Source organism: Plantactinospora sp. ZYX-F-223 (assembly GCF_039649625.1).
Taxonomy (GTDB): Bacteria; Actinomycetota; Actinomycetes; order Mycobacteriales; family Micromonosporaceae; genus Plantactinospora.
Map to the genome: position 1 here is coordinate 226,162 of NZ_JBDJAV010000002.1, position 57,671 is coordinate 283,832.

Annotated in this window: 37 protein-coding genes (2 of these 37 only partly in view); 19 read left to right on the plus strand and 18 right to left on the minus strand. The window is 70.8% G+C overall.

The annotated features are described in order from the left end of the window. From AAH979_RS03380 to AAH979_RS03390, 3 genes are all read left to right on the plus strand, one after another. Nucleotides 1–11,510, plus strand: partial view of an amino acid adenylation domain-containing protein gene (locus AAH979_RS03380; protein WP_346256499.1) — the 3' portion only. The gene continues 5,992 nt to the left of window position 1, outside the view; 11,510 of the gene's 17,502 nt are visible here — the last part of the coding sequence; its start codon lies off the left edge, out of view; it ends in the stop codon at nt 11,508–11,510. Next, nucleotides 11,507–11,749, plus strand: coding sequence for an MbtH family protein (locus AAH979_RS03385; protein ID WP_346256500.1), 243 nt, complete (start codon nt 11,507–11,509; stop codon nt 11,747–11,749). Before AAH979_RS03380 ends, AAH979_RS03385 begins: the two co-directional genes overlap by 4 nt. Nucleotides 11,750–11,840: 91 nt before the next feature. Next, the gene (locus AAH979_RS03390; RefSeq protein ID WP_346256501.1) at nt 11,841–12,098 is read left to right on the plus strand and encodes a hypothetical protein; all 258 of its coding nucleotides are present in this window, start codon (nt 11,841–11,843) and stop codon (nt 12,096–12,098) included. A 6-nt stretch (nt 12,099–12,104) separates the two neighbouring features. Here AAH979_RS03390 and AAH979_RS03395 read toward each other — a convergent pair whose 3' ends face one another. The 5 genes from AAH979_RS03395 to AAH979_RS03415 all read right to left on the minus strand — a co-directional run bounded on the left by AAH979_RS03395 (nt 12,105) and on the right by AAH979_RS03415 (nt 16,079). Beyond that, nucleotides 12,105–12,800, minus strand: a complete 696-nt coding sequence (locus AAH979_RS03395; RefSeq protein WP_346256502.1) for an HAD family phosphatase — start codon at nt 12,798–12,800, stop codon at nt 12,105–12,107. 4 nt (nt 12,801–12,804) lie between these two features. After that, complete coding sequence (locus AAH979_RS03400; protein WP_346256582.1) at nt 12,805–13,377, minus strand: flavin reductase family protein; 573 nt, start codon at nt 13,375–13,377, stop codon at nt 12,805–12,807. A 2-nt stretch (nt 13,378–13,379) separates the two neighbouring features. After that, nucleotides 13,380–14,756: a hypothetical protein gene (locus AAH979_RS03405; RefSeq protein WP_346256503.1), complete on the minus strand. Its 1,377-nt coding sequence runs from the start codon at nt 14,754–14,756 to the stop codon at nt 13,380–13,382. A 254-nt stretch (nt 14,757–15,010) separates the two neighbouring features. Then, nucleotides 15,011–15,211: a DUF397 domain-containing protein gene (locus AAH979_RS03410; protein ID WP_346256504.1), complete on the minus strand. Its 201-nt coding sequence runs from the start codon at nt 15,209–15,211 to the stop codon at nt 15,011–15,013. After that, entirely contained in the window at nt 15,204–16,079 is an 876-nt protein-coding gene (locus AAH979_RS03415) for a helix-turn-helix transcriptional regulator (RefSeq protein ID WP_346256583.1), read from the minus strand. Before AAH979_RS03415 ends, AAH979_RS03410 begins: the two co-directional genes overlap by 8 nt. A gap of 1,520 nt (nt 16,080–17,599) precedes the next feature. On the opposite strand from AAH979_RS03415, the gene fxlM reads away from it, so the two are divergent. The 6 genes from fxlM to AAH979_RS03445 all read left to right on the plus strand — a co-directional run bounded on the left by fxlM (nt 17,600) and on the right by AAH979_RS03445 (nt 25,482). Further along, complete coding sequence (gene fxlM, locus AAH979_RS03420; protein WP_346256505.1) at nt 17,600–18,820, plus strand: methyltransferase, FxLD system; 1,221 nt, start codon at nt 17,600–17,602, stop codon at nt 18,818–18,820. A 46-nt stretch (nt 18,821–18,866) separates the two neighbouring features. Further along, entirely contained in the window at nt 18,867–19,061 is a 195-nt protein-coding gene (locus AAH979_RS03425) for an FxLD family lanthipeptide (protein WP_346256506.1), read from the plus strand. A gap of 99 nt (nt 19,062–19,160) precedes the next feature. Continuing rightward, the gene (locus tag AAH979_RS03430; protein ID WP_346256507.1) at nt 19,161–22,277 is read left to right on the plus strand and encodes a lantibiotic dehydratase; all 3,117 of its coding nucleotides are present in this window, start codon (nt 19,161–19,163) and stop codon (nt 22,275–22,277) included. Beyond that, entirely contained in the window at nt 22,274–23,419 is a 1,146-nt protein-coding gene (locus tag AAH979_RS03435; RefSeq protein WP_346256508.1) for a lanthionine synthetase C family protein, read from the plus strand. Before AAH979_RS03430 ends, AAH979_RS03435 begins: the two co-directional genes overlap by 4 nt. A gap of 17 nt (nt 23,420–23,436) precedes the next feature. Next, nucleotides 23,437–24,360: a thiopeptide-type bacteriocin biosynthesis protein gene (locus tag AAH979_RS03440; RefSeq protein ID WP_346256509.1), complete on the plus strand. Its 924-nt coding sequence runs from the start codon at nt 23,437–23,439 to the stop codon at nt 24,358–24,360. Between the two features lie 3 nt (nt 24,361–24,363). Further along, nucleotides 24,364–25,482, plus strand: coding sequence for a hypothetical protein (locus AAH979_RS03445; protein ID WP_346256510.1), 1,119 nt, complete (start codon nt 24,364–24,366; stop codon nt 25,480–25,482). Nucleotides 25,483–25,935: 453 nt separating this feature from the next. On the opposite strand, the gene AAH979_RS03450 is transcribed toward AAH979_RS03445, so the two are convergent. The 10 genes from AAH979_RS03450 to AAH979_RS03495 all read right to left on the minus strand — a co-directional run bounded on the left by AAH979_RS03450 (nt 25,936) and on the right by AAH979_RS03495 (nt 39,095). Continuing rightward, entirely contained in the window at nt 25,936–27,444 is a 1,509-nt protein-coding gene (locus tag AAH979_RS03450; protein WP_346256511.1) for an alpha-N-arabinofuranosidase, read from the minus strand. 33 nt (nt 27,445–27,477) lie between these two features. Then, the gene (locus AAH979_RS03455) at nt 27,478–28,377 is read right to left on the minus strand and encodes a carbohydrate ABC transporter permease (protein ID WP_346256512.1); all 900 of its coding nucleotides are present in this window, start codon (nt 28,375–28,377) and stop codon (nt 27,478–27,480) included. A gap of 2 nt (nt 28,378–28,379) precedes the next feature. Further along, nucleotides 28,380–29,324 carry a sugar ABC transporter permease gene (locus AAH979_RS03460; protein ID WP_346256513.1) on the minus strand — a complete coding sequence of 315 codons (945 nt, stop codon included), beginning with the start codon at nt 29,322–29,324 and terminating at the stop codon, nt 28,380–28,382. A 22-nt stretch (nt 29,325–29,346) separates the two neighbouring features. Further along, nucleotides 29,347–30,705: an extracellular solute-binding protein gene (locus AAH979_RS03465; RefSeq protein ID WP_346256514.1), complete on the minus strand. Its 1,359-nt coding sequence runs from the start codon at nt 30,703–30,705 to the stop codon at nt 29,347–29,349. A gap of 337 nt (nt 30,706–31,042) precedes the next feature. Continuing rightward, nucleotides 31,043–32,884: an ABC transporter ATP-binding protein gene (locus AAH979_RS03470; RefSeq protein WP_346256515.1), complete on the minus strand. Its 1,842-nt coding sequence runs from the start codon at nt 32,882–32,884 to the stop codon at nt 31,043–31,045. An 88-nt stretch (nt 32,885–32,972) separates the two neighbouring features. After that, on the minus strand, nt 32,973–34,667 hold the full coding sequence (locus tag AAH979_RS03475; RefSeq protein WP_346256516.1) for an ABC transporter ATP-binding protein: 1,695 nt from the start codon (nt 34,665–34,667) through the stop codon (nt 32,973–32,975). Nucleotides 34,668–34,876: 209 nt separating this feature from the next. Then, nucleotides 34,877–35,821 carry a hypothetical protein gene (locus tag AAH979_RS03480; RefSeq protein WP_346256517.1) on the minus strand — a complete coding sequence of 315 codons (945 nt, stop codon included), beginning with the start codon at nt 35,819–35,821 and terminating at the stop codon, nt 34,877–34,879. Nucleotides 35,822–35,961: 140 nt separating this feature from the next. Continuing rightward, on the minus strand, nt 35,962–37,401 hold the full coding sequence (locus AAH979_RS03485) for a M28 family peptidase (RefSeq protein ID WP_346256518.1): 1,440 nt from the start codon (nt 37,399–37,401) through the stop codon (nt 35,962–35,964). 267 nt (nt 37,402–37,668) lie between these two features. Further along, nucleotides 37,669–38,016, minus strand: a complete 348-nt coding sequence (locus AAH979_RS03490; protein ID WP_346256519.1) for a hypothetical protein — start codon at nt 38,014–38,016, stop codon at nt 37,669–37,671. Between the two features lie 95 nt (nt 38,017–38,111). Next, a complete protein-coding gene (locus AAH979_RS03495) occupies nt 38,112–39,095 on the minus strand; it encodes an LLM class flavin-dependent oxidoreductase (protein ID WP_346256520.1) in 984 nt (327 codons plus the stop codon). 381 nt (nt 39,096–39,476) lie between these two features. On the opposite strand from AAH979_RS03495, the gene AAH979_RS03500 reads away from it, so the two are divergent. Both AAH979_RS03500 and AAH979_RS03505 read left to right on the plus strand, forming a co-directional pair. Next, complete coding sequence (locus tag AAH979_RS03500; protein ID WP_346256521.1) at nt 39,477–40,520, plus strand: LacI family DNA-binding transcriptional regulator; 1,044 nt, start codon at nt 39,477–39,479, stop codon at nt 40,518–40,520. Nucleotides 40,521–40,647: 127 nt separating this feature from the next. Beyond that, complete coding sequence (locus AAH979_RS03505) at nt 40,648–41,241, plus strand: hypothetical protein (protein ID WP_346256522.1); 594 nt, start codon at nt 40,648–40,650, stop codon at nt 41,239–41,241. A gap of 81 nt (nt 41,242–41,322) precedes the next feature. Here AAH979_RS03505 and AAH979_RS03510 read toward each other — a convergent pair whose 3' ends face one another. Then, a complete protein-coding gene (locus AAH979_RS03510; protein ID WP_346256523.1) occupies nt 41,323–42,702 on the minus strand; it encodes an endo-1,4-beta-xylanase in 1,380 nt (459 codons plus the stop codon). A 359-nt stretch (nt 42,703–43,061) separates the two neighbouring features. Further along, a complete protein-coding gene (locus tag AAH979_RS03515) occupies nt 43,062–44,237 on the minus strand; it encodes a low temperature requirement protein A (protein ID WP_346256524.1) in 1,176 nt (391 codons plus the stop codon). A 301-nt stretch (nt 44,238–44,538) separates the two neighbouring features. Here AAH979_RS03515 and AAH979_RS03520 point away from each other — a divergent pair, with 301 nt between their 5' ends. Further along, nucleotides 44,539–44,706: a hypothetical protein gene (locus tag AAH979_RS03520; RefSeq protein ID WP_203856468.1), complete on the plus strand. Its 168-nt coding sequence runs from the start codon at nt 44,539–44,541 to the stop codon at nt 44,704–44,706. A gap of 434 nt (nt 44,707–45,140) precedes the next feature. Here AAH979_RS03520 and AAH979_RS03525 read toward each other — a convergent pair whose 3' ends face one another. Continuing rightward, nucleotides 45,141–46,265, minus strand: coding sequence for an acetate/propionate family kinase (locus tag AAH979_RS03525; protein WP_346256525.1), 1,125 nt, complete (start codon nt 46,263–46,265; stop codon nt 45,141–45,143). Nucleotides 46,266–46,617: 352 nt separating this feature from the next. Between AAH979_RS03525 and AAH979_RS03530 the strand changes: the two genes are divergently transcribed. The 7 genes from AAH979_RS03530 to AAH979_RS03560 form a co-directional block, all read left to right on the plus strand. Then, nucleotides 46,618–47,910, plus strand: coding sequence for a cellulose-binding protein (locus AAH979_RS03530; protein WP_346256526.1), 1,293 nt, complete (start codon nt 46,618–46,620; stop codon nt 47,908–47,910). Between the two features lie 78 nt (nt 47,911–47,988). Then, the gene (locus tag AAH979_RS03535) at nt 47,989–50,469 is read left to right on the plus strand and encodes a beta-L-arabinofuranosidase domain-containing protein (protein WP_346256527.1); all 2,481 of its coding nucleotides are present in this window, start codon (nt 47,989–47,991) and stop codon (nt 50,467–50,469) included. 53 nt (nt 50,470–50,522) lie between these two features. Then, nucleotides 50,523–51,974, plus strand: coding sequence for a glycoside hydrolase family 43 protein (locus AAH979_RS03540; RefSeq protein WP_346256528.1), 1,452 nt, complete (start codon nt 50,523–50,525; stop codon nt 51,972–51,974). A gap of 98 nt (nt 51,975–52,072) precedes the next feature. Then, nucleotides 52,073–53,650: a ricin-type beta-trefoil lectin domain protein gene (locus AAH979_RS03545; protein WP_346256529.1), complete on the plus strand. Its 1,578-nt coding sequence runs from the start codon at nt 52,073–52,075 to the stop codon at nt 53,648–53,650. Nucleotides 53,651–53,706: 56 nt separating this feature from the next. Next, on the plus strand, nt 53,707–57,036 hold the full coding sequence (locus AAH979_RS03550) for a discoidin domain-containing protein (protein WP_346256530.1): 3,330 nt from the start codon (nt 53,707–53,709) through the stop codon (nt 57,034–57,036). Nucleotides 57,037–57,161: 125 nt separating this feature from the next. Next, the gene (locus tag AAH979_RS03555) at nt 57,162–57,329 is read left to right on the plus strand and encodes a hypothetical protein (RefSeq protein ID WP_346256531.1); all 168 of its coding nucleotides are present in this window, start codon (nt 57,162–57,164) and stop codon (nt 57,327–57,329) included. Nucleotides 57,330–57,469: 140 nt separating this feature from the next. After that, nucleotides 57,470–57,671, plus strand: the beginning of a protein-coding gene (locus AAH979_RS03560) for a helix-turn-helix domain-containing protein (RefSeq protein WP_346256532.1). Its footprint extends 212 nt past the window's final position; only the first 202 of its 414 coding nucleotides appear in the window; the start codon lies at nt 57,470–57,472; the stop codon falls past the right edge of the window.

Consider the following 57,671-nt stretch of genomic DNA (forward strand, 5'->3'; position numbering starts at 1 on the left):
CGGTGCCGCCGGAGACCCTGCCCGGCCTGGTCGCCGCGCAGGCGGCCCGGACGCCGGACGCGGTCGCGCTGATCGACGGCGAACGGCAGCTCGGGTACGCCGAGCTGGACCGCCGGGCCGCCGCGCTGGCCCGGCGGCTGGCCGCCCGTGGGGTCCGGCCGGGTGACGTCGTCGCGGTGGCGGTGCCCCGGTCGGCCGAACTGGTGGTGGCGCTGCTCGGCGTCCTGAAGGCGGGAGCCGCGTACCTGCCGCTGGACGTGACGCATCCCCGGGAACGGCTCTCCGTGGTACTCACCGATTCCGGCGCCCGCGCTGTCGTATCCACCGTGGATGTGATGGGCCGGCTGCCCCGGCCGGCCGGCGTGGCGCACCTGCTGGTCTCGCCGACAGCCGAACCGGAGGAACCGGCGGGCGCGGCTGGCGAGGGCACCGGAGCCCCGGCCGGCGACCCGGACTCACCGGCGTACCTGATCTACACCTCGGGGTCGACGGGCCGTCCCAAGGGGGTACTCGTCGGCCACCGGGCGATCGTCAGCCAGCTCGCCTGGTCGCAGCGGCGGTTCGGGCTCGGCGCCGACGACCGGATGCTGCAACTCGCCCCGGCCAGCTTCGACACCTCGGTCTGGGAGATATTCTGGCCGCTGTCGGCCGGTGCCGCCGTGGTGCTGCCCGGCGAGGACGAGGCTGGTGACCCGAGCCGGCTCGCCGGGCTGGTCCGCCGGCACCGGGTCACCGCGGTCACCTTCGTACCCTCGCTGGTCGAGGCGTTCCTGCTCGCCGACGAGCTGACCGCCGATCCCGGCTGGGCGGCCAGCCTGCGCTGGGTCTCCTGTGGCGGCGAGGCACTCTCGCCGGAGCTGGCCCGGCGCTGGCACGCGCAGACCGGCACGGCGCTGGACAACTTCTACGGGCCGACCGAGACGGCGGTGCAGGTCACCTGGTGGGCGAATGACGGCGGCGCGGAACGCAGCGTGCCGATCGGTCGCCCGGTGGCCAACACCCGGCTGTACGTGCTGGACGACTGCCTCCGCCCGGTCCCGCCCGGCGTACCCGGTGAGCTGTACGTCGCCGGAACCCAGCTCGGGTACGGCTACCACGCCCGGTTCGGGCTGACCGCGCAGCGTTTCGTCGCCGACCCGTACGGGCCGGCGGGGCAGCGCATGTACCGCACCGGTGACCTGGTGCGGTGGCGTACTGACGGCGTACTCGAATACGTCGGCCGCGGCGACGACCAGGTCAAGATCCGGGGGCACCGGATCGACCTCGGCGAGGTGGAGGCGGTGCTCCGGACCGGGCCGGGTGTGGCCCAGGCGGTCGCCGCCGCTCGGGTCGACGGCCGGGGCCGGACCGGCCTGGTCGGCTACCTGGTGCCGGTGGCGGGGCTCCGGCTCGATGTCGAGGCGGTCCGCGCGGCGGCCCGGGCCCGGCTGCCCGAGTCGATGGTGCCGGGCCGGTTCGTGGTGCTCGACGCGCTGCCCCTGACCGCCAGCGGCAAACTCGACCGGGCCGCCCTGCCCGCCCCACCGGGCACCGGCACGACGCCCGCCGTGGCGGAACCGGCCGCCGGAGCCGAGCCGGGCGCGGGAGCCAGGCCGGGTGTCGGGACCGAGCCGACCGCCGGAGCGGAATCGGCCGGCCGGCACACCGGTCCGCACGGCCCGTCCGCACCGGCCGGCACGTCCACCCCGGCGACCCCGTCCGATGTGGACACCCCGGTGCACTCCGGTGGCGGCGCGGCCGAGCGGCTGCTCCGGGAGGTCTTCGCCGAGGTCCTCGGGCTGCCCGAAGTCGGTGCCGACGCGGACTTCTTCGCCCTGGGCGGCGACAGCATCCTCTCCATCGCGGTCTCCAGCCGGGCCCGCCGGCACGGACTGGCGCTCGCCCCGCGCGACGTCTTCCGGCACCGGACCCCACGAGCGCTGGCCCGGGCCGGCGGCGGCGACGCCGCCCTGTCCCCGAGCGACCCGCCGATCGCGGCCGGCGCCGCCTCGACGGCAGCCGCCTCGACGGCAGCCGCACCGGCGGCCGGTTCTCCGCCGGCCAGCACCGCGAGCCCGGTCGGAGACCGCGCCGACGGGGTAGCGGGCGCGGATCCGGACGAGCTGGGTGAGGTGCCGCTGCTGCCGATCGTGCACTGGCTCCGGGAGACCGGACTGCCGATCGACCGGTTCACCCTGAGCACCCTGCTGGTGGTACCGGCCGAACTGGACCTCGGGTCGCTGGTCGCCGTCCTCCAGGCGGTGCTGGACCGGCACGCCGGCCTGCGGCTCCGGCTGCGCCGGATCGCCTCCGTGCTCTGGTCGCTCCAGACGACCCCGGCCGGCACCGTACGGGCGGCCGACCTGGTACGCCGGGTCGACGTGACCGGGCTCGACGACGCCGGGCTGCGCGACGTGCTGACCGCCGAGTCCGCCGCCGCCACCGACCGGCTGGATCCGGACGAGGGGCGCATGCTCCAGGCGGTCTGGTTCGACTCCGGCGACCGGCCCGGTCGGCTGCTGCTCGCCGCCCACCACCTGGTGGTCGACGGCGTCTCCTGGCGGATCCTCCTGGCGGACCTGGCCGCTGCCTGGGCCTCGGTACGGGTCGGGCAGCCACCGATTCTCGCCCCGGTCGGCACCTCGCTGCGGCGGTACGCCCGGGTGCTCGGCGAGCACGCGCACCGCCCCGAGCGGCTGGCGGAACTGGCGCACTGGGTGGAGACGCTCGCCCCGGGAGCGGAGCTGCTGCCCGCGCAGACCCGGCCGGTGGCGGGACCGGCCCGCCAGCACGTGGTACGCCTCGACCCGGCCGAGACGCTGCCGCTGCTCACCGCCGTACCGGCGGCGGTCGGTGCCGAGGTCACCGGGGTACTGCTCGCGGCGCTCCGGCTCGCGGTGACCCGGTGGCAGCAGCGGCACGGCCACGACGGCGGCGCCGATCTGCTGGTCGACCTTGAACGGCACGGCCGGGAGGAGGTCGAACCCGATCTCGACCTCTCCCGCACGGTTGGCTGGTTCACCAGCGTCCAGCCGGTACGCCTGCCGGCCGGCACCGACCCGATCGAACTGCTCGGTACGGTCGGCGAGCGGATCCGGGCGGTTCCGGACGGCGGCCTCGGCTACGGGCTGCTGCGGCACCTGAACGCACAGGCGGCGCCGATCCTGGCCGGACTCTCCTCGGCCCAGGTGCTGTTCCACTACTACGGCCGGTTCCCCGGCGGCACCGAGCTGGACTGGACGCCAGCGGCCGAGTCCGACGCGATCACCACCGTCAACGGCGGGCTGGGCCTGACCCACCTGGTCCAGGTCGACGCGGTCGCCACCGAGACGCCGGCCGGGCCGGTGCTGACCGCGACCTGGACGTGGCCGGACGGCGTGCTCGACGAGCCGGACGTGACCGGGTTGGCCGCCGAGTGGCTCGACGCGCTACGCCAGCTCAGCACCGCCGCCATCCAGCCGGCGGGCACCGCTGATCCGGACGGTGCCGAGGCCCGGCCCACTCCGGCGATCGCGGCCGGGCTGTCGCTGAGCCGGGACGACATCGACCGGATCGAGCGGACCAGCCCGGTACCCGTAGCGGAGATCTGGCCGCTCTCGCCGTTGCAGGAGGGGCTGTACTTCCACGCCAGCTACGACACCTCGGCGCTGGACGTCTACACCGCGCAGGACGCCTTCGACCTCGGGTACCGGCTGGACCTGGACCGGCTGCGCCGGGCCGGAGCCGCCCTGCTGGCCCGCAACCCCAGCATGCGGGCCGGGTTCGCCAGCGAGGGGCTGCCCCAACCGGTGCAGTTCGTCGGGGTGGCCCCCGAGCTGCCGGTGACCGAGCTGGACCTGACCGGCCTCGACCCGGAGGCCCAGCGGGCCCGGATGGCCGAGCTGATGGCCGAGGACCGGCGTACCCGGTTCGACCTGACCCGGCCGCCGCTGTGCCGGCTGCTGCTGCTCCGGCTCGGCGACGACCGGGACCGGCTGGTCGTCAGCCACCACCTGGTGCTCTGGGACGGCTGGTCCGAGGAACTCTTCGTCGAGCAGCTCTTCACGCTCTACGAGCGGGACGGCGACGACCGGGACCTGCCGCCGGCCGGCTCCTATCGGGATCACCTGGAATGGCTGGCCACCCAGGACACCGAGCTGGCCGGTCGGGCCTGGCGGGACACCCTCGCGGGCCTCGCCGAGCCGACCCTGGTCGCCCCGGAGGCGAGCCTGGCACCGGTCGTCCCGCACCGGGTCCGGGCCGAACTGCCGGCCGCGCTGGGCGACCGGCTGCGCGGGCTGGCCCGCCGGCACGGGCTGACCCTCAACACCGTGCTCACCGCGGCCTGGGGGCTGGTCCTCGGCGGTCACCTCGGTCGCACCGACGTGGTCTTCGGGATGACCGTCGCCGGCCGGCACGCGGACGTGCCGGACGTGGAGAACATCATCGGGCTCTTCCTCAACACCGTGCCGGTACGCGTCACCGCCGAGCCCGGCGAACCGGTGCTCGGCCTGCTGCGCCGGCTGGGCGAGCAGCGGATCGAACTGATGCCGCACGACCACCTCGGGCTCGGCGCGGTGCAGCGGGCCAGCGGGCACGCCCGGCTCTTCGACACCCTCTACGTGTTGCAGAACTTCGTCGACGAGGGGGAGTCGGCCCGGCTGCGGGACCGGCACGGGATCGCCGCCCTGGACGGGGTGGACGCTACCCACTATCCGCTGACCCTGGTGGTCACCCCGGCACAGCGGCTCCGGGTCGCCCTTGACCACCGCCCGGACGTCGTACCCGGTCAGGTGGCCCGGACCCTGCTGGACCGGTTCGTCGCGCTGCTCGCCCGGCTGGTCGCCGAGCCGGAGATCCCGGTCGGCCGGCTCGACCTGCTCACCGGGGCGGAACGGGCCGAGCTGGCCGCCGAGTGGACCGCCACCCGGCACCCGATCGGCACCGAATCCGTCGCCGACCTGCTCGCCGAGCAGGCCGCCCGGACCCCGGACGAGGTCGCACTGGTCTTTGCCGGCCGCACCCTGACGTACGCCGAGTTCGACGCCCGGATCAATCGGCTGGCCCGGCTGCTGGTCGCCCGGGGCGCCGGACCCGAGCGGGTGGTCGCGCTGGCGCTGCCCCGGTCGATCGAGATGGTGGTCGCGCTCTTCGCGGTGCTGCGCACCGGAGCCGCGTACCTGCCGCTGGAGCTGGATCATCCGGCCGAACGGCTGGCCTTCGTCCTCGCCGACACCGCCCCGATGTGCCTGCTGACGGTGACTCCGGTCCGGGCGGGGCTGCCGGGAACCGACACCCCGACCGTGCCGCTCGACGACCCGGCGGTACTGGCCGAGCTGGCCGGGCTCTCCGGTGCGGCGCTCACCGACGCCGAACTGCCGGCCGGGTTCGCCCGGACCGATCCGCACCGGCTGGAGCACCCGGCGTACCTGATCTACACCTCCGGCTCCACCGGACGGCCGAAGGGGGTGGTGACGCCGTACCGGGGGTTGACGAACATGCAGCTCAACCACCGGGAGGCGATCTTCGACCCGACCGTGGCGGCGGCCGGCGGCCGGCGGCTGCGGATCGCGCACACCGTCTCGTTCGCCTTCGACATGTCCTGGGAGGAACTGCTCTGGCTGGTCGAGGGGCACGAGGTGCACGTCTGCGACGAGGAGTTGCGCCGGGACGCACAGGCGCTGGTCGCCTACTGTGACCGGCACCGGATCGACGTCGTCAACGTCACCCCGAGCTACGCGCACCACCTGATCGAGGAGGGCCTGCTCGACCGGTCCGAGTCGACCGAGGTCGGGAGCGGTCGGCACCGGCCGGTGCTGGTGCTGCTCGGCGGCGAGGCGGTCTCCGAGGCGGTCTGGAACCGGCTGCGGGACACCGAGGGTACGGCCGGCTACAACCTGTACGGGCCGACCGAGTACACCATCAACACCCTCGGTGGCGGCACCGGAGACAGCGCCACCCCGACCGTCGGCCGGGCGATCTGGAACACCCGGGCCTACGTGCTCGACGCGTACCTGCGGCTCGTCCCACCCGGCGCCCCCGGTGAGCTGTACATCGGCGGGATCGGGCTGGCCCGGGGCTACCACCGGCGGCTCGGGCTGACCGCCGAGCGCTTCGTCGCCGACCCGTACGGTGCGCCCGGGGAGCGGATGTACCGCACCGGTGACCTGGTCCGGCGCCGGCCGGACGGGAACCTGGACTTCCTCGGTCGCACCGACGACCAGGTGAAGATCCGGGGGTACCGGATCGAGCTGGGCGAGGTCGAGAGCGCGCTGGCCGAACACCCGCTGGTGGCGCACGCCGCCGTGGTCGTCGACACCACCACGGACCCGGCGGTACGCCGGCTGGCCGGCTATCTCGTCCGCGCCGCGCAGTGGACGGAGCCGGACGACGACGCCGTGCTGGCCGCCCTCCGGGCGGACCTGAAGCGGCGGCTGCCGGACTACATGGTGCCGGCCGCGCTGGTGCCGCTGGACCGGCTGCCGCTGACCGTGAACGGCAAGCTCGACGTGGCGGCGCTGCCGGCCCCGACGGTCCGGGCCGGTACGGCCTCCCGCCCGCCGGCCACGGCTGCCGAGGAGGCGCTCTGTGCCCTCTTCGCCGAGCTGCTCGGCGTGCCGGAGATCGGCGTCGAGGACAACTTCTTCGACCTCGGCGGCCACTCCCTGCTGGCGATCCGGCTGGTCAGCCGGGCCCGGGTGGTGCTCGGCGCCGAGCTGGCGATCCGCGACCTGTTCGAGGCGCCGACCGTCGCCGAGCTGGCTGCCCGGATCGGGGCCACCGGGCCCGAGGGCGCGGCCGGTGACGGCGCTGCCCCGATCGCACTGGTCCGGGCCGAGCGCCCCGCCGTTCTGCCGCTCTCCTTCGCGCAGCAGCGGCTCTGGATGATCCAACAGCTCACGCCGGAGTCGGCGGCGTACCACTTCCCGATCGCGGTACGGCTGCGTGGGCGGCTGGACGTGGTGGCGCTGGGTACCGCACTGGCCGACCTGGCCGGCCGGCACGAGACGCTGCGGACCCTGTTCGGCGAGCGGGACGGTCGGCCGTACCAGCGGGTGCTGCCGGCGGCCGACGCCCGGCCGGTGCTGGAGAGCGCCGCCGCCGCTCCGGACGAGGTCGCCGGGATCGTCCGGGACGCGGTGCGCCGCCCGTTCGACCTGACCACCGAACTGCCGCTGCGGGCCACTCTCGTCGCGGTCGACCCGACACCGGAGGGCACCGAGGAGCACGTGCTGGTGCTGGTGCTGCACCACGTCGCCACCGACGAGTGGTCGGACCGGCCGTTCCTGCGCGACCTCGGCACGGCGTACGCGGCCCGTCGGGCGGGACGGGCGCCGGACTGGGCACCGCTGCCGGTCCAGTACGCCGACTACACCCTGTGGCAGCGCCGGCTGCTCGGCGACCCGGCGGATCCGGCCAGCCTGGCCGCCCGGCAGCTCGACTACTGGCGTACCACGTTGAGCGGGGCGCCGGAGGAACTGGTGCTGCCCACCGACCGGGCCCGCTCGCCCCGGCCGGACCCGGCCGGGGCGGAACTTTCCGTGGTGCTGCCCGCCGAGGTCGGCGCGGGGCTGCGCCGGCTCGCCTCCCGGACCGGTACCAGCCTGTTCATGGTGGCGCACGCGCTGGTCGCAGCCCTGCTGCACCGGCTCGGCGCCGGCACCGACATCCCGCTCGGCGCGCCGATCGCGGGGCGGGGTGACGCGGCCCTCGACGACCTGGTCGGGTTCTTCGTCAACACCCTGGTACTCCGGACCGACCTGTCCGGCGACCCGACCTTCACCGAGCTGCTGTCCCGGATCCGCCAGACCGACCTGGCCGCCTTCTCCGCCCAGGAGGTGCCGTTCGAGGCCGTGGTCGAGGCGCTCAACCCGGCCCGTTCGGTCTCCCGGAACCCGCTCTTCCAGGTGATGGTGGTGCACCGCAACCGGACCGCCGCGTGGAGCGGCCTCGCCGGGCTGACCGTCACCGACGAGCCGGTCGACACCCCGACCGCAAAGTTCGACCTGGTCTTCGACTTCGCCGAGTCCGTCGAGCAGCCGGCGGGCGCCGGATCCGTGGACCAGTCGGGCGGAAGCGGCGACGACGCGTTGAGCTGCCTGCTGACGTACCGGACCGACCTGTTCGACCGGGAGACCGTCGCGCTGCTCGGCGAGCGGCTGCTCCGGCTGGCCCGGGCGGTCGTCGCCGACCCCGCGACGCCGCTGGGCCGGATCGACGTCTTCGTCGGCGACGAGCGGGACCGGGTGCTGCGCGAGTTCAACGCCACCGGCCGGGCGGTGCCGGAGGAGACCCTGCCGGCCATGTTCGCCCGGCGGGTGGCACAGACCCCGGAGGCGGTCGCCGTGGTCGACCGGGAGCGGACGGTGTCGTACGCCCAACTGGACGCCGAGGCGGCCCGGATGGCGCGGCTGCTCGCCGGGTACGGCGTCGGCCCGGAGACGGTGGTCGGGGTGGCGGTGCCCCGCTCGCTGGAGACCGTGGCGGTGGTGCTCGGGGCGCTGCGGCTCGGTGCCGCGTTCCTGCCGCTGGACCTCGGCCATCCGGCCGACCGGCTGGCGTACATGGTCGAGGACTCCGGCGCCCGGACCGTGGTGACGACACCGGAGGCCGCCGAGCGGCTGCCGGAGCTGCCCGGAGTGGACCGGCTGCTCGTCGCGCCGGTCCACCCGGAGCCGGTGCCGGCGACGCCGGCCGACCCGGCCGGGACCGGGCCGGCGGTCCCGGCCGGGCTGGACCACGCGGCGTACGTCATCTACACCTCGGGCAGCACCGGTCGGCCGAAGGGCGTGGTGGTGCCGCACGAGGGGATCGGCAGCCTGGTCGCGACCGCCGCCGACCGGATGGGAGTGGACGGCTCCTCCCGGGTACTCCAGTTCGCCTCGACCGGCTTCGACGTCTTCGTCTTCGAGCTGGCCATGGCGCTGTGTGCCGGTGGCCGGCTGGTGATCGCCCCGGACGAGGCCCGCGCGCCCGGCCGGCCCCTGGTGGACCTGCTGGAGCGGGAACGGGTCAGCCATGCCATCCTGCCGCCGTCCCTGGTGTCGGCGTTGCCGCCGGACTGCCAACTGCCGGCCGGGCTGGTGGTGCTGGTCGGTACCGAGACGGTGCCGCCGGACCTGATCGGCCGGTGGGCACGGCGGCTGCGGCTGTTCGCCGCGTACGGGCTGACCGAGGCGACGGTGAACTCCACGCTCTGGCGGGCCGAACCGGACTGGTCGGGCGCGGTGCCGATCGGACTGCCCGACCCGAACACCCGGGCGTACGTGCTGGACGAGCGGCTCCGCCCGGTACCGCCCGGGGTGGCCGGCGAACTGTACGTCGGCGGGCGCGGTCTGGCCCGGGGCTATCTCGGCCGTCCCGGGCTGACCGCGGAGCGCTTCGTCGCCGACCCGTACGGCCCGGCCGGCGCCCGGATGTACCGGACCGGTGACCGGGCGCGGTGGCGGGCCGACGGCATCCTGGACTTCCTCGGCCGGGTCGACGACCAGGTGAAGATCAGGGGCTTCCGGATCGAGCTGGGCGAGGTCGAGGCGGTGCTGGCCCGGCACCCGGGGGTACGCCAGGCGGCGGTGGTGGTGCACCGTAACGCCGACCTGACCCGACTGGCCGGGTACGTCGTACCGGCCGGCGGACCGCTGGACCCCGCCGAGGTACGCGCGCACGCGGCCGACCTGCTCCCCGACTACATGGTCCCGTCCGCCGTGCTGGTACTCGACGGACCGCTGCCGCTGACCGCCAACGGCAAACTGGACCGGCGTGCCCTGCCGGTGCCGGACTGGGCGGCGCTGACCGGCGACGAGGCACCGGTCACCCCGGCACAGCAGGCCCTCGCCGGACTGGTCGCGGAGGTGCTCCGGCTGCCGAAGGTGGGGATCTCGGACAACTTCTTCGCCCTCGGCGGGCATTCGATGGCGGCGATGCGACTGCTCGGCCGGATCCGGGCGGCGCTCGGCGTCGACCTGGCGGTGCGGGACATCTTCGAGGCGCCGACGGTGGCCGGGCTGGCGGACCGGCTCGCCGGGGCGGTGGCGGGGCGTCCGGCACTGCGCCCGGCACAGGAGGCCGCCGAGCCGGTCGCGGCTCCGGTGCAACAGATCTGGTGGGACCTGCACCGTGCCACGGCCGAGCGGAACCCGTCCGGCCGGACCGGTTGGGATCTCGCCCTGGTGGTCCGCGCGGGCGGACCGGGCGACGCCCCGGACGGTGGACCGGGCGACGGGACCGGGCTGGATGACGGGACCGGCGGCGGACCCGGTGACGGGCCGGGCGGGGCGCCCACGCTGGACGTGCCGGTGCTGGCGGCGGCGCTGGCCGACCTGGTGGAGCGGCACGAGCCGCTGCGTACCGCGCTGGCGGCCGATGCGGCCGGCGAGCCCGTACCGGTGCCGGTGGGGGACCGGGTACTGCTGGAGGTGCTGCCGGAGAGCGGGGTGCCGCTGGACGAGCGGATCACCGAGCTGGTCGAGGCTGGCGTGGACCCGACCCGGGAGCCGCCGCTGCGGGCCCGGCTGCTGACCGGGCCGGGCGGTGCTCGGGTACTGCTGCTGACCATGCACTACCTCGGCGTGGACGAGTGGTCGGTAGTGCCACTGGCCCGGGATCTCGGCACCGCGTACGCGGCCCGGGTCGCCGGGCGGGCACCGGAGTGGTCGCCGCTGCCGGTCGGTTATCCGGACTATGCCCGCTGGGCTCGTACCCTGCTCGGTGATCCGGCCGACCCCGGCAGCCGGCACACGCGGCAGCTCACCTGGTGGCGGGAGGCGCTGTCCGGCGTACCCGATCGGCTGGCCCTGCCGACCGACCGGCCGCGACCGGCGGCGCTGTCCGGGCGCGGTGGCCGGGTCGAGTTCGTGCTGGACCCGGCGTCGCACCGGGCCGTCGACGAGCTGGCCCGGCAGACCGGGACCAGCATGTTCATGGTGTTCCAGGCCGCCCTCGCGGCGCTGCTGCACCGGATTGGCGCGGGGCCGGACGTGCCGATCGGCACCCTGGTGGCCGGCCGGACCGAGGCGGCCCTCGCCGACCTGGTCGGCTGCTTCGTCAACCCGCTGGTGCTGCGCACCGACACCGGTGGCGACCCCACCTTCACCGAGCTGCTCGGCCGGATCCGCGAGGCGGATCTGAGCGCCTTCGACCGCCAGGACGTCCCGTTCGACGCGGTACGCCGCCTCCTGCCGGCCGGCGCGACGCTACCGCCGGTGATGCTGGTGCACCACGAGGAGGCCGGGCTGGACGGCCCGGACGGCGCGGCGGCGCTGCGGTTCGTGTCGGTGCCGACCGGGACGACCCGGACGGAGCTGACGGTCAGCTTCTACGAGCCGGTCGGCGACGGCCCGGTGCACGGCGAACTAGAGTACGCGGTCGAGCTGTTCGACCCGCCGACCGCGCGCCGGCTCACCGACGAGCTGCTCGGGCTGCTCGCCTCGGCGCTCGCCCGGCCGGGTCTGCGGCTCTCGGCGCTTGCGCCCGACACCGCCGGCCAGGCGCCACCCCTGCCCACCCAGTCGGACGGCGCTTCCGCCGACCACCCGGAAAGGACCGACGCATGACCACCAATCCGTTCGAGGACCCGGACGGGCAGTACCTCGTGCTCGTCAACGACGAGGGGCAGCACTCGCTCTGGCCGTCCTTCGTGGACGTACCGGCCGGCTGGGCGGTGGCGTTCGGCGCGGACGGTCCGCAGTCCCGGGACGCCTGCCTGGCGTACGTGGAGGAGAACTGGACCGACCTGCGTCCCCGCAGCCTGCGGGAGCGGATGGCCGGCGCCACCGCCGACCCGATTCGCTGACCGGCAGCCGGCAAGAATGGCTTCGACGGTACCTGCCGCCACCGGGTGATCGTGCGTCGGGCGGCGGCGGTAGCGCTGACCGGGAACGTCGTTGCGGCATCCTGTTGCTCGTGGCCCTCCCCATGCGAGCCAACTCGGCCTCGGCGACGTTGTACTCGCAGGCGCGATCACGTTCAACCTTGGCTGGCTGAGCTGGCAGGCAGCGGTTACCGGCCTCCTGGCCGGGTTGGTCCTCCAGGGCTCCGTGGGCATCGCCGGCAGCCGCAGACAGACCGACCGCGCCAAGGCGTCGCCGATGGGGCCGGCACTCATCGACGGGTGGCTGCTGACCGTCATGTTCGCCGCGTAGTTTCTATCAACCCTCAAGGTCCATTCGGGGAACATGGGCCACGTGGTCGTAGAGGTCTTCCATTGTTCTCACAATCAGATCGGCGCCAGCCTCCACTAAGGAGGATGGCGCTGCTAGCGATGCGAATCCGACCACCTGCATTCCGGCCGCCTTACCGCCTTGCACTCCAAACGGGCTGTCCTCGATCAGTAGGCAAGACTCCGGCCGTACGCCGATACGCTCAGAAGCGAGCATGAATAGGTCGGGTGCCGGCTTGCCGCGCGAAACCATCGACGCGCTATACAAATGCTCGCCAAAGAAAGCATGCAGACCGGTCGTAGTCAGCCGATGGCGAATCTCAGCCGGCGTGCCACTGGAGGCGACACACACGGGGAGGCCGCGACCGGTAAGCCATTCCAACAGGTCTTTCACGCCCTCGATGGGTTCCAAGTCCTTTTGGCGGGCCAACACCCGCTCCTCGTAAAGCCCGGCGAAGTCGAAGGCTAGGGGGCCACCGACCTGTTGTTCGATCTCCGCCGCACACTCGTCAGTCGCCCGCCCCATGTAAAGCCGGACACTGTCCTCGAATGAGGTCTCCAAGCCGGCGAGCGTGGCTAGTTGCGCAATAACCTCATTATTGATCGTCTCGGAATCAACTAGCACGCCATCGCAGTCAAACACGACGGCCTTGACTCGATCAACGGAAATCCCCTGTCGGGTCACGCGCTCATTCCCCATACTCAATGGAAGTAGTCTCGCCAGACGTAGTGAAGCTATTGCCAGTAACTTGCATTAACGGATGAAGTGGCGTGGTCGGCATTCCTTCACTGTCGAATGATCTACCGTCGAAGGCAACGCGGATCACCTCGCCGATAAACACGCCATGGTCGCCATCGACATCCACTTGTTGAAGCATCCGACAGGCGAGCCAGCCAAGGCCATCCTCCAGGACCGGCGCGGGAAGGTCGTCAGAATCGAGGATGGATAAGCCGCTGGCCATCAGCTTCTCTGCGGCGCTCTCGAAACGGAACCGCGAATAGCGGGCACCGAGCTGCCATACACCAGGAAGCTGCTCCACCTTGGGCACGGATAGAGTGAACGCACTCGTGTTAACAAGGTTCTCGAACGTCGCCCATTTCCTAAAGACCGCGAGAGCAATAAGCTGTGGATCAGTCGAGATCGAGGTCACGTTAGAAACAGGGATCAAATTCGACTCGCCCCGAATGCTTCGCGTTCCTATCAGGTAAGCGACTCGCGGAGCGAGAAGGCGATGAGCCTTCCTTAAGTTGCCCGGCCGCATCGTCAAGTCAATGCTCCCTCTCGTCGAACCGCTCCACCAAGGAAGTCGCGCACTTGCTCCCGTAGCATGGTCGCCGTGACATTCGTCTGAAACTGCGGCATGTCGAGCTGGTCCGCAAGGGCTTGAAAGACCTGGGCGAGCTGATTTATTCGCTGGCCTTCCGAAAGCGCGAGTACAGGTGCGAGCGCCTCCGCTGCGGCCTCCGGGCCACCTTCTGCGCCTGCGGAGCTTAGACGGGCAAGTGCTAGGTGGCCTCTGCTCAATGCCCAACTGATCGGCCAGGTCTTCATTCCTATCGGCGGGGCACCGCCGTAGCCGAGAGCAAGGACGTACTCCTCGGCAAGCTCACAATTCCCGAGAAGTGCATATGTGACCGCCGAATAGTATTGTTGTCGCCCCTCCGGAAAGGTGAACATCGCTCCCAGGTCGCCCAATTCGCCGGCCTCGTTGAAGTTGTTTTTTTCGCCTTCTAGCAGGGCGAGATGCTCCATAGCGTCGGAACGTCTGCCGAGTTGGGTGAGGGCGCGCACCTGGAGCCCTCGGAGCCGATAAGAGTCACTTCGTCTTCCGGTAAACTTAGCCGCATGCTTCAAGGCTGAGCCTGGCCGACCACGCCAGAGGTCGATCATCGCCTTGGTGCAATTTACCCATCCCGCTAGCTCTGGGTGGCCCGCGCGCTCCGCGAAATAGCCGGCAGCCTCGGCGTGCATCATGCCGGCGGCGGACTCACCGAAGTCGTGGGAGGCCGAGGCTAACAAGAGGCACGATGCCCCCTGGAGCACGTATAGCTCTTGTGTGTCACTAACGGAAAGGCCCCCTCTTCGCAGCAGGGGCGATAGGAGCGCCCCGGTGCTTAGGGCTCCCGCGACCGCTGCGGGAAGATCGGAGGTCAGTACGTAGTCCGTGGTAGCCCCTTGAAGGTGCCCACGGGCTGCGGAAAGCGTGTCGCGTGCATAACCCATAGGGCTGTCGTTGACCAACTCGATGGACTCGGATGCCAGACTCCAAAGAAAGGTACTGGATAACCCGGCGGCGCCAGCAACCGGCAATGCAGTCAAGAGGCTGCGGCGGTCGATGCGCGCATCCTGTGGTAGCGGCGAGGCGGAGGTTTCCGGGTCCGCCAGGGAAACCGGGCCATCTGTCGATGCGCGCTCATCCGCCGTGGTGCGATCGATATAGAGACCGAGGCTCTTTTCGTCAGCCTTCAAAACAGCGCATAAGGCCATCCGATAGTCCTCGTTTGGCCATCGGTTATCGCCTCGCTCGATCGCTCCGATCGAGCGCTCGGTGAGGCCGGCCCACCGCGGCCCTCGGTCCTGGCTCTTGTACCACTTGGCGAGGAAGGCGTTACACGCGTCAGCTAGCTCCTGGCGCGACATGGGCCGACCTGATCCTGACGGCGAGAGGAGTGCTTTCCGGGCCGTCTTGAACTGGGTGTTCTCCTTCTTCGGCCTCAGCCTCGGCATCTTGCACCCCTGATGATCATGCCTGCCAGACCCCTGACGCGTGTGTGTCCTGCCCTACAGGATCGCAGCGGACGTTCCGAACGTTCAAGCCGCCACCCGGACCCAAGCTGTCCTGTAGCGGCTGGCCGCCACGAGTCCGACTGTGGCGACCAGCGCTGCGGCGGGGCTTACCGGTCGAACTCTCCGCGCCTAATGCCCTCGACAAACTCCGCCCAGACGTCCTGACTGAAGACGAGGTTAGGGCCGTTCGGGTCCTTGGAATCGCGCAATCCGACGTATCGATTGTCGGAGATAGCGGCCTCTACGCAGTTGTCGGCGCCACCGCTGCGTGTCGACTTGCGCCACTCGCCGAAAGCCAACTTATCCATTGTTCCCATTCCTCCTAGTCTCCTCGGCCACTGTGGCGAGAAAGTCAAGGCTGTCATCTGGCCGCAAGGCCGCCTCTACCAGCAGGTCGTAGAGCTGAACGTAGCGGTCGACGCTTGGGGGTTGCGTTAGCACCAAGTCGTCCGTGACGGTGTCGACCGCCACCACGATTGGATCTTCGGGGTCCGGGTAGCGGTACATAAAGAAGGCTGAACGCGGCACTGAATGGTTGCGAATCTGTGCACCGAGGGGCAAGACTCGCACTACCAACGTCTCTCTCTCGTGGCCCGCGTGCACTATGTGATCGAGCTGGTCTGCAACGACTGGTGGAGGTGCCGCAAAACGCCGAACGGCCAACTCATCGATAATGACCTCGTATATCGGACCACCAGGCCGCTCGACCATTCGTTGACGACCGGCGCGGGCTTCACTGGCGCGCGAAAGGTTGTAGGTAGCGTCCTCGGTTCGGTCCATATTGATTCGACACTCCGTGTAGGACGGAGTTTGCAAGAGGCCAGGAAGATAGACCATCTGGTACTCGCGGATCTGACTGGCGCCGGCCTCCAAGTTGGCGTAAAGCGCCTGCCTCGCGCCCATTTCATCCGCAAACTTCGCCCACCAGCCGCGTTCCTGGGCTTCCCGGGCAATAGTCATTATCTGCTGCCAGCGCTGCTCGTTTACCTGGAACAGTTCGAGGATGCGCATAATTTCATCTAGGTCCGGCGCGACATGACCATTCTCAAGACGGGAGATGCGCTGACGCGCAACGCCGATGTCCGTGGCGAGCCTTGCGGCCGAAACGCCGTGAGCCTCGCGAAGCGCAATCAGCTCGGTCGCGAGTCTCCGACGTCGCACGAATGGACTGATCATGGCGACCTCCGGTACAGCCGCCGGACGAACCACCGGCGAGGCAGCCGAAGCGTAACCCTTCTCCATGCTTCGAGTTGCCTGGGAAGACCCCGTGACTGGACTGCGTGCCTGGTCAGAGCCATCTGTGTATCAGGTTGGGTATCAGATTCGGCGGTAAGCCGGGATTCCCGGTCAGGTGGACTGTCCGTGATGGTGGACACACAACAAGCGACGTGTCGATCCGGTTCGCACCGGTAGACCGACGCAGGGCCGTCTGACAAGGGCGACCGCGTGAGGTGGGGCTAGTACCGCCCGACGTCGCGCGCTAGCGCCGCCCAAGCGTGCGGGCGGCCGGTCAGGTATTGCCTCGGCCGGACGCAGACTACAAGTCCGTCCGGCCGAGCGTACCAACAGGAAGGGAGCACCAGTGATCAAGCAACCGGGCGTGGACACCAGCCTCCCGCGTCGCTTCCTTGCGTCTGCGGCGAGGCAGATAACCGAGATTGCTCCGTGGACGAGGCCATGCTCGTGATCGTCAGGGACAAACCCGCTGCGGACGTAGTTCGAGACGCCCGGATCACACTCGCTATCCATCATCAGGGTGAGCTGAACCTTTGCGATGGTTGTTACGAGCTTACCTGTGGTTTCTCTTGGTTCCCATGCGAGAAGGCTCGTTGGGTGCTGAACGTTTTGGCGGAAGTGGAGGTTGACCCGCTATGAAGCCACTCCACACCCCGATTCTGCAAGTCGACAGCCCTCCTAGGCGCGCAATATACTCACAACTCGTAAATGCCTTGGGTCGCACGTGGACGGTATCGCAGCTCGCCAGCTCACTCCCGTCTGTGTCTGTCGAGGCGATCCGCACAACCATCCATTTATTGATGGGTGAGCAGTTCGTGGCTCTGGTTCCACGCATGCGAAGCTTGACGGTGCAGGTCACCGATGATGGAGCTGACGCACTGCGTCAGATCCTTTCCTCCTGGGGCGCACCGCCGAACGCTGCAAGCACCGAGAAGTCGTCATGACGGCCACAACGGTCCGAGCGGCGGTATCCATGACTGCTCTTATAGCCGACGACGCGGAAAGAGTGATCACTGAGCATTTGCGCTCCGATGCGGGCGGACACTGCCTTGCGTGTGGCGAGGTTGAGCCCTGCCCCACGCGCGACCTCGCGCACTCGGTCCTATTTGGTAACGGTCGTCAGCTTCCACGCCGCCGCCCCCTCGCCCTCATCGGAAGCAACGGCAATCTGGTTCCTGACGGTACGCCTTTCTCAGCCTTTGGAAGTCCAGGATGAGCGCCGGAGGGTCGTCGCGGCCCGCACCGTGTGGTTGGCCGATGAAGGACGTCCGAGGCTTGCGCCTCGCCGTGGGGGCTTCGCGGCTCAGGGGCGGTTTCGCGAGCAGACTGGCCTCTTCGAGTAGGCCGGCACCCGGTGCCGTCCGTCTCAGACGTCTCGCTGGCTCCGTGCGGCGCTGCCCGCGGTGGCCCGGTGAGGTGCGTTGACCGATCCGACTAGGAGGAAGTACCGAGTGGTCCAAATGACAGACACACGTTTCGACGCTGATCGTGCCGCTGAGTTGCGCGCTGAGCTGGCGGGCGAACTGCGGGCGCAGGGAAAGATCATCACCCGGGCCGTGGAGGATGCGATCCGGCGGGTGCCGCGCGAGCGGTTCATGCCCGACGACACCGATCTAGCGGTTGCCTACGGGTTCGACAACTCGGTGATCACCAAGCGCGACCAGCACGGCGTTGCGATCTCGTCTGTGTCTGCGGCCTACATCCAGGCTCGGATGTTGGAGCAGGCCGAGCTTCGGCCGGGCATGACCGTGCTGGAGGTCGGCTCGGGTGGGCTGAACGCCGCATACATCGCCGAGATCGTCGGCCCGGAAGGTCAAGTGGTCAGCGTTGACATCGACCCGGACGTCACCGACCGGGCGGCGGCACTGCTGGAAGGAAACGGCTACGGCAACAGGGTTCGGGTCCTCGTCGCTGATGCCGAGCACGGGGTGCCGGACGAGGGGCCGTTCGACGCGATCATCGTCACTGTCGGCGCCTGGGATATCGCCCCGGCCCTACTGGACCAACTTCGGGACAACGGCATCCTTGTTCTGCCGTTGATCATGAATGCCGTCACGAGGACTATCGGGTTCCGCCGCGAGGTCGACCACCTGGCCAGCACCTCGCTGGAAGTCGCGGGGTTCGTGCCGATGCAGGGCGATGGCAGGCACCCCGACCGGGTGTTCCTCTTGCCTGACTCCGAGGGCCGTAACGTCCGCCTGTCGTTCGACTCGGGCGTCCCAGAAGAGATGAGCCAGCTCGACGCCATCCTCGCGACGGACCGCACCGAGCGGTGGTCCGGTGTGACGATCAAGCACGGCGTCTCGTTCGCCGACCTGCATCTATGGTTCGCCTGGTTCCTCCGTGGCTTCTGTCGTGTCGCCGCCGAGGAGGGAACCGACTTGTCCGCCGAGCGCGGGTGGTTCCCCTTCGGGGTCGTACGCGGGGCTGGCTTCGCCTACCTGGCAGTTCAGCCCGCGTTGGAGGGCGAAGGAGTGGAGTTTGGTGCTCGCGCCTACGGCCCGGACGGCGAGCAGGCCGCTGCGGCGATGATCGAGCAAATCCAGGCGTGGGATCGCGGTGGGCGCGACACCGAGCCGAGATTCGCTTACTGGCCCGCCGACAGCGACCGCTCCCGTATCCCGGCCGGCACCACCGTTATGCCCAAGACGCACGGCGTCATCTCGATCTCCTGGTCGTAGACCAGGTGGCACCACACAGCCCCTTCCAGTAAGGAGAGTGATGTCGATGGCTCCGCCGACTGCGGTCCTCGACGCCCCCACCGTCGACACCGAGGCCGTCACCGACGACGACTTCGTGCTCGACATGCGGGTGATCGAGTCCGCCACGCCGCTGGTCGTCATGGCGTGCAGCACGAACGACGGCTGCGGGCAGACGTGCAGCACCAGCGCGTGCAGTACCTCGTCCTACGACCCGGCCTGATCGCGCCCTTCCCGTAGCTAACCCTCCTGCCGCTGGAGCCCGCGCCGCTTCGCGGGCTCCGGCGGCCCGGTCCTACCTCACCCCCGTAGGAGGCGTCATATGCTGCCCGAACGCGCCGGATACCAGGCAGTCGGTCCGGTGTTGGTCCGGGCCAGCACTGATCCTGGCGACCTCGGCCCCGAGCCTGGGGCGAACCTCATTGGCCCTCGGGCGGTCAAGCGGGAAGCTCTCGCCTGGCTGGCCGAGCAGTGGACGCGGCCTGACGTTCGGGAAGCAATCTCGATCGCCAGTCCCGCCCTTGCCTCCCGCGTCGACCAACTGCTTGCCTCTGGTGCACCTGACGCCACGGCCACCGCTGTTCGCCGGGCGGTCCTTGCTACAGCCTCCTACCTCCTGCGGTGGCAGCGACGGACGACGCCATTCGGCTTGTTCGCCGCCATCACGACGGCAACCGTCGGCCCAGCGGCCGCGAAGATCGGAGATCGACACCGGGCTGTCGCCCGGGTCGACGGTGAATGGCTCACGCTGCTCGTAGACAACCTCGAAGCGTGCCGCGAGCTGCGGCCCCGACTGTCAGTGGTGGCCGACAACGCTAGGCTCGTGCGCGACGGTCGAGTCATCGTCGCCCCGCGGCCTCAGCCTGGCCAGCGTTCGCCTGGGCTGCCCCGTGAGACTTCCACCAGAGATACCCGACCCGTGCGACTGGCCCTCGCTCACGCGGCCCGGCCGATCCGATTTGACCAACTCGTTGCGCGGATCGCGGACGAGCTGTCCAGCGTTGCTATCGGCACGATCGAGGCGATGGTGCACGGCCTGGTTGATGGTGGCTTCCTCATCACGGGCCTTCGGCCGCCGATGACGGCCGTAGACGGCCTGGCCCATATCATCAACGCGCTGGAGGCCGAAGGGGCGGCCGAGCTGAGCGTGGTAGCCCCTGCCCTGAACCAGCTCAAATCGGTCCATGAGCAGTTGATGCGGCACAACACGCTGGCAGATCCCTCGGAGGCGACGCGAATCCGTGCTGCGGTGACCGAATCTATGGCCGCACTGGCGCCCGCCGCTGAGCATCAGCTTGCCGTGGACCTGCGGCTCGACGCCCAGATCAGCGTTCCGCCCCAGGTACTAGACGAGGCGGTGCTCGCCGCCGAGGTGTTGCTGCGGGTGACCACACAGCCGTTCGGTTCGGTCGCCTGGTTGGATTACCACGCCCGGTTCCGTGACCGCTACGGTCCCGGTGCGCTGGTGCCGGTCCGTGACCTGCTCGCGGACTCCGGCCTCGGGTACCCGACCGGATTCCTCGGCGCACCGCGCGCACGTCCGGCCTGGCGGACGCTGACCGAACGCGATGTGCGCCTCGGGGCGATGATCCAGAAGGCGGTGCTCAACGGTGCCGACGAGATCCGCCTGACCGACAGCGACATTGCCGCACTGACCGTCGGCGACCACACCTTGGCCCTTCCGCCTTCCCGAGCCGAGCTGGGATTCGCCGTGCACGCCGCCACGACCGAGGCGCTTGACGATGGGGACTTCGAGTTGCGGGTGGCGGCAGCGCCCCGGACGCCGACCAGCATGGCCGGGCGCTTCGCCTACCTGCTCGACCCGCCTGAGCGAGCGCAGCTCGTCAAGTCGTTCACCGTTGATGGGCGCGGCCCTGGCGAGGTGATGTCGATCCAGATCTCGTTTCCGCCCCGCCGGACGCACAACCAGAACGTCATCCGCGTCGGTACGTTCCTGCCCGACGTGCTGTCCCTGTCCGAGCACTCGGACGGCCCTGGGATCGCCGTGGAGGACCTCGCGGTCACCGTCGACAGCGAGCAGATGTACCTCGTCCACCAGCCCACCGGGCGCCGGGTCGTCCCGCAAATACCGCATGCCCTCGACACCGTCGTGCAGACCCCGCCCCTGGCACGGTTTCTCGCCGAGGTCGCCGACGCCCGCAGCGCCGTCTTCGGCCCGTTCGACCACGGCGCAGCCGCACGCAACCTGCCCTACATCCCCCGCATCCGGTACGGCCGCATCATCCTGGCCCCGGCACGCTGGCTACTGAACCCCGCCGACCTCGCCACTGACAGCGCTGACCAGGCCGACTCGACCGAGGTCCGGTGGGAGGCGTCCCTCGCCGCGTGGCGGCGGCAGTGGCGCGTACCCGCCCGGGTGGTGGTCTGCCACGGTGAGCTACGCCTTCCCCTTGACCTCGATCGGCCATTCGACCGTGCCCTTCTGCGTACCCGTCTGGCCCGCGCTGATCGGCTCGAACTCCGCGAAGACGCCCCTGCCCGCGGCTACGGATGGACCGGAGGCCGCCCGGCCGAGTTCCTCGTTCCACTTGCCTTGACCACTCCGCCGATCCGACGCACGCCGGTCACCTGGCCGCCCGGCGAGACGCTTTGGCCTGGAGCGTCCACCGTCGTCCACGCCCAGTGGATCGGCAACCCGGCCCGCGCCGACCAGTTGCTCACCGCCCACCTGCCGAGACTGGCCGACAACCTCGCCGGCCTCGGCTTAGAACGCTGGTGGATCAGGCGGCACCGCGACACGATCAGGCTTGAAGCCGACCAGCACATATCCCTATTCCTGCGACTCAAAGAACCCGCCGCCTACGTACCCACCTGCGCGATCCTGGCCGGTTTCGCCGCCGGCCTGGAGGCTCGCGGACTACCCGCCGAACTCATCCTCGCCCCGTACCGCCAGCACCTTGCCCGCTACGGTCACGGCCTCGCGCTCCAGGCCGCCGAGGAAGTCTTCGCCACCGACACCACCGCCGCCATCGCGCAGCTTCGGACCGCCGAGCAGGTGGGCATACCCGCGCAAGCTCTCGCGGCTGCGTCCATGGCGCGGCTCGCCGCAGCTTTCGCCTCCGACCACGAAACCGGGTATCGGGCGTTGTTGGCCTGCCTTAATGGCGCCACCACACCAGCGGAGCGCGCGCTCACCGACCTGGCCCGTCAACTGGCCGAGCCCAACAACGACTACCGAAACCTACGGGCTTTGCCCAGCGGAGGTGCTGTCGCGGACGCCTGGCAGGCCCGCGACATCTCTTTGCGTGCCTACCACGATTGCCTGCTGGCACAGCGCGACCCCACGAGCGTGCTGCGGACCCTCCTGCACGAGCACCACATGCGTGCGGTCGGGGTCGACCCGGACTTCGAGCGCAAAACCAATCACGCCGCGAGAGCGGCGGCAATGCGCTGCCTGGCCCACGCAGGTACCCGATGACGGCCACCATCGAAGCGGACTGGCAGTCGCTCGCCACAAGCATCGTCGGCGTCGCCGTCCTCGCAATCGAGCGAGCGTCCAACGGCACCGGCGACTGGACCGCCGTGCAGCAGTTCATCAAGCGAGCCACAAGCAGCCCCGTCGACGCGGGCAGGCACGCGGGCTTGTACTACGGAGCACCTGCCGTGCTGTTCATGCTCAATGGGGCGACCTCCGATGGCCGGGACCGGTACGCCGCCGCCCGGCAGAATCTCACCCATCACGTACGGCGGCTCGTACGCGAGCGTCTGACCGCCGCAGTCGAACGGTTCCAGCACGGCCTGCCCGCGACGTTCGCCGAATACGATCTCTTCTACGGACTCGTCGGCTTCGGCGCCCTGCTACTGCGGGACCTGCCCGAAAGCGACGAGCTTGGCGACCTGCTGACGTACGTCGTACGGCTCACCGAGCCCCGCAGCGACGACGGACAACAACTCCCCGGCTGGTGGGTCGACCACGACCCCGACCCACTCCTGCCCACCCCCGGCGGTCACGCCAACCTCGGCATGGCCCACGGCGCCGCCGGCCTGCTCGCCCTGCTCGCTCTCGCTACCCGAGCAGGTCGTCACGTAGACGGCCAGACGGAAGCGATCGAGCGTCTGTGCGCATGGTTCGACCAGTGGCGACAAGAGACACCACACGGACCGTGGTGGCCCCAATGGCTCACCCGCGACGAGCTACGCACCGGCCGCCCGATCCAGGAACATCCTGGGAGGCCGTCATGGTGCTACGGAATACCCGGCATCGCCCGCGCCCTCCAACTCGCCGCCATCGCCACCAATCACACCGTCCGTCAGGTGGCGGCCGAAGCTGCCCTAGCAAGCTGCCTGAGCAGCCCCCAGCTCGACCGCCTCACCGAGCCCGGAATCTGTCACGGGCTCGCGGGACTCCACGCCACCGCGCACCGGGCAGCCACGGATGCTCGAACCCCGGGCATCACCATGCGACTTCCTGCCCTTGCCGAACGCCTCACCCAAAGCGACCCCGGCCGCAGCCACGCCGGATTCCTAACCGGTCGCACCGGTTGGTCCCTCGCAATGCAGACCGTGCGCCTGAGCACGCCACCCCGAACCAGGTGGGACGCATGCCTACTGATCACCTGACTATCAGCCCATACCGCATGGCCGCCCTCGTCGAGGCCGTCATCTGGGGAACTTCAGCGGAGGCAGCCGCTGCCGAGGCAGGCATCGACATGCACGACCTCGCCGACGCGGTGCAGACCTATAAGGCCGCCGGGCTCGCCGCCCTGCAACGCGAGTACGCCGGCATCTGGTACCACGCACTCGTCAGGCCGGTCGATTGGACCACTGCCGATGCATCGTTCCGGGCGAAGGTCGCACCACGGCTCGACCGGCTCGACGGCGACGGGACCGTCTGGTGGTTCCTACGCAAACACCCGTTCTGGCGGATCAGGGTCCGCACCACCGACCACGACGCCGCCAGCGCACTCCTTGACGAACTCGCCGCCGCCGGCGTGATCGCCGAATGGCGAGCGGGCATCTACGAGCCCGAGACAGCCGCGTTCGGTGGAGATACGCCCATGGCCATCGTGCACGAACTCTTCTGCGCCGACAGCCGAGGCGTCCTCCACTACACCGGGACCGGCCCCCGTTCGACCGGCCGCCGAGAAGTGTCATTACTGCTCATCCGAGCACTCCAGCACGGCGCGGGACTCGACTGGTTCGAGGCGGCGGACGTGTTCGATCAAGTAGCCCAGATGCGACCCGCCCCTCCGGCCGCCGATGCGACCCGGGTGCAACGCCTCGCCGACCAGATGCGGCCCCTGCTCGCACTTCCGGCCGACGCCCGTACGGCGTTGTTCGCTCCCGACGGTCCTCTTACTTCGGCCAACGACTGGCACCTGGCCTTCATGCGAGCCGGCGAGCAGTGCGCCGAAGCAGCCCGCGCGGGCCACCTCCGCCGTGGCGTCCGGGCCGTCCTGGCCCAGATAGTGATCTTCCACTGGAACCGGCTCGACCTGCCCGCCCACACCCAAGCAATCCTCGCCCGCGCCGCGACCACCGCCATCCTGCCCGGGAGCTGAGCCATGTACCACGCCACCATCGCCGCCGCCGTACGCCGCTTCCCGCTCCTCGGCCGCCCACGTCCCGACTGCCCGGCCCTACCCCTACGCATCCAAGAGATCACCGATGCGGCCAACGCCGCCGCGCAAAAGGGCGAACACGGAGTGGCCGATGCGGCGCACGTCCTCAACAAGGCCGCCCTCATCGCCAGCGACGCGGGAATGCCAGAGTTCGCCCGTCAACTCTGCTGGCAACACATCAACGCCTACCGCCGCCTGACCAGACCGCTCACCACTCTCGAAGCCCACTACATGCTCGAACCCGTTCTCAACCTGGCCCGTCTGCAGATCCGCGCTGACCAGGGGACATCAGCACTACGACTCATCGAAGCCATGTATGAGGCGGTCACCCGCCACACCGACCTCACCATCGGCGAGCACACCTTGCCCACCGCCAACCTCACCGGCGACCGCGACGACCGCCGCAAGCTGCGCGAGTGGGTCTGGCTTCAACTCGTCGGTGAGGGCATCCGCATCCTGGCGCTCGGCAACCGGTGGGGCGACGCTGCCGATCATGCCCGTATCCACAATGGCATTGGCGATCACCTATTGGAAGGACGGCAGGCAGTCATCGTTGCCTCGTGCGTTCAGGGCGACCCCGATCAAGGCCGCCGGGTACTGGCAGCCAGCGCACTCACCGAACCGTGGGAGCAACAGGTCGCTGCCTGTCTCGACTTGATATGCGCAGGGCCAGGCAGCCCCCGCGCCGTACGTCACCTAGCCACCGCCGTGGAGCGACTCGCCCTCCCCATGACCGCAACCAATTACGCGTCCTACCGAACACGTCTCGGGCTCACCGTTGCCATCCTCGCCGGCGCGGTCGAGCCGGAAGTGGCGACGCAAGTCCTGCACGAGACCGCGCAACAGGCCATCGAGACCGCCGACGGCTACGCCGCCCGCGACGTCCTCGGTTTCCGCGAGCCTTCGGCCGGCATCACCCGAGATCAGTATGTTGACCTACGCCGTATCGCAGCGGAGGCGGGACTCGGGGTCGGGGAGCTACCCGCAGCGGTCGTGTGCGAGATGACCACAACGGCAGCTGTCGCCGTGGAAGCCCTCGACACGGCGCTCGCGCCGGTCTAGGCCGCTCGCCGCTACGAGATCGATCAAGTGCGGCGTCGTGGACTTCGCCCTGGCCGTCCCAATCCCCGGCACCTGAGCACCCACAGCGCGCAGTGCTGCCGCGTCTGATCCACCTGCCGCCGTCGGTTTACCCGAGGCCGGCGGCGGCAGGTGAACCACCCTCATCCCCGCCGGGAAGGCCATACGCACCGTGGTGAGCGCCCTACCCCTCTTGCCCGCGCCGGTGACACCATTCGCATCGCCGCTCAGGACTACCTCGACGGCACCGACGACGCCACACTTCGCATCAGCGAGATCGCCGCAGACCTCGACCGCATGCGAAATCTGGAGTGGTCCGCATCCTGGTCACCAATCCCGACCAGCCGGACATGCCCCCACCCGATGACGTGCGCGCCCCCCGCCGTGTTACGCCAACACCACGGCGCGTCCGAACCGCCACCGCCACCACCTCGTTCAGCTGCCGGCAGTCAGCCGGATCATGTTCCAGGAGAGCGGCGGCAGGACCGCGCCGACCCGCCCGTCCTCGACCTTGAGGTCGGCGAGCCGCTTCGGCGTCACCCGCTCGGGCGCCGCCGCGCTGTTCGTCGCCTCCGGGTCCGCGTCGGTCAGCACGACATGCTCCCCGGCGACGAGCCCGGAACAGGCCCGCAGGTCGACGTCGAGGGCGAGCGGTTCCCGCTGGTCCCGGTTGACCGCGAAGAGGGTGACCGCGCCGGACTCCTCGTCCCGGACGGCGGTCGCGGTGACCGTCGGCACCTCGCCGTGCCGGCCGGTGTCGTGTGACGGCCCGGTCGGTTCGACCCGCAGCACGGTGCCGCGACCGTGCCGGGAGGTCAGCGCGAACGGGTGGTACGTCGGCTGCACCCACACCGGCCCGCCCGGCTCGCTGCGGATCGGCGCGATGACGTTGACGAGCTGCGCCAGACAGGCGATCTTGACCCGGTCGGCGTGCCGGAGCAGTGAGATCAGCAGGTCGCCGACGACCACCGCGTCGACCACCGAATAGGTGTCCTCGATCAGCCGGGGCGCCTCCGCCCAGTCGAGCTTCTCCTCACCGACGAACCGGCTCTGGTACCAGACGTTCCACTCGTCGACCGAGAGGTTGATCCGCTTCCGGTGCTTGCCGACCGCCCGGACGTGGTCGCAGGTGGCCACCACCGCCTCCATGAACCGGTCCAGGTCGACCGCGCTGGCCAGGAAGCTGTCCCGGTCGCCGTCGTGCTCCTGGTAGTAGCTGTGCACCGAGACGTAGTCGACCAGGTCGTAGGTCTCCTCCAGTACGGTCGCCTCCCAGCTGCCGAAGGTCGGCATTCCGCTGCCGGAACTGCCGCAGGCGACGAGTTCGATGGAGGGATCGACCCGGCGCATCGCCTGCGCGGTCTGCGCCGCCAGTCGCCCGTACTCCCGAGCCGTCGTGAACCCGGTCTGCCAGGGGCCGTCCATCTCGTTGCCGAGGCACCACAGCTTGATGTCGTACGGGTCGGCGCTGCCGTGCTGCCGCCGCAGGTCGGACCAGTACGTCCCGGACGGGTGGTTGGTGTACTCCAGCAGGCTCCGGGCGGCGTCCACACCCCGGGTACCGAGGTTGACCGCCATCATCGGCTCGCTGCCGACCCGGCGGGTCCAGCCGACGAACTCGTCGACGCCGACCTCGTTGGTCTCGATGGAACGCCAGGCCAGGTCGAGCCGGCGGGGCCGGGACTCGCGCGGGCCGATGCCGTCCTCCCAGTTGTAGCCCGAGACGAAGTTGCCGCCCGGGTAGCGCAGCACGGGTACGCCGAGCGCCCGGACCAGCTCCGCCACGTCCCGGCGGAACCCGTGTTCGTCGGCGGTCGGATGTCCCGGCTCGTAGATCCCGGTGTAGACGCAGCGCCCGAGGTGCTCCACGAACGAGCCGTAGATCCTCGGGTCGACCTCGGCGATCCGGAACGCGGGATCGATGGTCAACGCGGCCTGGTGCACAAAACCTCCAACGGTCGATCTTCGGTGCGGTGGTCAGCCTTTCAGCCCGGTGCCGGCGATGCCCTCGACGATCCGGCGCTGGAAGAGCAGGAAGACCAGGACCAGCGGCAGCGCGCCGAGGACCGCCGACGCCATGGTGTCGGCGTAGCGGATGCCGTAGGTGCCCTGGATGGCGGCGAGGCCGACCGGGATGGTCATCAGCTCCGGGTCGGTGACGGCGAGCAGCGGCCAGAGCAGGTTGTTCCAGCTCCAGACGAAGGTGAAGATCGTCACGGCGGAGACCGCGGGCCGGGACAGCGGCATGACGACCCGACGGTACGTCCGGAAGAAGCCGGCGCCGTCCATCCGGGCGGCCTCGTCGAGGTCCCGGGGGATCCCGTCGAAGAACTGCTTGAAGATGAAGACCGCGATGGCGGTGGGGACCTGCGGCAGGAACACCGCCCACCAACTGTTCAGCAGGTGCACGCTGCCGAGTTCCCGGAACTGCGGCACGACCAGCACCTGGTTGGGGATCATGAGGCCGCAGAGCACGAACCAGTAGACCAGCCGGCGGTACCGGAACCGCAGCCGGGACAGCGCGTACGCGGCCATGCTGGCGGTGAGCACCGTACCGGCCGCGCAGAGGGTCGAGGTGACGAAGCTGGAGAGGTACCAGTTGAGGATGTCGCTCTCCGTCAGCACGGTGCGGTAGGAGAGCAGCGTCGGGTTCTCGATCAGCCAGGTCGGGTCGGTGGTCTCCGCGTTCGGCTTCAACGAGGTGTCCAGCGCCCAGGCCAGCGGCACCAGCCAGAGCAGCGCGAACGCGACCAGGACCCCGATACAGCAGCGGTTGAACAGGCGCAGCCGCCGGTCCACCGAGTTCGCCAGCGCCGCGCCACCGGCCTCGGTACGGCGGTCCCGGTCGGTGTCGCGGGTCGATTCGAGCAGTGCCATCCTCACACCTCCGATTCCTGGCGGCGGGTCATGACCAGCCAGACCGTGGAGACCGCCAGCACCAGCAGGAAGAACAGCGTGGACGCGGCGGCGGCGTAGCCGGTGCGGTAGTCGGTGAAGCCGACCTCGTAGACGTACTGGAGTGCCGAGCGGGTGCTGAAGTTCGGGCCGCCGCTGGTCATCAGGTACATCTGGTCGAAGACCTTCAGCGAGGCGATCACCTGGAGCACCACCACCAGCGTGGTGGTGCGGCCCAGCAGCGGCAGGGTGATCCGGCGGATCTGCTGCCATGGCCCGGCGCCGTCGATCGCGGACGCCTCGTAGAGGTCCCGGGGGACGTCCTGGAGGCCGGCGAGGTAGAGCACGAAGTTGAAACCGAGCGTCCACCAGACGGTGGTGATCGCCAGCGAGACCATCGCCCAGCCCGGGTCGCCGAGCCAGTTCGGCGCGGTGAGCCCGATCGCGTCGACGGTCCGGCTGAGCAGGCCGAGTTCCGGCGTGTAGATCCACAGCCAGATCAGCGCCACCACGGCGGAGGGCAGCACGTACGGCAGGAAGAAGGCCAGCCGGAAGAACCAGCGCCCCCGGCGGGCGCGCTCGGCCAGCAGCGCGAAGACCAGCGCCAGCACCACCAGCGGCGGGGTGGTCAGGATGGTGAACCAGACGGTGTGCCAGAGCGCCCACCAGAAGTCGGAACTGCCCAGCGCCTCGGCGTAGTTGTCCAGCCCGGCGAACTCGCCGAGTCCGGGCCGGACCAGGCTGGTGTGGAAGAAGCTCATCACCAGCCCGTACAGCGCGGGTCCGATGATGAAGAGCAGGTAGAACGCGAGGAACGGAGCCAGGAGGAGCAGCGCGGGCCGGCCGTTGCGGGGCCGCCGCTCGGCGGCGGGCGGCGATGAGGCGGATCCGGTACCGGTCCGGCCCGGGGAGTGTGTGGTGGTGGCCACGGCAAACCTCCGCAAGGTCAGGTCACACCGGCGACGGGGTCTGGGCGAGGATGGAGAGCTGCGACCGGATCTGCGCGATCGCGGCCTGGGAGGTGAGCTGCCCGCCCTCCACCCCGCCGACCGCCGAGCCGATCACGTTCTCGAAGTTCGAGCCGGAGCCGGAGTACCAGCCGGGCGGGTCGTAGACGGCGGTGTCCGCCGCGGCGGCGTAGCTCGACTGTGGACTGAGCCGGCGGTACGCCTCGCTCTCGGCGAACGGCAGCCAGGTCGGGACGTGCCCGCCCTCCGCCCAGGTGAGGCTCTGGTCGAGAACGAACCGCACGAAGTGCAGCGCCCGGTCCAGCCGGGCCTGGTCCAGGTCGGGGCGGACCGGCAGGACGAGGGTGTGCGAGTCGGCCTGCACGGCGTGCGGCCCGCCGAAGATGTTGGGCACCAGCGTCATCCCGAACGGCATCTCGGCGGTCTGGAAGGTGCTGATCTCCCATTCGCCGTTCAGGTGGAACCCGGCCTGGCCGGTGGCGAACATCGCGATCGCGCCCGGGTAGTCGGCGCCGCTCGGGATCAGCCCCTGCTCGACGGTGAGGGCGCGCAGGTAGTCGAGCACCCGGGCGGCCTTGGCGTCGTCCAGCACCACCCGGGTGCCGTTGTCGGCCAGGATCTCGCCTTCGAGCTGGGAGTAGAGGGTCTGGAAGAACCGCCACGGCGAGGCCGGGTCGGAGTTGATGCCGTGCGTGGCGCCGTACTGCCCGGTCACCTGCTTGACCCGGGTGAGCGCGTCGACGAACGCCGCCTCACCGACGATCGGCTTGAGCTGACCGGCGGAGTCGAGCAGTCCGGCCTGCTGGCAGATGTCGGTGTTGTAGAAGAGGACGAACGGGTGGGTGTCCAGCGGGATCGCGTACGCCCGGCCGTCGACCAGCCCGGCCTGCCAGGCCCGCTGGTTGAAGTTCTCCGCGGCCATGCCGTGCCGGGCCAGGTCCTCGGGGCGCAGTTCCTGGAGCAGTCCCGCGTCGACCAGGGTCTTCATCCGGGTGAGGTGCGAGATCGCCACGTCCGGCGGTTCCTCGCCGACGCTGGCCAGGGAGAGCTTGGTGTAGTACGGGTCGCCCCAGGCCAGCGTGATGGCCTTGAGCGGGGTGTCGGGGTTCGCCCGGCGGAAGGAGTCCTGGATCTGCTGCATCCGGACGCCGTCCCCGCCACCGAAGAGGTTCCAGTACTCGACGGCGCCCGGCGCCGCCTCCGTCTTCAGCAGTCCGGCGCCGACCGGGGTGGCGCAGCCGGTGAGGGTCGCGGCGCCGGCGCCGGCGAGCGCGCCGAGCAGTACGCCGCGGCGGCTCAGTGCGGGCCCGGGAGGCCGGGGGGCGGGTGGCGGACCGTGCATGGTTCCCCTCCTGACCGGAGTAGTCGATGAACCGTTTCAGGCACCAATCCCGGGGGCTCCGGCGGCGGGGCGACGCGGTACTGCCCCGATGGTCGCTACCGGAGCAGTCCGATGTGAGCGATCACACTTGTCCAGATTGTTGCCGCTTGAGGGAAGGTCGTCAATCGGTAGCCACCGTTTACCCAGAATGCGGCGTGGGGGTTCGGGACGCGGTCGGCCGCGCGACAGCCCAGGACCGAGCGGGCAGCTCCGACCGGATTCTTATCGTTTCAACGGTGCTCGGTGCTCGGTGCTCGGTGCTCGGTGCTCGGTGCTGGGTGCTCGGGGGCCAGGGGCCTCAGCGTTCGGTGCCGGTCGTCGGCTCCGGCCGCCGCTGCCCCGGCGCCGGGTCCTGCGCAGGCGTGTCCCGGGTGCCGGCCCAGGCCGCCCAGAGCGCCGCGTACCGGCCGCCGGCGGCGACGAGTTCGTCGTGCGTGCCGGTCTCCGCCACCCGGCCGGCGTCCAGCAGGATGACCCGGTCCGCGGCGGCCGCCTGGGTCAGCCGGTGCGCCACCACCAGTCCGGTACGCCCGTCCAGCGCCCGCGCCGCCGCCGTCTCCAACTGCCGGGCGCCGGCACTGCCGGCCTCGGCGGTCGCCTCGTCCAGGATCGCCACCGGCGGCGCCGTCAGTACCAGCCGGGCCAGGGCCAACTGCTGGGCCTGTGCCGCCGTCAGCCGGTGCCCGCCGTCGCCGACCACCGTGGCCAGTCCGTCCGGCAGCGCGCGTACCCAGCCCAGCGCACCGACCCGGTCCAGCGCGGCGAGCAGTTCGTCGTCGGTGGCGTCCGGCCCGGCCAGCCGCAGGTCCTCGGCGAGCGGTCCGGCGAAGACGTGCACCTCCTGGCTGACCAGGGCCACGGTTCGGCCGGCCACGGCGGCGCCGAGGTCCTCGATCGGTACGCCGCCGAGCCGGATGCTGCCGCCGCTGGGCCGGTGGATCCCGGCGATCAGCTTGGCCAGGGTGGTCTTACCCGCGCCGCTCGCCCCGACCAGGGCGACCCGCTCGTTCGGCGCCACGCTGAACGTGACGTCGTGCAGCACGTCGTGCCCCGGCACGTACGCGTGCCGCAGTTCCTTCGCCTCGACGCCGCCGTCCACCGGCACGGGCCGGTGGTCCGGCCGCCGGTGCGCCGGCAGCCGGGTGACGCCGACCAGCCGGACCAGGCTGGCGATGGCCGACTGCGCGTCGTCGACCAGGCTCAACGCGGCGTTGAGCGGGCCGAAGAGGTTGTGGAAGTAGAGGGCGGCGGCGGATGCCGTACCGACCGTGACCGCGTCCGCGCGCACCAGCAGGAAGCCGGTCACCAGTACGGCGGTCAACCCGACGAACTCGGCGAGGTTGAGCCGGCCGAAGAACCGGGTCATCAGCCGGATTCCGCGCAGCGTCAGCTCGACCGCCGCGGCGGAACTACCGGACACCCGGTGCAGGTGCGGTTCGGTGAGCCGGAACGCGCGGACGGTCCGGGCACCGCCGACGGTGTCGAGCAGTTGCTGCTGCTGGGCGCCGTGCGCCACCCGCTGGCTGGCGTAGAGCGGCTGGGCCCGGCGGGCGTACCACCGGGCGGTGTGCAGTTGGATCGGCACCGCGAGCAGCGCGGCGAGCAGGAACCGCCAGTCGAGTACGGCGAGCCCGACCAGTGTCAGGCCGATGGTCAGGCCGGAGCGGGCGAGCTGCGGCAGCGCCATCCGCACCGCCTCGGCGATCACCGTCACGTCGCCGGTGACCCGCGCGGTCAGGTCGCCGGACCCGGCCCGCTCGACCTGCTCCAGCGGCAGGTCCAGTACCCGGTCGATGAACCGTTCCCGCAGGTCCGCGAGCATGCCCTCGCCCAGCCGGGCGACCTGGGACAGCCCCAGCGCCAGCGAGATCCCCTGGACGACCGCGACCAGCCCGAGCAGCACCGTCGGGGCGGTGATCGCACCCGGTGGCCGTCCGTCGACGACCAGGTCCACGATGTGCCCGAGCAGCGGGGCGGTGAGCAGCCCGACCGCGGTGGAGCCGACGAGCAGGCCGAGGGCGCGGACGGCCAGGAACCGGCGCGACCGCAGCAACTCGGCCAGCGTGTCCCGGACCTGCCGCCCGGTCGCGGTCGGCAGCAGCTCACGGCCCGGCTGGTCGGCTCCGGCGGGCTCGCTCATCGGGGCACTCCTCCCGTCCTGGTTCCTCGGCCGGCGTTCACCTCAGCATCGACGCCCGGGAAAGCGTCCCGGGCGCCTCGGCCGGCGTTCACCGCAGCACCGACGACTGATAGCTGGCGTCCCGCCGGATCAGGTCTGGATGACTGCCCTCGGCCCGCACGACACCGTCGTCGAGCAGCACCACCCGGTCGGTGACCGCGAGCAGCGCCGGGCTGGTGGTCACCAGCAGGGTGGTCCGGCCCTGCCGGAGTTCCCGGAGCCCGGCCGCGATTCGGGCCTCGGTGGCCGCGTCGACCGCGGTGGTCGGATCGTGCAGGACCAGTACCGGCGGCTCGGCGGCCAGCGCCCGGGCCAGGGCCACCCGCTGGCGCTGCCCGCCGGAGAGCGACCGGCCGCGTTCGGTGAGCAGCGTCTCGATCCCCTGCGGCAGGGTGCGGGCCACCTCGTCCACGTCGGCGGCGGCCAGCGCCCGGCGTACGTCGGCCTCGCTGGTCGCCGGTGCGCTCACGTTGTCCCGCAGGGTGCCCTCGAACAGGTCGGCGTCGTGCGGTGCGACCAGGACGGTGGCCCGCAGCCGCTCGGGGTCCAGGGTGTGCAGCCCGACGCCGTCGAGTTCGACGGTGCCGCCGTCCGGGTCGACGTCGCGACCGAGGCAGCGCAGCAGGTCGTCGGCGACGGCCGGGTCGGTCGCCACGATGCCGACCAGTTCGCCGGCGGCGGCGTGCAGGCTGACGCCGCGCAGCGTGCCGTGCCGGACGTCCCGCAGGTCCAGCCGGCCGAGTACCGGAGTACCGGGGGAGCCGCTTCCGGAGGGCGTCGCCGGAGGCGCGCCGAGTACCGAGGCGATCCGGTCGGCGGAGGCGCGGCCCTGGGCGAACTCGGCGTTCACCCAGCCGAAGATGGAGAGCGGTCCGAGCAGGAAGAGCGCCAGGCCGACCGCCGCGACGAGTTGGCCGACGGTGAGGTCGCCCTGCGCCGCCAGCCGGCCGCCGAGCAGGCCGACGGCGGCGACGAAGAGTCCGGTGATGATGAGCAGGGTGCCGTCGTACCAGCCCTGGGCCTGGGCCGCCCGGACCGTGGCGGCCAGCGACTCCCGGCTGGTCCGCCGGTAGCGCTGGGCCGCGGCCGGCGCCGCGCCGAGACCCTTGAGTACGCGCAGTCCGGCGACCAGGTCGGCGGCCACCCCGGAGGCGTACGCCGCCCGCTCCTGCTCGGCGTGGCTGCGCCGCTCCAGCGGGCGGCCGAGCCGGTGGGCCAGCCAGAGCAGCAGTGGTGCGCCGACCAGCACCAGCAGGCCGAGCGGGACCGAGACCACCAGCAGGGCGACACCGCCGACCAGCAGGCCGGTGGACGCCCCGATCGCGGTGGCGAACGCCCGGTTCACCGCGCCGACCCGATCGGCGTCCCCGGTGGCGGTGGCGACCAGCGCACCGGGCAGCCGACCGGTCTCCGCCCCGCCCCGGTGATCCAGGATCCGCCGGGTGAGCGAGATCCGGAGCTGGTGCGCGGCCTGCTCGACCGCGCGTTCGCCGGTACGGGCGCTGAACCGGAAGCTCGTCGACAGCACCGCGAACACCACGGCCAGTACGCCGATCCAGCCGATCAGGTCCACGACCCCGCCCCGGCCGACGGCCCGGTCGATGACCACTCCGATCAGCACCGGTACCAGTGCCTCGCCGGCCTGGTGACTCGCGCTGAGTCCCGCGCTGGCCAGCACGTGCCGGAGCTGGCCGGTGATGGCGCCGGTCAGCACGGTACGTGCGGTGGGACTGCCGGTCCGCACGCTCGGAACTCCTCCGCTTGACGAGTTGAAGGTTAGGCTAACCTAAACCATCGCCGGGCCGCGACCCCCGGCAGGTTCGCCGTACCGGCCCGTTGCTGGTGCCCTCTCCGCGACGCCCCGCCGCGCGATGTGCCGTCCCCGGGACGACCGACCTCGCGATGAGCGCGTCCCCGGGACGGCCCGCTCCGCCACGCACGGGCGGATGACCGCTACGCCAGGAAGAGGATCGTAATCCCGATCACCGCATCGACGACGGCGCACCATTCGGAGAAGCCGCGCGGGACCACCCGGTTGGCCCGGTGATGGGCGAAGTCCCAGACCGAGTGGGCGAGCCAGCCGAAGCCGACCAGATAGCGTCCCAGGTCGTCCGGCACCACCAGCGCGGCACCCACCAGGAGCAGGTAGCCGGCCAGCCCGCCGAGTTGCACCGCGAGGATCCGCCGGTCGCCGAACTGCCGGCGTACGGTGCCGATCACCAGGTAGCCGACCGGGAGGATCAGCATCACCCAGGCGTCCAGCACCAGCGGGTCGGCCCAGTTGTCGATGGTGACCATCAGGGCCAGCCAGGTCGGCCAGCGACGCTTCAGCAACCCGACCACCCGCCGGGGCGTACCGCCGCCCGGGACGGCGGCGTGGGCGGCGGCCGGGGCAGCGCCCCGGTGCCCACCGCTGTACTCGTCCAGCCGGCGGAACATCGCGAGCAGCATGGCGGGCAGCATCAGCACGTGACCGGCCGTCATCAGGAACTCCCCGCTCACCGCCCCCAGCCAGTACGGCGGAAGGAAGAGCAGGAACGGCAGGTACATCGCCGCGCCCATCTCGGCGACCGGTGCCCACCGGTGTGCGCGGTGGCGCATCCAGACGGCCATGCCAAGCGTCATGTTGCCGGCCATCACCAGCGCACCCACGTCGGGGCGGTCGAGCACCTCGGGCAGGGCCAGCCCGGTCGCGGCCCCGAGGGTGGTGGCCAGCACCTCCCACACCGGGCCGAGCAGCAGCATCCCGACGACCATCGCGATCGTCATCTCGGCGAAGTGCCGGAGGAAGTGCCGGGCGGCGTGCCGCCGGGGCGTCCCGGCGGCGGGGGGCAGGGTGTGCGGCGTACCGGCGGATTCGGTGTTCCGGACCGTGGCGTCCGGTGTCGTCGATGTCATGGCTCCAGGCTGTCGGGGCCGCCGGTCAACCGGCAGGCGCGCGCCGCACGATTCGACCATGCGGATCGCATGGCTGGACCGTGCGGCGCGGCCGACAGCCCGGTACGCCGGCCCGGTCGTCACCCGGGCCGGCGTCGCGGTCAGGGGCGCCGGGCCGTGGCGTAGGCGGCGGTGCCGATCAGCTCCAGCGACACCTGGAGCCGGGGCAGGCTGATGTTCTTCTCGATGGTGTCCTCCGGGCTGTGGTACGGCGGCTCCAGCAGCGCCGGAGACTCCTCGCCCCGCCAGGAGAAGTTGGCGCTGGCGATGCCGACCTCCTGGAACGACTGGTGGTCGCTGGAACCGCGCTGCGTCACCGGCGAGATCTGGGGCTGGTAGCCGAGCCGGGTCGCGGCGGCGGCCACCTCGTCGGTGGCCCGGTTCGCGAGCCCGGTGAAGGAGAGCAGCCAGTAGCGGGTTGCCGGATCCCAGCTCGTCGCCACCATGTCGTTCTGGTAGACGGCGACGATCCGGTCCCGCTCGGCCTGCGGCAGTTGAGCGACGTAGTAGCGGGAGCCGATCAGCCCCTGCTCCTCCGAGCCCCACAGTCCGAATCGGACCGTCGCGTCGACCGGCAGGCTGCGTAGTACCCGGGCCAGTTCGAGGCAGAGCACCGTACCCGAGCCGTCGTCGTTGGCGCCCGGTGCGCCGATCACGGTGTCGTAGTGCGCGCTCACCATGACCACCGGGCTGTTCCGCCCGCCCCACCGTGGTGCCCGCTCGGCCAGTACGTTGTGCGAGGTGAGGCCCCGGTGCGCCGAGGTGGTGACGGTCAGGGTCAGCGGGCGGGCGGCGAGCCGCTCCCGCAGCCGGTGCTTCTGCGCCTGGGCGACGCCGACGACCGGGATCGGCACCGGGGAGGTGGCCGAGCCGGGCAGGGTGGGGGCGAAGGCTTGTGCCCGGCGCGGCGCCACCAGGTCGGCCGGCAGGAAGACCACCGCCGCCACCTGCTTGGCCACGGCGGTGGCGACCAGCGTCTCGCGCTGCGCCGCGACGTAGTCGACGAGTACGACCTTGCCGGCGACGTCCGCCGGGTAGTCCTCCGGTGCTCCGGCGCCGACGTCCACCACCCGGCCGGTGACCCTGGTATCGAGGGCGGCGTGTGGCGACGCACCGACCTGCCAGTTCAGGTCGTCGGGCAGGCCGGGACGGGAGCTGAGCTGGCCGAGGAACTTGTCGGCGACGGTGAACGGCTGAAGGGTCGTCCGGTAGCCGAGGTCGTCGAGTTCGTCGGCGAGGTATTTCGCGGCCGCCCGCTCCGAGGAGGTGCCGCCGATGCGCGGGCCGATCTTCTCGGAGAGATGCCGCAGGTGGTGCAGCGCCCGCCGGGCGGAGACCCGGCCGGCGACCAGCCGGTCGTGCGCGCCCAGGCTCGGCGGACGGACGGCACCGGGCCGCTGGTCGGTCACCGCCCAGGCGGGGCCGGCGGTGGCGAGGGCGGCCGCACCGCCCAGGCCGAGCGCGATCGCCCGGCGTCGGCTCACCGCGGACTTCTCGGGGCCCTTGGTGTCGGCAGTGGGGAAGTCGGGGCGACTCTCCAATGTGGTCCCTCCTGGTTGCGCCGGTCCGGCCGACATCACCGGCGCGGACCGCGGGGTGGTCACCGTCGAAAGAACGTGGTCACGGTGCAGGAATTCGGGGTTACGGTGCAGTGAATGTAGCCCCGGCCGGTGACCGAATTCAAGATCGATTTACCGGCTGCGGGCTCTCCGCGGCGGTGGGCCGGCGCCGCCCGCCGGCCCACCGCCACCCTCCCCGTCACTGTCGGTCGATGCCGTCCCTGTCATCGTCGGTCGATCCCTTCCCCGTCACAGCCAGTCGATCCCGTCCCTCTCCGGGTCGGGGGAGACGGCACCGTCCAGATGGGAGTCGACTAGCTCCGTCGGGGCGCCGGCCTCGAGCAGCAGGTCGACGGCGTTGATCGCATACCAGTTGTCGGCGACGGCGTGCATGGCGGCGGCCTGGGCGAGCAGGCCGGGGTCGGCGGCGAAATCGGCGAGCTCGGCAAGGGCGGTGGCCCGGGTCAGACCCTCGCGATAGCCACCGGCGTAGTCCGTGGCGATCCGGTGCACCCGGGCGAGGACGAGTCGGCGGTCGGTGGGCTGGTGGGCGGCGAGGCGGGCGTGGCCGCCGGCCTGGTCTCGGCTGTCGTACACCTCGATATTCTATCGTACATGTGTTCTAATCGGGTGCCCGGGAGGGGGCGACACGGGTCATCGTCCATGGTGTTCCGGCAGCACCGATCCGCAGGTCAACCCCGCTGGCGCAGCCGGTCGACCAGTCCGGCGAAGCGTTCGAGCGCGGCGACGCCGTCCGTCGCGGCCACCTGGAGGGCCAGGACGTCCGGGCGGAGCCGGTCGAGCAGCCGTTCGCAGAAGCCGAGGAGGTGCCGGGGCTCGCCGACCCGCCGATACCGGGCGAGGATCGCATCCCGGCCGAGCCGGTCGGCCCGCTGGCGCAGCCGGGTCGGACTCGACGCCACCAGCCGGCCCGGCGTACGCAGCCCGCGCCAGGGCCGCAGCGCGCGGATCGCGTCGTCGTCGCTGTCGGCGAGCACGACGAAGCTGCTCAGCACCACCCGCGGTGGCGTACGCCCGGCCGCCGCAGCGGCCGCCCGAGCCACGTCCACCACCTCCCGGCCGGTCCGTTCGGGATCCTTGACCGAGCTGATCACCCCGTCGGCGAGCCGGCCGGCGGTGGCCGCCGAGCGGGGACCGGCCGCCGCCAGGTGCACCGGCACGCCGGTCAGCGGTGGACTGTGCAGCCGGATCGACGAGACCGGATAGTACGCCCCGTCCGGCTGCTGGACGGTCTCGCCGGCCAGCAGCGGCCGGAGCAGCCCGAGCGCCTCGGTCATCCGGGCCAGCCGCTCCGGGTACGGCGGAAACCGGCCCAGCGGTGCCTCGTTGATGCCTTCCCCGGTGCCGACCCCGAGGTGGAACCGACCGCCGGAGAGCCGGTCGAGCGTGCCGGCCGCCTGAGCGACCAGCACCGGATGCTGGCGGAACAGCGGGCAGGCCACCGCGGAGACCAGCGTGGCGCTCCGGGTCGCCGTGGCGATCGCGCCCAGCGTGGCCCAGCCGTGGCCGGCCGAGCCGGCGTCGTCCACCCAGGGTTGCAGGTGGTCGGAGACGAGTACCGCGTCGAAACCGGCCTGCTCGGCCCGGCGGGCCTGGGCCACCAGTTGCTCGGGCTGCCACTCCTCGTGACCGAGGAACCAACCGAACCGGGTCACCGGGCTCCTTCGGTCTCCGTGGTGCCGTCCGGCGGTCGGACGGTGCCGGACCCGATCAGTCCGAAGGTGCCGGATCTGAGGAGTCCGACGCAACGAGCGGGATCCGACGCAACGGGCGGGATCCGACGGGTCGGGCGGCGTCGGACCGGGGCGCCCGTCGAGGCCGGAGCGGCGACGGCCGGCCCTGCCCGCCGATCGTCGAACCGGTGGTGGGACCGACCGGATGGCCGGGGCCGAAAGCCGGGCGGTAACCATATCATCATCGATGTAACAACCTCGGTGAGCGGCGCGTCGGCACGGTGCACCGGCCGGGCACGGGGTCGTTCGGCAGCCGCCTACCCTGGAGCCACCATTGATCAACGCAAGTCCCGGGAGCAGATCATGAGATCCCAGCGCCGCGACCCCGGAAGGCCCACGCTGAGCGAGGTCGCGGCCCGAGCGGGCGTCGGACGCGGCACCGCCTCGCGGGTGGTCAACAACTCCTCCCAGGTCAGCCCGACGGTCCGGGCCGCGGTGTGGGCGGCGGTCCGGGAACTCGGGTACGTGCCGAACCGTGCCGCCCGGGCCCTGGTCACCCAGCGGACCGACTCGGTCGCGCTGGTCATCTCCGAGTCCGGCGAGCGGGCGTTCGGCGAGCCGTTCTTCGCCGGCATCGCCCGAGGGGTCAGCGCCGGCCTGGCCGACACCCCGCTGCAACTCTGGCTCTCCTGGATCCAGTCGCCCGGCGGGCGGGAGAAGATGGAGCACCAGCTCACCGACCAGCACGTCGACGGGGTGATGCTGATCTCGCTGCACGACGCGGATCCCCTGCCCGGCCTGCTGATGGAGCGCGGGCTGCCGACCGTCCTCGGTGGACGGCCAGCCCGGATGCTCGGCCCCGACGCGCAACCGGCGTACTTCGTGGACGTGGACAACGCGGGCGGCGCCCGGCAGGCGGTCGAGTACCTCATCGGGATCGGCCGGCGGGCGGTCGCCACGGTCGCCGGGCCGCAGGACATGGGCGCCGGGGTGACCCGGCTGACCGGCTACCGGGAGGCGCTCGCCGCACACGGTCGACCGGTCTCCGAGGACCTGATCGAGTACGGCGACTTCAGCGCCAACAGCGGCCTTGAGGCGATGCGCCGGCTGCTGGACCGGCGCGGCGACCTGGACGGGGTCTTCGCCGCCTCGGACCTGATGGCGTTGGGGGCCATGCATGCGCTGCACGAGGCCGGCCGGCGCATCCCGGCGGACGTGGCGGTGGTCGGCTACGAGGACTCGTCGCTGGCGCTGCACGCCAACCCGCCGCTGACCTCGGTGCACCAACCGGTGATCACGATGGGCACGGAGATGGCCCGGCTGCTGGTCGCGCAGATCCGAGGTGAGGAGATCCCCTCGCCGGCCATCTTCCTGGACACCCACCTGGTCCGCCGGCAGTCGGCCTGACCCGGGCGCGCCCGCTGCGGGACGCCCACCCACGCCTCGCCGAGGATGCGCCCAACACCCTCCGCCGAGTCGGCCCCAGCGCCCGGGGCGGAGCCGGGCACCGGACCGGGTTGGTTATCGTCGCCTGGTGACACCGGAGCTCGACGCCTGGGACCCCTGGCCGCCGTCGGTGGTCGCCGACCGGCTGGCCGGCCTCGACCTGCCCTGGTGCGTGGCGGCCGGCTGGGCGATCGACCTGTGCCGGGGCGTACCCTCCCGGCCGCACGACGACCTGGAGATAGCGGTACCGGCGGACCGGTTCGCCGAGGTACGGCAGCGCTTCGGCGACTGTGGCTTCGCCGTACCGCACGACGGCCGGCTGTTGCCGGTGACTCCGGAGTCGATGCGGACCAGCCACCAGACCTGGGCGTACGAGCGGGCCACCGGACGGTGGCGGTTGGACGTGTTCCGGGAGCCGCACGATGGGGACGTCTGGATCTGCCGGCGCGACGACCGGATCCGCCGCCCGTACGCCGACATCGTCCGCTACGACCCGGACGGGGTTCCGTACCTGGTGCCGGAGGTGGTGTTGCTGTTCAAGGCGAAGGCCGTCCGGGCGAAGGACGAGGCGGACTTCGCCACCGCCCTGCCGCTGCTGGACGACCCGGCACGACGCTGGCTCGACGACGCGCTGGCCCTGGTGCACCCGACCCACCCGTGGCGGGCGCGGCTGACCGGCTGACCGGCCGGCCCCGCCCGGCGACCCGGTATGGACCGATGCCGCCGGCCGTACGGTGGGCGTACGGCCGGCGGGGACGGTCGGTTACCCGGCGGTGCAGGATCTGATCTGCGGTCGGGCACCGGAGTTGCCGTTCATCATCGTGGTGAAGCCGAACGTGTTGCCGCTGCCGTTGGAGCGCATCGTCAGCACGGTGTTGTTACTGCTCAGGCTGGCGCTGCCGCTCCAGGTGGTGCTGATCGACTGCGGTGCGGTGACGGCCACCACCACGGTCCAACTGCTGGCGCCGTTGACCGTCACCGATGTGTTGTACCGGTCGCCCCAGACCGTTCCGGCCGTCGTCGTCGTGGTGCAGCCGCCGCTGCCCGGGGGCGGGGTGGTCGGGGTGCCGCCGGGCGGCGTCGTCGGGTTGCCGCCGGGGTTGCCGTTGTTCAGCGCGGCGAGCACAGCGTCGTACGCCGGCTTCTTCTGGCCGCTGCCGTTGAACAGCAGCGGGCTCTCGCCGGACCGCCACGAGTCCGAGTCGCGGATGCCCCACACCGTGATGCCCTTGCAGCGGGCCACCGCGAGGCAGTCGTTGGTCACGTTGCGGTACGCGTCGGCCGGCGCGTTGCGGATGTCCAGCTCGGTGATGTGCACGTCGACGCCGAGGGCGGCGAAGCTGGACAGCGTGGTGCGGTAGTTGCTCGGGTAGTTGGAGCCGCCGGTGAAGTGTGACTGGAGGCCGACGCAGTCGATCGGTACGCCGCGGGACTTGAAGTCCTGGACCATCCGGTAGACGGCCTGGGTCTTGGCGTCGTTCCAGTTGTCGATGTTGTAGTCGTTGTAGCAGAGCTGCGCGTTCGGGTCGGCGGCGTCCGCGGCGCGGAACGCGGCCTCGATCCAGTCGTTGCCGGTGCGCTGGAGGTTGGAGTCGCGGCGGGCGCCGCTGCTGCCGTCCGCATATGCCTCGTTCACCACGTCCCACCAGGTGACCTGGCCCCGGAAGTGGGTGGCGACCTGGGTGACGTGGTTGAGCATCGCCTGCCGCAGTGCACTGCCGGACATGTTCTGCATCCAGCCGGGCTGCTGCTGGTGCCAGGCCAGGGTGTGGCCGCGTACCTGCATGCCCCGGCTGCGGGCGTGCTGCACGATCCGGTCCGCGTTGCCGTACGAGAACTGGCCCTGCTGCGGCTCGGTCGCGTCGATCTTCATTTCGTTCTCGGGCGTGACCTGGTTGAACTCGCGGTTCAGGATGGTCGTGTACGCGCTGTCGCTGAGCTTGTTCGCCGCCACGGCGGTGCCGAAGTAGCGGCCGCCCTGCTCGGCGGCGGAGGCACCCAGCGTGCTCGCGGCACTGGCGGTGTTGGGCAGCGCGATGGCACCGGCGGTGGCGAGCATGCCCACCGCGCCGATGACGAGCGCGAGTCGGGTCCGGTAGCGCGGTCTCGGGCCGCGGGCGCCGTCGGTGGAACTCCTGATCATCTCTGCCCCTTCTGGCGGATGGCCGGACGGGCGCATGGTGGTGGGCCGTCCGGGCGTCACGGTGCGGGAGGGTCGAGGGCACCTGATCCGCCGCTTTCGATCCCTGGTGGACGGTGTGGTGTCAATCGACCCTAATGGATGCATAGTGTGGCATCGGCGATCCCGGGGGTCAACAGTTTCCGGAACACTTCCGATGTGCCGTCGTCGCCCTACTGTCGACAGGAGTCTGAGGCTGACCAGCCAATTTGCCGAGGATCCACGTTGTGGACAACGGCAGGTCGAGATGACCGCAGGTCAGTGCGACGCGTGGAGCCCCGAAAGTTGCGGAGCTGGCTCGTTGGCTGGCGTGGGGGAGTGGCTCAACCGGGGTGCCTCGCGGTACGGGTCACGAGCAGTGTGCTGCGGGCCGCGGCCGTCGCCACCACCACCGTCGACAGGGCGGAGAGTGCCAGTGGGTTCAGCACCAGCCCGAGCGGGCCGAGCGCGACCAGCACGGTCACGGCGGTGAGATGGGTCCGGGAGCGTACGCCGAGGACCGCGCTCTTGAACAGCAGGAATCCGGCCAGGAAGAGCGCCGGTCCACCGAATATGCTGCCGATCACCGCCGGGTCGCTCTCCCCGGTCGGGTGGTGCAGCGCGAGGTCGTCCCCGACCGCGGTGACGATGACGCCGGCCACCATCGGGATGTGCAGATAGGTGTACCCCGACCGGCCGAGCCGACCTGGCTCCTCGGCCTCGACGATCGCCTGCCGGGCCGCCTCGGCGCTGTGGTCGAAGTAGATCCACCACAGTGCCACGCTGCCGAGGAAGGCGCTGGCCAGTGCGGCGAGGGTGGCCCAGTCATGTGGCAGGGCACCGAAGACGGTGCCGGTGACCAGGATGGACTCGCCGAGCGCGATGATCACGAAGAGTCGGGCCCGCTCGGCCAGGTGTGCCCCGTTGATCGACCACTCCGCCGGCCTCGACGGGCCCCATCCCGGCACGTAGAAGCCGCAGACCGCCGCGGCGCTGTCGATGGCCACCGCCGCCACCCAGAGGCCGAGCCGGAGCGGGCCGGAGGCGAACCCACCGGCCAGCCAGAGCGGCGCGGAGACCGTCCGCCAGACCAGTAGGCGCTGGAAGTTGCGGTGCAGGTGGGAGCGGCGGGCCAGGGCCGAGGCGACGAAGAGCGAACGACCCACCGACAGCGCCACGTACGCCACGGCGAACCAGAGCCCCCGGTCCCCGTACGCCTCGGGCAGCGCCGAGGACATCACCAGACTGATCCCCATCAGCCCGATCAGCAGCACCCGTACCCTGGGCTGGTCCGGGTCGAACCAGTTGGTGATCCAGGCGGTGTCCACCCAGGCCCACCAGACGGCGAGCAGCAGCACCGCGGCACCGGCGACGCCTGCCGGGTGCAACCGGTGCAGCAGCAACTCGGTTAGCTGGGTCACGGCCAGCACGTAGACCACGTCGAAGAAGAGCTCGATGGTGGTGACCCGGGCGTCCTCCGGCCCGCGCAGGACGTCCGGTCGGCCGCCAGGGCTGGTCAACCTGCCTCCACCCGGGGATCCTCCGGCCGATCGTTAGAGGGCATCAAGCGGATAACGAGGGACAATCCGCATCTTATCCGCCTTCCTGCTGCAATACTGCGGTATCCGGCGAGCGGCGTGATCGGGATGGGTGGCGCGGGCTCAGGTCGAGCCGACCGGCGGCACCGGGTCGGACCGGCGGGGTCGTTTGCGGGCCGGTCCGGACGGGGATGCGAAGCACTCGATCGCCGGAGTGCGCCAGCTCGTGACACCGAGACTTTCCGAGGTCGTACGAGACGGGGGATGCCCCAGCGGAGGAGACATGCCCGTACTTGCCAAGAAGGTTCTCACCTGGCTATTCGTGGGTTTCCTGATTTTCTTCGTCGCGTTCCGGCCGGACGGTGCCGCCGACCTGGTCGAGACGATCGGGGCGGTGCTGATGGCCATCGCCCAGGGGATCGGTGACTTCCTGACCCGACTGATGGCCTGACCGGCCCGTCGTGTGGCCTGACCAGCCCGTCCTGTGCCGCCCGTCGTGCGCCGGAGGCGACGGGGCGCCGGAGGATGATAAGTACATCAGTTTGATTTAAGATATGTCCTCCGGCGCATGCCGATGCCCACCGAGGCATCGGCGCGTGCGGCAGCAAGCGGACCCTGGAGGACTTCCCGTGGCGGAGCCGAGCACGGCGGCCGGGCTGTCCGCGCCCCGCGCCGGGTCCCCTACCGCGCTCCGCCCGGTCCGGCAGGTCGGGTGAACCGCGCCTCCGCCCGCCCGGGCGTGTCGCCGGGAACGGTTGCCGTCCGGTCACCCTCAAGGCACCCCAGATCCGAGCCGGGAGAACGGGCGTGACCATCGACCAACCGACTGTTCGGCGGGGGACCAACCTTCCCCGGCGCGACGGTACCGGGAACGGCTGAAGAGGTTCAGCGCAGTGCCGCGAGGGTCTCGTCGGCGACCTGGAGGTCCTCCCGGGGTTCGACGACCAGCACCGGGACCCGGGCGTCGGGGGCCGAGACGACCGTGTCGGTCTCCCGGTTGCCGCCCTGCGGCGGCGTGACGCCGAGCAGGCCGAGCCCGGCGCAGACGTCGTGCCGTACCTCGGGTTGGTCCCAGCCGATCTCGCCGGTGAAGACCAGCGCGTCCAGCCGGTCCAGGCTGGTGGCGGCGGCGGCCAGTTCCCGGCGTACCCGGTGGGCGTAGACCTCCAGCGCGAGCGCCGCGACCGGGTCGCCTCCGGCGGCGGCGACCAGGTCACGGGTGTCGGAGGAGCGTCCGCCGGAGAGGCCGAGCAGCCCGGACCGTGAGTTGAGCCCCTCGGACAGCTCGGCCAGGCTGAGCCGGTCGTCGTCGAGCAGCCAGAGCAGCATGCCCGGGTCGACCGCACCGGAGCGTTTCGACATCGGGATGCCGTCCAGCGGGGTGAAACCCATCGAGGTGTCGACGCTGCGGCCGTCCCGGACCGCGCAGACCGAGGCGCCGCCGCCGAGGTGGGCCAGCAGGAGCTGGAGGCCGTCGGCCGGCCGGCCGAGCAGTTCGGCGGTGCGGCGCAGGGCGTAGGCGTACGACAGGCCGTGGAAGCCGTACCGGCGCAGGCCCCACCGCCGGCGCCACCGCGCGGGCAGCGGGTAGGTGGCGGCCGCCGCCGGCAGGTGGGCGTGGAAGGCGGTGTCCGGGCAGAGCACCTGCGGCACGTCGGGCAACTGCTCCCGGATCCGGTCCAGCAGGCGCAGCGCGGGTGGCAGGTGCAGCGGGGCCAGCGTGCCCAGCCGGTCGAGTCCGGACCGGAGGGCGTCGTCCACCCGGGTCGGGGTGCGGACCAGGTCGCCGCCGTGCACCAGCCGGTGACCGACCGCGTCGGGCGGGTCGTGGCCGGCGAGGAAGTCGCGTACCGCCCGGTCCGCCTCGGCCGACCCGGGCGGCTCGGTCCGGGCCAGGCCGTCGGTGACCTCGCCGGCCCGGACGTAGTCGAGCCGGAGGCTGGCCGAGCCCGCGTTGACGGTCAGTACGACCGGCGGGCCGGGTGGCGGCCCGCTCGTCCCGGTCGGCATCGGTGCCTCCTCCGCCCCGCCCCGTCGCCGCTGGCGATCCTGTTCCCGTCGCCGCTGGCAATCGCGTTACCCAGCCCGCCGCGGTCCACGCCCGACAACCTGGCGGTACGGCCTTTCCGAAAGCATTTCGAGAACCTTTTCGGAACATCTCAGAAGATCAACCGCTGTTCGCCCCGATGCTTCCGCTGTGCTGTTACGTCCTCGTAATATGCGCAACACCTTGCCGAAAACCTTTTCGTACGCCATCGTGTGCTGAACGCCGAAACCCCCACCACCCCGCCGACCCTCCGGCGGACCCGGCGCCGAGAAATTGATCATCATCAATTAATCACGTGAGCGAAGGAGGAGTCCGATGAGGCGATGGTGGCCGGCCCTGGCGCCGTTGCTGGCGCTGGGCCTGGTGTTCACCGGGATGGGAGTGGCCAAGGCCGCGCCCGGGGACAACCTGGCCTGGACCGCGACCGCGAGCGCGTCCTACACCTCACCCTGGGAGAGCGTCGAGGCGATCCGCGACGGCATCGACCCGACGACCTCGAACGACACCCAGAACCCGCGCTGGGGCACCTGGCCGAACACGGGCGAGCAGTGGGTGCTGCTCACCTGGCCCCAGCCGCAGACCATCCGGGCCGCCGAGGTCTACTTCTTCGACGACAACGGCGGAGTACGCCTGCCGGCCTCCTGGCGGGTGCAGAGCTGGAACGGCAGCGGCTACGTCGACGTCGCCGGAGCCAGCGGCTACCCGATCGCGGCCAACCGCTACAACCTGGTCACCTTCAACGCGGTCAGCACCACCCAGTTGCGGGTGCTGATGGCCAGCGGCGCCGGCTCGGTCGGCCTGCTGGAGGTCAAGGCGCACGCCCAGCCGCCCGGCACCGGCCCGACCACCCCGCCGCCGTCATCCGGCTGGAACCCGCCGTCCAACCTGGTCACCCCGCTGGACGAGGTCTGGCGGCACCAGGAGCAGACCTACAACAACGGCAACCTGTACGGCTTCCGCAACTACGGCTGGGACCAGCTCTTCGCCAACCGGGGCTACATCAACTACTGCGTCCGCTGGGACTCCTCGGCCACCGTCACCGCAGCCCAGCGCGACCAGATCCACGCCACCCTGGCCCGGCAGTACAAGAAGTGGATGGACGTGATGGTCGGGCACAACGCGTTCCCGTACACCGACGTCCCGGTCCGGGTGGTCGGCTGGGCGGTCCGTGACCGGTCACAGCTCCAGTGGTCGGACACCTCGGTCGACATCTACGTGAACGACATCCGGGAGAACGCCCCGCAGTGCGCGGCACCGTGCGGCCGGTTCTTCAACCAGAACGGCCAGTACCCGAACTGTCCCGGCGGCGCGGCCCGGCACTACGACCACTCGCTCTGGCTCACCGACGGCTTCGGCGGTGGTGCCGGTGGCGACTGGGGCCAGCGGATGGGCCGCGAGTACTACATGAACAACCTGAACACCGAGAACATGACGATCCTGCTGCACGAGATCGGCCATACCTACGGGTTGGACGACTTCTACGACTGGACCCCCACCGGTCAGTGCTGCTTCATCATGAAGGCCGGCAGCGCGAGCTCGATCACCGAGTTCGACCGCTGGATGCTCCGGGACTGGTGGCGGCACCTGAAGAACCGCTACGGCTACTGATCTGGTCGCTCGAACCCCCATCCGGGGTCGCCCGGCCGGTCTGGCCGGGCGACCCCCCGCCCCCGGAGGTGACCAACCATGCCCAAACCCACCCTGTCCCGCCGGTCCCTGTTGCAGACCGGAGCCGCCGTCGCGGTCGGCACCGCGGTCGCCGGCACCCTGCCGGCCGCACCGGCCGCCGCGGCCCGGACCGACATCGGCGTCTCGGCGTACGCCTTCCCGCTCTCCGCCGTCACCCTGCTGGCCGGCCCGTTCCAGGCGAACGCCGGCCGTACCCAGGCGTACCTGAACTTCCTCGACCCGGACCGGCTGCTGCACACGTTCCGGCTCAACTACGGGCTCTCCTCCTCGGCGACCGCCTGCGGCGGCTGGGAGTCGCCCAGCACCGAACTGCGCGGTCACTCCACCGGGCACGTGCTGACCGCACTGGCCCAGGCGTACGCGAACACCGGACATGCGGCCTTCAAGACCAAGGGCGACTACCTGGTGGCCCAGCTCGCGATCTGCCAGAACCGGGCCACCACCGCCGGCTACAACACCGGATACCTGTCGGCGTACCCGGAGAGCTTCATCGACCGGGTGGAGGCCCGGCAGCAGGTCTGGGCGCCGTACTACACGCTGCACAAGATTATGGCCGGGCTGCTCGACATGCACCTGCTGGCCGGCAACGCCCAGGCGCTCGACGTACTCACCCGGATGGCGGCCTGGGTCAAGTTCCGCAACGACCGGCTGACCCAGACCCAGCGGCAGAACATGCTGGACACCGAGTTCGGCGGGATGAACGAGGTGCTGACCAACCTCTACCAGCTCACCGAGAACCCGGACCACCTGACCACGGCCCGCTACTTCGACCACGCGGAGATCTTCGACCCGCTGGCCGCGAACACCGACGCGCTGAACAACTACCACGCCAACACCCAGATCCCGAAGATCCTCGGGGCGATCCGCGAATACCACGCCACCGGCACCACCCGGTACCGGGACATCGCAGTCAACTTCTGGGACATCGTGGTCGGCCGGCACAGTTACGTGATCGGCGGCAACTCCAACGGGGAGTACTTCAAGGCGCCGAACCGGATCGCCAGCGAGCTGTCCGACAGCACCTGCGAGTGCTGCAACACGTACAACATGTTGAAGCTGACCCGGCAGCTCTTCTTCACCAACCCGAGCCGGCTGGACTACCTCGACTACTACGAGAAGGCGCTCTGGAACCACCTGATCGGCGCGCAGAACCCCGGCTCCTCGCACGGCTTCCACTGCTACTACGTGCCGCTGCGGGCCGGCGGGATCAAGACATACAGCAACGACTACAGCAACTTCACCTGCTGCCACGGCACCGGGATGGAGACACACACCAAGCTCGCCGACAGCATCTACTTCCACAACGGCGAGATCCTCTACGTCAACCTCTTCGCCGCGTCCCGGCTGGTCTGGCCGGGCCGGGGGATCACGGTGCAGCAGGACACCACCTTCCCGGAGTCGTCGACGAGCCGGCTCACCGTCACCGGCTCCGGCGCGATCGACCTGCGGATCCGGATCCCCGGCTGGGCCACCGGCGCCGAGGTACGACTCAACGGCGCGGTGCAGTCCGGGGTCACCGCCGGCAGCTTCGCCCGGATCAACCGGACCTGGTCCTCCGGTGACGTGGTCGAGATCAGCCTGCCGATGGCGCTGACCCGGGAGTCCACCCCGGACAACTCCACGGTGCAGGCGGTCAAGCACGGACCGATCGTGCTCGCCGGCGCGTACGGCAACACCAACCTCTCCGCGCTGCCGACGCTGAACCCGGCCACCATCACGCCGACCTCGACCCCGCTGCAGTACACCGCGACCGCCAGCACCGGCACGGTCACGCTGTTGCCGTTCTACAAGATGCACGGCCAGCGCTACACGGTCTACTGGACGGTGACCGGCGCCCCGCCGGCACCGTTCGTCGCGCACTACCGGTTCGACGAGACCGCCGGCACCTCCGCGGCCGACGCCACCGGCAACGGCAAGACCGGCACCCTGACCGGTGGCGCCGGCTGGACCACCGGGCGGACCGGCAACGCGGTCACCCTGAACGGTACGAGCGCGCACGTCGCGCTGCCGGCCGGGCTGCTCGCCGGAGCCACCGCGTTCACCGTGGCGACCTGGGTACGTCGGACCGCCGCCGCGGCCTGGGCCCGGGTCTTCGACTTCGGCACCGGGACCGGGGCGTACCTCTTCCTCACCCCGCAGAGCGGCGCCGGCACCGTCCGGTTCGCCATCACCAGCGGGGGCGCCGGAGCGGAACAGCAGATCAACGGGCCGGCCGCGCTGCCGGTCAACACCTGGACGCACGTCGCGGTCACCCAGACCGGCAACACCGGGGTGCTCTACGTCAACGGCGTCGAGGTGGCCCGGAACACCGCCCTGACCACCCGCCCCGCCGCGCTCGGCTCGACCACCAACAACTGGCTCGGCCGGTCGCAGTACTCCGGCGACCCCTACCTGACCGGGGCCGTGGACGGCTTCCGGGTCTACGCCCGGGCGCTGAGTGCGGCCGAGATCGCCGAGCTGAACTCGACCGGCCTGTGATGCCACTTCGTTCCGCCTGACCACCACCCCCACAGCGAACAGGAGAACAGACAGTGCGCAGCAGACGATGGTTCCGGGTCGCGGCCGGCGGGGTCGCCGGACTGCTGGCCGGGGTCGGGCTGGCGATACCGGCCGGTCCCGCCTCGGCGGCGAACCCGATCATCACCAGCATCTACACCGCCGACCCGGCGCCACTGGTGGTCGGCAATACCATGTACATCTACGCCGGCCGGGACGAGGCGCCGGTCGGGGACAACAACTTCCGGATGCGGGAGTGGCACGTCCTCTCCTCGACCGACGCCAACACCTGGACCCACCACGGCGCCCGAGCCTCGATCGCCACCTTCGGATGGGCCGGTGCGGACGCCTGGGCCAGCGAGGTCGAGCCGCGCAACGGCAAGTACTACTGGTACACCTCGGTCAACGGCCGGGGCGCCGGCTGGATGGACATCGGGGTCGCGGTCGCGGACAGCCCGCTCGGCCCGTTCACCGACGCCAAGGGCGGACCGCTGATCAGCGACAGCACCCCGAACTCCTCCGGGCTGAACATCGACCCGACCGTCTTCGTCGACGACGACGGGCAGGCGTACATCTACTGGGGCGGCTACTGGGGCGCCCGGGCGGCCCGGCTGAAGTCGAACATGATCGAACTGGATGGGCCGGTGGTCACCCCGCAGGGACTGACCAACTTCTGGGAGGCCCCGTGGATGTTCAAGCGCAACGGCCTCTACTACATGATGTACGCCGCCAACGACACGAACGGCTGCGTCACCTCGTCCAGCTACGCCTGCCAGCGGTACGCCACCGCCACCAACCCGATGGGGCCGTGGACGCACCGGGGCATCGTGCTCGGCCAGGTCTCCTCGACCACCAACCACGCCGGGGTGGTGGAGTTCAACGGCAACTGGTACATGGTCTACCACACCGCCAACGCCCCCGGTGGCGGTAACTTCCGCCGCTCGGTCGCGGTCGACCGGCTCTACTTCAACGCCGACGGCACCATGCAGCGGGTGGTGCAGACCAGCACCGGCCCCGGTCCTGGTCCCGGCCCCGGTCCGGGCGGCCCGCCGGCCGGCACCAACCTGGCCACCTCGGCGACCGCCACCACCTCGTACGTCTCGTCCTGGGAGAGCCTGGCGGCGCTGAACAACGGCGGCGTACCGGCCAACTCGGCCGACAAGAGCAACCTGGCGTACGGCAACTGGCCCGAGCAGGGCACCCAGTGGGTCGAGTACACCTGGCCGTCGGCCCGCACCGTGAACCGGATCGCCACCTACTGGTTCGACGACGACCAGGGCATCGACCTGCCCGCCTCCTGCCAGGTGCAGTACTGGACCGGCAGCGCGTACGCGAACGTGCCGGGCCAGTCGAGCTGCGGGGTGGCCGGCAACGCCTACAACGTCACCACCTTCAACTCCGTCAGCACCACCCGGCTGCGGCTGAACATCACGTCGCGGTCCGGCTTCTCCACCGGCCTGCTGGAGTGGCTCGCCTACCAGCCGTAGCCGTGCGGGGCCCGGCCGGTTACCCCCGTCCGGCCGGGCCCCGGACCCCCGTCCCGCCGCCAACGGCGGCCGTCCACCTCGCCGAGGAGGAAGTCCTCATGGCAATCCCCGCCCATCACCCCCGTGGTCGGAGCCGGCTGCTGGCCGGCGCCTCCGGCCTGCTCCTCGTCCTGTTCGCCCTGGTCGGCCCGGCCGGCGCCGACCCCCGGTCCGCTCCGGCGGCCGGCCCGCCGCCCGCCGACCACCAGCACCCGCCCGGCACCGCCGACCACCAGCACCCGCCCGGCACCGCCGACCACCACCATCCGCCCGGCACCGCCGCGCACGGGCACGGACCGGTCGGTCCCGCCGCGCGTCCGCTCTCCGGAGTCCCGGCCGACGATCCGGCCCGGGGTCTGGTGTACGGCGGGCTCGTCGCCGCCCAGAGCGGCCCCTGCGTCGGCGCCTACCAGGTGGCCGGGGTCGTCCCGACAATGTGCACGCACGGCCCGGACAGCCCGCCCGCCGGCCTGTCGGTGAGCCGGGAGATCCAGCCGATCTCGCCGCGTGCGGCCCGACTCGCCCCCCGGGCGCTGCCGGTCTGCGAGGGTGACGGCGTCTCCGGCCGGCGGGTCGAGGTGCTCTACGTGCACGGCAGCGTGAACCGGTACGCCCAGTACCTGGAGACCTTCCGCACCCTGGCCGAGAGCGTCGACGCGATCTTCTACGAGAGCGCCCGGGAGACCGGCGGGTCGCGGCGGGTCCGGTACGTCACCGAGACGGTGAACGGCGCCTGCCGTCCGGTCGTCCGGGACGTGCAGATCCCCGACGCGGCGCTGAACGCCAACGACTGGGCACCGCTACTGAACGCGGTGCGGGCGGCCGGTTACACCCGTACCGACCGCAAGTACCTCCAGTTCGTGGACGCCCGGGTCTACTGCGGCATCGGTGGCTTCGCCGGCGACACCCGCAAGACCGACCAGAACCGCTCCAACTCCGGCCCGGAGTACGCCCGCGCGGACAGCGGGTGCTGGAACGCCGGGGTCGCGGCGCACGAACTCGGGCACACCCTCGGCGCGGTCAACAACAACGCCCCGAACGCCTCCGGCTACGCGCACTGCGTCGACGAGTGGGACGTCATGTGCTACAAGGACAACGCCAGCACGGTGATCCAGACCAGGTGCACCGACCGGGCGCACGACCAGCGGCTGGACTGCAACCACGACGACTACTACCACACCGCCCCGGCCGCCGGCAGCTACCTGGCCACCTACTACAACGTCGCCGACAACCTGTTCCTGATCCGCAACACCGCGGCCCCGGCTCCCGCGCCGACGACGTTCCGGATGGTCAACGGTGCCTCGGGGGGCTGCCTCGACGTACCCGACGGCGCCGTCCAACCCGTCCTCGGGACCTGTGCCGGCGGTGCGGACCAGTCGGTGCGGCAGGTGGGGGAGACCCTGCGGGTGCGCGGCAGGTGCCTCGACGCCTCAGGTCCGGGCACCGCGGTGGGGACCGCCGTGCTGCTCGCCGGCTGCGACGGCGGCGCGGGCCAGCGATGGAGCCTGCGGCCCGACGGCTCGGTGGCCGGAGTGTCCGGCGGCCGCTGCCTCGCCACCACGCCCCAGCCCGGCGGCATGACCATCGTCCTCGCCGACTGCACCGGACAGCCCGCCCAGCAGTGGAGGCGGGGATGAGCCTGGTCCGTCGTAGCGGTCCCGTTCCCCACCGTCGACCCCCTGGAGGTGCCCCGATGCGGTTCGCCACGGGCCTGAAGCGGAGCTCACGGGCGGCCGTACTCGCGGTCGTGCTGGCCGCCGGCGCCCTCGTCGTACCCCAGACGGCGGCCACGGCCGCGCAGACCATCGGCTATCCCACGTTCTCCGGGCCGGCCGTCCCGGCCCCGCCGGTCGGCTACAGCACCGGCAACACCATGCAGGCGATCTACGACGCCGAGAGCGGCGGCACCGACTTCTGGCTGGACCGGCTGCTGGCCCGGCCCGGCAACGACCCGGCCGGCACCTGGCTGATGACCCGGGGTCGGGGCATGTTCATGTACACCCACAACCCGTCGGTGATCGGCTTCGGCGGCAACGCCGCGTACTGGGACAACATCAGCAGCCAGGCCGCGTACACCGTCGCGGTCACCCCGGGCACCTTCACCGAGCAGGTCTCCAGCCGGTGGCAGTCACCGAGCCACTGGCGGGGCGTCTACACCAGCGGCTCGGTCCGGGTCGAGGTGTCGAAGTTCATCACCCAGCAGAACGTCGCGGTGACCAACCTGAACGTGGTGAACAACGGCTCCGGCTCGGTGACCCTGCAACTGCGGGCCACCTCGCCGTACGCCACCTCGGGCAGCGGCAGCGAGCTGACCGGCACCCGGGCGGTGAAGAACAACCTGACCACGCTCTATCCCCGGCTCTCCGGGGACGGGTTCACGGTCAGCTCGGGCGGGCTGAACCGGTCGGTGACGCTTGCCGCCGGGCAGTCGGTCAGCACGAAGGTGCAGCTCGGGCTGGTGGCGAACGAGATACCGGAGTCGCTGACCGAGTACAACGCCTACCGGGGCTACACCCCGGCGACGGCGTTCGCCACGCACGTGCGGGCGTACAACCGGTGGTGGGCGGAGAACATCCCGTACATCGACGTGCCGGACGCGGCGATCAAGAAGAACATCTACTACCGCTGGTGGCTGATGCGCTTCAACTACCTCGACGTGGACATCCCCGGCCAGGACTTCCAGTTCCCCACCTCTGTGGAGGGGGCGCTCGGCTACAACAACGCGATCGTGCTGACCCAGCCGATGCACATTGACGACCTGAAGTACCTGCGCAACCCGATCTACTCGTACGGGCCGTGGACGTCGGTCGGGCAGGTCTCCCGCAACGGCCGGTTCTCCGACAACCCCGGTGACCCGGAGAACTGGTCGAACTCCTACACCCAGTACGTCTCCGAGGCGGCCTGGCGCAGCTATCAGATCCACGGCGGCCAGCCGGCGATCGTGGCGAACCTGGCCCGCTACGCCGAGCAGGACGTCAAGGGGCAGCTCGCCAGCTACGACACCAACAACAACGGGATCATCGAGTACGACTGGGGCGCGATGACCGGCAACGACGCCGACGCGGTGTCGTTCCACTGGCGGGCCGGCAACCTGGACCGGGCCGAGGGGGCGTACGTCTGGAGCAACGCGATGGCGGCGGTGCAGGCGTACACGCTGCTGGGCAACACCGCCAAGGCGAACGAGATGCAGACGATCGCCGACCGGATCCGCAACGGCATCGTCAACGTGCTGTGGAACCCGTCCCGGCAACTGCTGGAGCACAAGCACGTCTCCACCAACACGCACGTACCGTGGAAGGAGATCAACAACTACTACCCGTACTCGGTCGGGCTGATGCCGAACACTGACCAGTACCGGCAGGCGCTGCGCCTCTACGACGACCCGGCGGAGTACCCGATCTTCCCGTTCTTCACCGCCAACCAGCGCGACAAGGCCGCGGCGGCCGCCGCCGGCCAGCCGGGCAGCAACAACTTCTCCACCATCAACTCGACCGTGCAGTTCCGGCTCTACTCCTCGGTGCTGCGCAACTACCCCAACCAGTGGATGACCGCGGAGAACTACAAGCAGCTCCTCTACTGGAACGCCTGGGCGCAGTACATCGGCGGCAACACCCAGTGGCCGGACGCCAACGAGTTCTGGGCGGACTGGAACCCCTCGTCCCGGACCATCGCCTACCGGTCCTGGATCCACCACAACATCCTGGGCAGCAGCAACTGGACGGTGGTCGAGGACGTCGCCGGGCTGCGGCCGCGTTCCGACAACACCGTCGAGCTGTCCCCGATCAACATCAACTGGTCGCACTTCGCCGTGAACAACCTGCGGTACCGCAACATGGACCTCAGCGTGGTCTGGGACGACCCGGCCGACGGGGTCACCCGGTATTCCGGGGTGCCGCAGGGCTACTCGGTCTATCTCAACGGCACCCGGGCGTTCACGGTGGACCGGCTGACCCGGGTGCTCTACAACCCGGCGACCGGCGCGGTCACCCTGCCGGCCGGCGGGACGACCAGCTTCAGCACCGCGGTCTCCGGGCTGCAACTGCCGCAGCAGGTGGTGCAGAACAGCGCCCGGATGGTGGACATCTTCGCCAAGGCGGGCGCCGACCTCACCTCCACCACGCCGAACCTGGCCCAGGGTTCGACGGCGACGGCGTCGTACACCGCCTCCGGCACCTCCACCGGGGCGGCGATCGACGGCTTCCCGATCAACGAACCGATCTGGGGTAGCTACGGGACGCCGAACGCCACCGACTCGTACGAGCTGAACTTCGGCCAGGCCCGGGCGGTCGACGAGGTACGGCTCTGGTTCCGCAACGACCGGGCGACGAACCGGTACCGGCCACCGGCCTCGTACAACGTGCAGTACTGGAACGGCAGCGCCTGGGTGAACGCGGCGGCCCAGGCCAAGACCCCGGGTACCCCGCAGTCCAACTACAACCGGGTCAACTTCACCGCCGTCAGCACCCAGCGGTTGCGGGTGCAGTTCACCCACGCCTCCGGCTCGGCCAAGACGGGGCTGACCGAGATCAAGGTCTACAACCGGGGCGGCACCAACCCGGATCCTGATCCTGATCCTGATCCGGAGCCCGAGCCGGGGGCCAACGTGGCGGGGGCGGCGTCCGCGTCCGCGTCGTACGCCTCGGGCTGGGAGTCGGTGGCGGCGATCAACGACGGGATCGACCCGCCGAGTTCCAACGACACCGTCAACCCGCGCTGGGGCACCTGGCCGAACACCGGTGCGCAGTGGGCCGAACTGACCTGGCCGACCAGCCGCACCCTGAATGCCGCCGAGGTCTACTTCTTCGACGACAACGGCGGGGTGCGGGTACCGGCCTCCTGGAAGCTCCAGTACTGGACCGGCAGCGCGTACGCCGACGTGCCCGGAGCCAGCGGCTATCCGGTCGCGGTCAACCAGTACAACCGGGTGACCTTCCCCAATGTCGGCACCACCCGGTTGCGGGTGGCGCTGACCAGCGGCCAGGGCTCGGTGGGGCTGTTGGAGGTGAAGGCGTACAGCCCCTGAGCCCGGCCGCCTCCGGACCGACCCCGCACAGGGCCGTCCGGACACCCCACGAGGGGCGTCCGGACGGCCCGGGGCAGTCACCACCACCACACACCGTCCCGACGATTCCTCCTGGGGAGCCTCCGATGACCACATCGATGATCGGTGGGGACGCGGAACCCTCGGTGCCGTGCGGCGCCGGCACCTACCTGATGTTCGCCCCGGAGCGCGGCTGCGACGGCCGGGGCGGCGAGGCGGACGTCAACCCGGCACATCCGATCTTCAGCGACGCCGACCTGGCGATCACCGGCTGACCGCCGCAGTCCGATACCGCCCCGACCCTGGTGCCGGCCGCCGACCCGCACGGCCGGCACCAGGGCGGGTAAGCCGGGGTGCGGATTGTCGGCCGATCCGGCCCATGTGACCATTGCCGCCGGACCAAGGAGGGCGCACCATGACCGAGCCGAACGCGGAGCCGGCCGTCGACGGGGGCGGGTCGACCTGTCCCGGCGACCACGCCCGGGCCTGCACGGTTCGCGAGGTTCTGGACCGGGTGGGCGGTAAGTGGAGCATCGGCATCATCATCGAGGCGAGCCGGGGACCGATCCGCTTCACCGAGCTGGAACGCTCGGTCGAGGGGATCAGCCGGCGGATGC

Bases quoted from the DNA above. Each gene is read 5' to 3' on its own strand.
- AAH979_RS03425 (WP_346256506.1), top strand. From the start codon at position 18,867: ATGGCTCCGCCGACTGCGGTCCTCGACGCCCCCACCGTCGACACCGAG.
- AAH979_RS03470 (WP_346256515.1), bottom strand. From the start codon at position 32,884: ATGAGCGAGCCCGCCGGAGCCGACCAGCCGGGCCGTGAGCTGCTGCCG.
- AAH979_RS03455 (WP_346256512.1), bottom strand. From the start codon at position 28,377: ATGGCACTGCTCGAATCGACCCGCGACACCGACCGGGACCGCCGTACC.
- AAH979_RS03385 (WP_346256500.1), top strand. From the start codon at position 11,507: ATGACCACCAATCCGTTCGAGGACCCGGACGGGCAGTACCTCGTGCTC.
- AAH979_RS03550 (WP_346256530.1), top strand. From the start codon at position 53,707: ATGCGGTTCGCCACGGGCCTGAAGCGGAGCTCACGGGCGGCCGTACTC.
- AAH979_RS03465 (WP_346256514.1), bottom strand. From the start codon at position 30,705: ATGCACGGTCCGCCACCCGCCCCCCGGCCTCCCGGGCCCGCACTGAGC.
- AAH979_RS03500 (WP_346256521.1), top strand. From the start codon at position 39,477: ATGAGATCCCAGCGCCGCGACCCCGGAAGGCCCACGCTGAGCGAGGTC.
- AAH979_RS03440 (WP_346256509.1), top strand. From the start codon at position 23,437: ATGGCCGCCCTCGTCGAGGCCGTCATCTGGGGAACTTCAGCGGAGGCA.
- AAH979_RS03525 (WP_346256525.1), bottom strand. From the start codon at position 46,265: ATGCCGACCGGGACGAGCGGGCCGCCACCCGGCCCGCCGGTCGTACTG.
- AAH979_RS03400 (WP_346256582.1), bottom strand. From the start codon at position 13,377: ATGCGGCCGGGCAACTTAAGGAAGGCTCATCGCCTTCTCGCTCCGCGA.
- AAH979_RS03405 (WP_346256503.1), bottom strand. From the start codon at position 14,756: ATGTCGCGCCAGGAGCTAGCTGACGCGTGTAACGCCTTCCTCGCCAAG.
- AAH979_RS03510 (WP_346256523.1), bottom strand. From the start codon at position 42,702: ATGATCAGGAGTTCCACCGACGGCGCCCGCGGCCCGAGACCGCGCTAC.
- AAH979_RS03535 (WP_346256527.1), top strand. From the start codon at position 47,989: ATGCCCAAACCCACCCTGTCCCGCCGGTCCCTGTTGCAGACCGGAGCC.
- AAH979_RS03530 (WP_346256526.1), top strand. From the start codon at position 46,618: ATGAGGCGATGGTGGCCGGCCCTGGCGCCGTTGCTGGCGCTGGGCCTG.
- AAH979_RS03435 (WP_346256508.1), top strand. From the start codon at position 22,274: ATGACGGCCACCATCGAAGCGGACTGGCAGTCGCTCGCCACAAGCATC.
- AAH979_RS03430 (WP_346256507.1), top strand. From the start codon at position 19,161: ATGCTGCCCGAACGCGCCGGATACCAGGCAGTCGGTCCGGTGTTGGTC.
- AAH979_RS03545 (WP_346256529.1), top strand. From the start codon at position 52,073: ATGGCAATCCCCGCCCATCACCCCCGTGGTCGGAGCCGGCTGCTGGCC.
- AAH979_RS03410 (WP_346256504.1), bottom strand. From the start codon at position 15,211: ATGGATAAGTTGGCTTTCGGCGAGTGGCGCAAGTCGACACGCAGCGGT.
- AAH979_RS03415 (WP_346256583.1), bottom strand. From the start codon at position 16,079: ATGATCAGTCCATTCGTGCGACGTCGGAGACTCGCGACCGAGCTGATT.
- AAH979_RS03555 (WP_346256531.1), top strand. From the start codon at position 57,162: ATGACCACATCGATGATCGGTGGGGACGCGGAACCCTCGGTGCCGTGC.
- AAH979_RS03445 (WP_346256510.1), top strand. From the start codon at position 24,364: ATGTACCACGCCACCATCGCCGCCGCCGTACGCCGCTTCCCGCTCCTC.
- fxlM (WP_346256505.1), top strand. From the start codon at position 17,600: ATGACAGACACACGTTTCGACGCTGATCGTGCCGCTGAGTTGCGCGCT.
- AAH979_RS03480 (WP_346256517.1), bottom strand. From the start codon at position 35,821: ATGACATCGACGACACCGGACGCCACGGTCCGGAACACCGAATCCGCC.
- AAH979_RS03520 (WP_203856468.1), top strand. From the start codon at position 44,539: ATGCCCGTACTTGCCAAGAAGGTTCTCACCTGGCTATTCGTGGGTTTC.